General features: G+C 71.9%; 54 protein-coding genes, 4 tRNA genes, 2 pseudogenes and 1 riboswitch (2 of these 61 cut by a window edge). Of the genes and pseudogenes, 34 read left to right on the top strand and 26 right to left on the bottom strand.

The features are described 5' to 3' along the window. Together treY and glgX are read right to left on the bottom strand one after the other, a co-directional pair. Positions 1–1133, bottom strand: the 5' portion of a protein-coding gene (gene treY, locus HUN58_RS18300; RefSeq protein ID WP_368075762.1) for a malto-oligosyltrehalose synthase. Its footprint begins 355 nt before the window's first position; only the first 1133 of its 1488 coding nucleotides appear in the window; the start codon lies at positions 1131–1133; its stop codon lies off the left edge, out of view. Continuing rightward, positions 1130–3336, bottom strand: a pseudogene (glgX, locus tag HUN58_RS18295) (glycogen debranching protein GlgX). Before glgX ends, treY begins: the two are co-directional and overlap by 4 nt. A 129-nt stretch (positions 3337–3465) precedes the next feature. On the opposite strand from glgX, the gene HUN58_RS18290 reads away from it, so the two are divergent. The 3 genes from HUN58_RS18290 to HUN58_RS18280 all read left to right on the top strand — a co-directional run bounded on the left by HUN58_RS18290 (position 3466) and on the right by HUN58_RS18280 (position 7277). Continuing rightward, a complete protein-coding gene (locus HUN58_RS18290; RefSeq protein ID WP_368075761.1) occupies positions 3466–3858 on the top strand; it encodes a hypothetical protein in 393 nt (130 codons plus the stop codon). Continuing rightward, positions 3823–3934: riboswitch (TPP riboswitch) on the top strand. (Overlaps the previous gene by 36 nt.) Beyond that, entirely contained in the window at positions 3929–4600 is a 672-nt protein-coding gene (locus HUN58_RS18285) for an ECF transporter S component (protein WP_368075760.1), read from the top strand. Its footprint overlaps the riboswitch before it by 6 nt. After that, positions 4512–7277, top strand: coding sequence for an ATP-binding cassette domain-containing protein (locus HUN58_RS18280; protein WP_208745638.1), 2766 nt, complete (start codon positions 4512–4514; stop codon positions 7275–7277). The genes HUN58_RS18285 and HUN58_RS18280 overlap by 89 nt, the downstream gene beginning before the upstream one ends. Before the next feature lie 45 nt (positions 7278–7322). Here the strand turns inward: HUN58_RS18280 and HUN58_RS18275 are convergent, their stop codons facing one another. The 7 genes and pseudogenes from HUN58_RS18275 to HUN58_RS18245 form a co-directional block, all read right to left on the bottom strand. After that, on the bottom strand, positions 7323–7667 hold the full coding sequence (locus HUN58_RS18275; RefSeq protein WP_114849023.1) for a metallopeptidase family protein: 345 nt from the start codon (positions 7665–7667) through the stop codon (positions 7323–7325). Further along, positions 7667–8617: an SGNH hydrolase domain-containing protein gene (locus tag HUN58_RS18270; protein ID WP_208745637.1), complete on the bottom strand. Its 951-nt coding sequence runs from the start codon at positions 8615–8617 to the stop codon at positions 7667–7669. Before HUN58_RS18270 ends, HUN58_RS18275 begins: the two co-directional genes overlap by 1 nt. A 314-nt stretch (positions 8618–8931) precedes the next feature. Beyond that, positions 8932–9696 (bottom strand): acyltransferase, encoded by a 765-nt coding sequence (locus tag HUN58_RS18265; protein WP_208745636.1) that lies wholly within the window; start codon positions 9694–9696, stop codon positions 8932–8934. Positions 9697–9835: 139 nt separating this feature from the next. Then, positions 9836–9911, bottom strand: a tRNA-His gene (locus tag HUN58_RS18260). Between the two features lie 67 nt (positions 9912–9978). Beyond that, the gene (gene orn, locus HUN58_RS18255) at positions 9979–10617 is read right to left on the bottom strand and encodes an oligoribonuclease (RefSeq protein ID WP_114849025.1); all 639 of its coding nucleotides are present in this window, start codon (positions 10615–10617) and stop codon (positions 9979–9981) included. A gap of 728 nt (positions 10618–11345) precedes the next feature. Then, positions 11346–12537, bottom strand: a pseudogene (locus HUN58_RS18250) (MFS transporter). After that, a complete protein-coding gene (locus tag HUN58_RS18245) occupies positions 12534–13097 on the bottom strand; it encodes a MarR family winged helix-turn-helix transcriptional regulator (protein ID WP_180225533.1) in 564 nt (187 codons plus the stop codon). Before HUN58_RS18245 ends, HUN58_RS18250 begins: the two are co-directional and overlap by 4 nt. Before the next feature lie 61 nt (positions 13098–13158). On the opposite strand from HUN58_RS18245, the gene HUN58_RS18240 reads away from it, so the two are divergent. Continuing rightward, positions 13159–13449 (top strand): oligoribonuclease, encoded by a 291-nt coding sequence (locus HUN58_RS18240; RefSeq protein WP_114849028.1) that lies wholly within the window; start codon positions 13159–13161, stop codon positions 13447–13449. Between the two features lie 85 nt (positions 13450–13534). Beyond that, on the top strand, positions 13535–13795 hold the full coding sequence (locus tag HUN58_RS18235) for a thioredoxin family protein (protein WP_180225532.1): 261 nt from the start codon (positions 13535–13537) through the stop codon (positions 13793–13795). 210 nt (positions 13796–14005) lie between these two features. On the opposite strand, the gene HUN58_RS18230 is transcribed toward HUN58_RS18235, so the two are convergent. The 3 genes from HUN58_RS18230 to HUN58_RS18220 all read right to left on the bottom strand — a co-directional run bounded on the left by HUN58_RS18230 (position 14006) and on the right by HUN58_RS18220 (position 17208). Next, complete coding sequence (locus HUN58_RS18230) at positions 14006–15259, bottom strand: DUF6716 putative glycosyltransferase (RefSeq protein WP_208745635.1); 1254 nt, start codon at positions 15257–15259, stop codon at positions 14006–14008. Positions 15260–15457: 198 nt separating this feature from the next. Next, positions 15458–16330 (bottom strand): N-acetylneuraminate synthase family protein, encoded by an 873-nt coding sequence (locus HUN58_RS18225; RefSeq protein ID WP_180225530.1) that lies wholly within the window; start codon positions 16328–16330, stop codon positions 15458–15460. Continuing rightward, on the bottom strand, positions 16327–17208 hold the full coding sequence (locus HUN58_RS18220; protein ID WP_114849031.1) for an NTP transferase domain-containing protein: 882 nt from the start codon (positions 17206–17208) through the stop codon (positions 16327–16329). Before HUN58_RS18220 ends, HUN58_RS18225 begins: the two co-directional genes overlap by 4 nt. 468 nt (positions 17209–17676) lie before the next feature. Between HUN58_RS18220 and HUN58_RS18215 the strand changes: the two genes are divergently transcribed. Further along, on the top strand, positions 17677–18237 hold the full coding sequence (locus HUN58_RS18215) for an AAA family ATPase (RefSeq protein ID WP_180225529.1): 561 nt from the start codon (positions 17677–17679) through the stop codon (positions 18235–18237). A 14-nt stretch (positions 18238–18251) separates the two neighbouring features. After that, positions 18252–18324 (top strand) — tRNA-Arg (locus tag HUN58_RS18210). A 63-nt stretch (positions 18325–18387) separates the two neighbouring features. Here HUN58_RS18210 and HUN58_RS18205 read toward each other — a convergent pair. Both HUN58_RS18205 and HUN58_RS18200 read right to left on the bottom strand, forming a co-directional pair. After that, the gene (locus tag HUN58_RS18205) at positions 18388–19584 is read right to left on the bottom strand and encodes a hypothetical protein (protein ID WP_180225528.1); all 1197 of its coding nucleotides are present in this window, start codon (positions 19582–19584) and stop codon (positions 18388–18390) included. 65 nt (positions 19585–19649) lie between these two features. After that, positions 19650–19916 (bottom strand): hypothetical protein, encoded by a 267-nt coding sequence (locus HUN58_RS18200; RefSeq protein WP_058742563.1) that lies wholly within the window; start codon positions 19914–19916, stop codon positions 19650–19652. Positions 19917–20086: 170 nt separating this feature from the next. On the opposite strand from HUN58_RS18200, the gene msrA reads away from it, so the two are divergent. The 5 genes from msrA to HUN58_RS18175 all read left to right on the top strand — a co-directional run bounded on the left by msrA (position 20087) and on the right by HUN58_RS18175 (position 23897). Then, on the top strand, positions 20087–20614 hold the full coding sequence (msrA, locus tag HUN58_RS18195; RefSeq protein WP_114849034.1) for a peptide-methionine (S)-S-oxide reductase MsrA: 528 nt from the start codon (positions 20087–20089) through the stop codon (positions 20612–20614). A 37-nt stretch (positions 20615–20651) separates the two neighbouring features. After that, a complete protein-coding gene (locus HUN58_RS18190) occupies positions 20652–20858 on the top strand; it encodes a methyltransferase (RefSeq protein ID WP_114849035.1) in 207 nt (68 codons plus the stop codon). Between the two features lie 153 nt (positions 20859–21011). Beyond that, positions 21012–21662: a single-stranded DNA-binding protein gene (locus HUN58_RS18185; RefSeq protein WP_114849036.1), complete on the top strand. Its 651-nt coding sequence runs from the start codon at positions 21012–21014 to the stop codon at positions 21660–21662. Between the two features lie 63 nt (positions 21663–21725). Continuing rightward, positions 21726–23411, top strand: coding sequence for an energy-dependent translational throttle protein EttA (gene ettA, locus HUN58_RS18180; RefSeq protein ID WP_180225527.1), 1686 nt, complete (start codon positions 21726–21728; stop codon positions 23409–23411). 30 nt (positions 23412–23441) lie between these two features. Further along, the gene (locus HUN58_RS18175; protein ID WP_114849037.1) at positions 23442–23897 is read left to right on the top strand and encodes a thioesterase family protein; all 456 of its coding nucleotides are present in this window, start codon (positions 23442–23444) and stop codon (positions 23895–23897) included. 273 nt (positions 23898–24170) lie between these two features. On the opposite strand, the gene HUN58_RS18170 is transcribed toward HUN58_RS18175, so the two are convergent. After that, positions 24171–25028 carry an acyl-CoA thioesterase II gene (locus HUN58_RS18170; protein ID WP_180225526.1) on the bottom strand — a complete coding sequence of 286 codons (858 nt, stop codon included), beginning with the start codon at positions 25026–25028 and terminating at the stop codon, positions 24171–24173. Positions 25029–25071: 43 nt separating this feature from the next. On the opposite strand from HUN58_RS18170, the gene HUN58_RS18165 reads away from it, so the two are divergent. Beyond that, on the top strand, positions 25072–25773 hold the full coding sequence (locus tag HUN58_RS18165) for a hypothetical protein (RefSeq protein ID WP_114849039.1): 702 nt from the start codon (positions 25072–25074) through the stop codon (positions 25771–25773). Between the two features lie 131 nt (positions 25774–25904). Then, entirely contained in the window at positions 25905–26747 is an 843-nt protein-coding gene (locus HUN58_RS18160) for an NAD(P)H-binding protein (protein WP_114849040.1), read from the top strand. Positions 26748–26856: 109 nt separating this feature from the next. Here HUN58_RS18160 and HUN58_RS18155 read toward each other — a convergent pair whose 3' ends face one another. The 3 genes from HUN58_RS18155 to pepN form a co-directional block, all read right to left on the bottom strand. Continuing rightward, on the bottom strand, positions 26857–27267 hold the full coding sequence (locus tag HUN58_RS18155; protein WP_204623834.1) for a globin: 411 nt from the start codon (positions 27265–27267) through the stop codon (positions 26857–26859). A gap of 53 nt (positions 27268–27320) precedes the next feature. Beyond that, positions 27321–28403 carry a mechanosensitive ion channel family protein gene (locus HUN58_RS18150; RefSeq protein ID WP_114849041.1) on the bottom strand — a complete coding sequence of 361 codons (1083 nt, stop codon included), beginning with the start codon at positions 28401–28403 and terminating at the stop codon, positions 27321–27323. A gap of 84 nt (positions 28404–28487) precedes the next feature. Next, positions 28488–31067, bottom strand: a complete 2580-nt coding sequence (gene pepN, locus HUN58_RS18145) for an aminopeptidase N (RefSeq protein ID WP_114849042.1) — start codon at positions 31065–31067, stop codon at positions 28488–28490. A 136-nt stretch (positions 31068–31203) separates the two neighbouring features. Between pepN and HUN58_RS18140 the strand changes: the two genes are divergently transcribed. Beyond that, positions 31204–31833 (top strand): DsbA family protein, encoded by a 630-nt coding sequence (locus HUN58_RS18140; RefSeq protein WP_114849043.1) that lies wholly within the window; start codon positions 31204–31206, stop codon positions 31831–31833. 79 nt (positions 31834–31912) lie between these two features. Here the strand turns inward: HUN58_RS18140 and HUN58_RS18135 are convergent, their stop codons facing one another. Next, on the bottom strand, positions 31913–32440 hold the full coding sequence (locus tag HUN58_RS18135) for a GNAT family N-acetyltransferase (protein WP_114849044.1): 528 nt from the start codon (positions 32438–32440) through the stop codon (positions 31913–31915). Here HUN58_RS18135 and HUN58_RS18130 point away from each other — a divergent pair. Genes HUN58_RS18130 through HUN58_RS18120 form a run of 3 tightly spaced genes read left to right on the top strand, consistent with a single transcriptional unit; the run spans position 32439 to position 34561 of the window. Continuing rightward, positions 32439–33092 carry a helix-turn-helix domain-containing protein gene (locus HUN58_RS18130; protein ID WP_114849045.1) on the top strand — a complete coding sequence of 218 codons (654 nt, stop codon included), beginning with the start codon at positions 32439–32441 and terminating at the stop codon, positions 33090–33092. The two genes, HUN58_RS18135 and HUN58_RS18130, sit on opposite strands and share 2 nt — an antisense overlap. A 32-nt stretch (positions 33093–33124) precedes the next feature. Beyond that, positions 33125–33613, top strand: a complete 489-nt coding sequence (locus HUN58_RS18125; protein ID WP_058740432.1) for a ribose-5-phosphate isomerase — start codon at positions 33125–33127, stop codon at positions 33611–33613. 18 nt (positions 33614–33631) lie between these two features. Then, entirely contained in the window at positions 33632–34561 is a 930-nt protein-coding gene (locus HUN58_RS18120; protein ID WP_114849046.1) for an Fpg/Nei family DNA glycosylase, read from the top strand. A gap of 4 nt (positions 34562–34565) precedes the next feature. Here HUN58_RS18120 and HUN58_RS18115 read toward each other — a convergent pair whose 3' ends face one another. Next, entirely contained in the window at positions 34566–36047 is a 1482-nt protein-coding gene (locus tag HUN58_RS18115) for an amidohydrolase (RefSeq protein ID WP_180225525.1), read from the bottom strand. After that, positions 36044–36697: an FMN-binding negative transcriptional regulator gene (locus HUN58_RS18110; RefSeq protein WP_180225524.1), complete on the bottom strand. Its 654-nt coding sequence runs from the start codon at positions 36695–36697 to the stop codon at positions 36044–36046. Before HUN58_RS18110 ends, HUN58_RS18115 begins: the two co-directional genes overlap by 4 nt. Before the next feature lie 33 nt (positions 36698–36730). On the opposite strand from HUN58_RS18110, the gene HUN58_RS18105 reads away from it, so the two are divergent. The 4 genes from HUN58_RS18105 to HUN58_RS18090 all read left to right on the top strand — a co-directional run bounded on the left by HUN58_RS18105 (position 36731) and on the right by HUN58_RS18090 (position 41262). Further along, positions 36731–38137, top strand: coding sequence for a serine hydrolase (locus HUN58_RS18105; protein WP_141860696.1), 1407 nt, complete (start codon positions 36731–36733; stop codon positions 38135–38137). A 96-nt stretch (positions 38138–38233) separates the two neighbouring features. Beyond that, complete coding sequence (locus HUN58_RS18100; protein ID WP_141860698.1) at positions 38234–39709, top strand: sensor histidine kinase; 1476 nt, start codon at positions 38234–38236, stop codon at positions 39707–39709. 39 nt (positions 39710–39748) lie between these two features. Further along, positions 39749–40411 (top strand): response regulator transcription factor, encoded by a 663-nt coding sequence (locus tag HUN58_RS18095; protein WP_058740426.1) that lies wholly within the window; start codon positions 39749–39751, stop codon positions 40409–40411. Beyond that, positions 40408–41262, top strand: coding sequence for a DMT family transporter (locus HUN58_RS18090; protein ID WP_180225523.1), 855 nt, complete (start codon positions 40408–40410; stop codon positions 41260–41262). Before HUN58_RS18095 ends, HUN58_RS18090 begins: the two co-directional genes overlap by 4 nt. A 92-nt stretch (positions 41263–41354) precedes the next feature. Here the strand turns inward: HUN58_RS18090 and HUN58_RS18085 are convergent, their stop codons facing one another. The 3 genes from HUN58_RS18085 to HUN58_RS18075 form a co-directional block, all read right to left on the bottom strand. After that, on the bottom strand, positions 41355–41507 hold the full coding sequence (locus HUN58_RS18085; RefSeq protein WP_174778623.1) for a hypothetical protein: 153 nt from the start codon (positions 41505–41507) through the stop codon (positions 41355–41357). A 100-nt stretch (positions 41508–41607) separates the two neighbouring features. After that, the gene (locus tag HUN58_RS18080; protein WP_058740424.1) at positions 41608–41931 is read right to left on the bottom strand and encodes a hypothetical protein; all 324 of its coding nucleotides are present in this window, start codon (positions 41929–41931) and stop codon (positions 41608–41610) included. A gap of 165 nt (positions 41932–42096) precedes the next feature. Next, the gene (locus HUN58_RS18075) at positions 42097–43128 is read right to left on the bottom strand and encodes a LacI family DNA-binding transcriptional regulator (RefSeq protein ID WP_058740423.1); all 1032 of its coding nucleotides are present in this window, start codon (positions 43126–43128) and stop codon (positions 42097–42099) included. 102 nt (positions 43129–43230) lie between these two features. Here HUN58_RS18075 and HUN58_RS18070 point away from each other — a divergent pair, with 102 nt between their 5' ends. The 7 genes from HUN58_RS18070 to HUN58_RS18040 all read left to right on the top strand — a co-directional run bounded on the left by HUN58_RS18070 (position 43231) and on the right by HUN58_RS18040 (position 52291). Further along, positions 43231–44526 carry a sugar ABC transporter substrate-binding protein gene (locus tag HUN58_RS18070; protein ID WP_174778621.1) on the top strand — a complete coding sequence of 432 codons (1296 nt, stop codon included), beginning with the start codon at positions 43231–43233 and terminating at the stop codon, positions 44524–44526. Next, complete coding sequence (locus HUN58_RS18065) at positions 44526–45404, top strand: carbohydrate ABC transporter permease (protein ID WP_058740421.1); 879 nt, start codon at positions 44526–44528, stop codon at positions 45402–45404. The genes HUN58_RS18070 and HUN58_RS18065 overlap by 1 nt, the downstream gene beginning before the upstream one ends. Continuing rightward, on the top strand, positions 45401–46360 hold the full coding sequence (locus tag HUN58_RS18060; RefSeq protein ID WP_144802201.1) for a carbohydrate ABC transporter permease: 960 nt from the start codon (positions 45401–45403) through the stop codon (positions 46358–46360). Before HUN58_RS18065 ends, HUN58_RS18060 begins: the two co-directional genes overlap by 4 nt. After that, entirely contained in the window at positions 46360–47691 is a 1332-nt protein-coding gene (locus HUN58_RS18055; RefSeq protein ID WP_180225522.1) for a glycosyl hydrolase, read from the top strand. The genes HUN58_RS18060 and HUN58_RS18055 overlap by 1 nt, the downstream gene beginning before the upstream one ends. 39 nt (positions 47692–47730) lie before the next feature. Continuing rightward, positions 47731–50736 (top strand): glycoside hydrolase family 38 C-terminal domain-containing protein, encoded by a 3006-nt coding sequence (locus tag HUN58_RS18050; RefSeq protein ID WP_180225521.1) that lies wholly within the window; start codon positions 47731–47733, stop codon positions 50734–50736. 84 nt (positions 50737–50820) lie between these two features. Next, complete coding sequence (locus HUN58_RS18045) at positions 50821–51780, top strand: endo-beta-N-acetylglucosaminidase H (protein WP_180225520.1); 960 nt, start codon at positions 50821–50823, stop codon at positions 51778–51780. Between the two features lie 220 nt (positions 51781–52000). After that, a complete protein-coding gene (locus HUN58_RS18040; RefSeq protein ID WP_180225519.1) occupies positions 52001–52291 on the top strand; it encodes a DUF1905 domain-containing protein in 291 nt (96 codons plus the stop codon). Positions 52292–52304: 13 nt separating this feature from the next. Here the strand turns inward: HUN58_RS18040 and HUN58_RS18035 are convergent. Continuing rightward, positions 52305–52375, bottom strand: a tRNA-Gly gene (locus tag HUN58_RS18035). A gap of 56 nt (positions 52376–52431) precedes the next feature. On the opposite strand from HUN58_RS18035, the gene HUN58_RS18030 reads away from it, so the two are divergent. The 5 genes from HUN58_RS18030 (at position 52432) to HUN58_RS18010 (ending at position 55701) form a co-directional block, all read left to right on the top strand. Further along, positions 52432–52755: a hypothetical protein gene (locus tag HUN58_RS18030; RefSeq protein ID WP_114849060.1), complete on the top strand. Its 324-nt coding sequence runs from the start codon at positions 52432–52434 to the stop codon at positions 52753–52755. Positions 52756–52809: 54 nt separating this feature from the next. After that, positions 52810–52886: transfer RNA gene (locus tag HUN58_RS18025), tRNA-Pro, on the top strand. A 36-nt stretch (positions 52887–52922) separates the two neighbouring features. After that, positions 52923–54230, top strand: a complete 1308-nt coding sequence (gene tig, locus HUN58_RS18020; protein WP_180225518.1) for a trigger factor — start codon at positions 52923–52925, stop codon at positions 54228–54230. A gap of 158 nt (positions 54231–54388) precedes the next feature. After that, positions 54389–55015 carry an ATP-dependent Clp protease proteolytic subunit gene (locus HUN58_RS18015; protein WP_058742932.1) on the top strand — a complete coding sequence of 209 codons (627 nt, stop codon included), beginning with the start codon at positions 54389–54391 and terminating at the stop codon, positions 55013–55015. 26 nt (positions 55016–55041) lie between these two features. Further along, positions 55042–55701 (top strand): ATP-dependent Clp protease proteolytic subunit, encoded by a 660-nt coding sequence (locus tag HUN58_RS18010; RefSeq protein WP_058728413.1) that lies wholly within the window; start codon positions 55042–55044, stop codon positions 55699–55701. Positions 55702–55777: 76 nt separating this feature from the next. Here HUN58_RS18010 and HUN58_RS18005 read toward each other — a convergent pair whose 3' ends face one another. Further along, positions 55778–55883 carry the final stretch of a copper resistance CopC family protein gene (locus HUN58_RS18005; protein WP_180225517.1) on the bottom strand. 509 nt of this gene lie beyond the right edge of the window, so only the last 106 of its 615 coding nucleotides appear in the window; the start codon falls outside the window, past its right edge — the gene reads right to left on this strand; the stop codon is at positions 55778–55780.

The raw sequence follows: 55883 nt of genomic DNA, 5'->3' as shown, positions 1-55883 counted from the left end.
ACGCCCTCGGGCAGGTAGGTGCGGTAGACGTCGAACGATGCGACGATCTCGGCCACCGCGTCGACCACGCGCTCCTGCGGCAGGTCACCGGCCGTCGACGCGAGGAGCCGGGCGAGTCGCGCGACCTCGCTGCCGAGGATCCCGTCGGCGATGCCTCGGCGGGTGTCGTGGGTCAGCTGCTGCCAGTCGGCCGGTTCGGCACCGGACGCGGCGGTCAGCGCCTCTTCGCCCGCGGGGTCGACGAAGACGCGGTCGACGACGCCGAGCGCGTCGTAGCCGGTGGTGCCGTCGACGGGCCACGAGGACGGGAGCTGCTCGCCCGGCTCGAGGATCTTCTCGACCAGCGTGTAGGCCCCGCCGGTCAGGTCCGCGAGGTCCTGCAGGTACACGGCCGGGTCGTACAGGCCGTCCGGGTGGTCGATGCGCAGGCCGTCGACGAGCCCGTCGCGGAACCAGCCGCCGATCGTGTCGTGCGAGGCCGCGAACACCTCGGGCTCCTCGACGCGGATCGCCGCGAGGGTGTTCACCGCGAAGAACCGGCGGTAGTTCAGCTCGTGGTCCGCGCGCTTCCAGTGCACGAACGCGTAGTGCTGGCGGGCGTGCACGGTCTCGACGTCGTCGCCGTCCTGCACGGTCCCGGGAGCGGTCGGGTAGGCGGTCTCGCCGACGTACAGCCGACCGTCACGCAGCTCGACGGCGTCGAGCAGGCGGTCGTCGAGCACGGGGACGCGGACCTTGCCGTCGCCGGCTTCCCAGTCGACGTCGAACGCCCACGCGACCGGGCTGGCCTGGCCCTGTTCGAGCAGCGACCACCACCACGGGTTCGCCTCGGGCGTCGCGACGCCGACGTGGTTCGGGACGACGTCGACGAGCACGCCGAGTCCGGCGGCGTGGGCGGCCTCGGCGAGCCCGCGCAGCGCTGCGTCGCCGCCGCGCTCGGTGTCGACGTGGGAGTGGTCGACGACGTCGTAGCCGTGCTGCGAACCGGGCTCTGCCTGCAGCACGGGGGAGAGGTACACCCAGTCGGCGCCGAGGTCGCGGATGTGCTCGACCACGTCCTGCGCCCGGGTCAGGTCGAAGTCGGGTGTGACCTGCAGTCGGTAGGTGGACGTGGGGACGCGTCTGGCGGTCACCTGGTGGCTCCTGTGCTGTCGGGTTCGGGAGTGGCGCTGTAGTCGGCCGGCTCGGAGCTCGCGGGCTCGGAGGTCGACGGGTCGGTGCCCGCTGGGTCCGTCGCCGAGGTGGTGGGCGAGGCCGCGGGGTTGGTCGGCGTGGACGGCTTCGTGTCCGTGGCGGCGTCGACCGGGGCCGTCGTGACCTCGTGGTCCGGCTCGGCACGGAGCACGATCATCGACCGCGCGGGGACGTCGAGCGGCGTCCCCGCGTCGAGGACCTCGTCGCGGGCACCCGGATCGGCGGTGTCGATCCGCACGGTCCACCCCGGCGAGTACTCCTCCGGGGGCAGGGTGAACGTCACGACGTCGTCGTGCGCGTTGTAATACGTCAGGAACGCCACGTCGGTGACCCGCTCGCCCCAGCGGTCGCGCCCGCGGATGCCCTCGCCGTTCAGGTACATGCCGACGCTCTTGCCGAAGCCGGAGTCCCAGTCCTCGGGGTCCATCGCATCACCGGAGGGCGTCAGCCACACGACGTCGGGGAGCGGCTCGCCCTCGCTCCGGCGGACCGGACGGCCGTTGAAGTACCGCGTGCGGCGGAAGGTCGGGTGGTCGTGCCGGAGCTTCACGACGTCGGCGGTGAACTGGATGAGCTCGTCGTCGGCGTGCTCCCAGTCGATCCAGCTGATCGGCGAGTCCTGGGCGTAGACGTTGTTGTTGCCGCCCTGGGTCCGCCCGAGCTCGTCACCGTGCGCGAGCTGCAGCCGGAGCGCGTGCACCGCCGGGTCGTCGGTCGGCCCCTCGACGCCGGAGTTCCACGAGCGGTTGTGGCTCTCGCCGTCGTTGTTGTCCTCGCCGTTGGCCTCGTTGTGCTTCTCGTTGTAGGCGACGAGGTCGTACAGCGTGAAGCCGTCGTGGGCGGTGATGAAGTTGATGCTCGCCTTGGGGGTCCGGCCGTCGTGCTCGTACAGGTCGGCCGACCCGGAGATGCGGGACGCGAACTCGCCGAGGGTCGACGGCTCACCGCGCCAGAAGTCGCGCACGGTGTGCCGACCTGGTAGCCGCCGGGACCGACGTCCCACGGTTCCGCGATGAGCTTGACCTGCGACACGATCGGGTCCTGCTGGACCAGTTCGAAGAAGGCTGCGAGCCGGTCGACCTCGTAGAACTCCCGCGCCAGGGCGGCCGCGAGGTCGAAGCGGAACCCGTCCACGTGCATCTCCGTCACCCAGTACCGCAGCGAGTCCATGATCAGCTGCAGCGAGTGCGGGTGACCCACGTTGAGCGAGTTGCCGGTGCCCGTGGTGTCCATGTAGTACCGCTTGTCGTCCTCGACCAGGCGGTAGTAGGCGGCGTTGTCGATACCGCGGAACGACAGCGTCGGCCCGAGGTGGTTGCCCTCGGCGGTGTGGTTGTAGACGACGTCGAGCACGACCTCGATCCCCGCACGGTGCAGCTCGCGCACCATCGCCTTGAACTCCTGCACCTGCTGCCCGCGGTCGCCGGACGACGAGTAGTGCGAGTGCGGCGCGAAGAACCCGATGGTGTTGTAGCCCCAGTAGTTCGACAGCCCCTTCTCCTGCAGGGTGGAGTCGTTCACGAACTGGTGCACCGGCATGAGCTCGAGGGTGGTGACGCCCAGACGCTTCAGGTGCTCGATGACCGCCGGGTGCGCGACGCCGGCGTAGGTGCCCCGTTGTTCTTCGGGGACGTCGGGGTGTGTCTCGGTGAGGCCCTTGACGTGGGCCTCGTAGATGACGGTCTCGCCGTACGGGATGCCCGGCGACCGGTCGCCCTGCCAGTCGAAGAAGGGGTTGATGACGACCCCCTTCATCATGTGGGGCGCCGAGTCCTGGTCGTCGGTCGAGTCCGGGTCGCCGAACGTGTACGAGAACAGCGCCTGGTCCCAGTCGATGTCGCCACTGGTCGCCTTGGCGTAGGGGTCGAGGAGCAGCTTGTTCGGGTTGCCGCGCAGTCCGCTCGCCGGGTCGTACGGGGCGTGCACGCGGAAGCCGTACTCCTGCCCCGGTGCCACGTTGGGCAGGTACGCGTGCCAGACGTGCGCGTCGACCTCGACCAGGTCGACGCACTCCTCGTTCCCAGCGTCGTCGAAGAGGCACAGTTCCACGCGGTCGGCGACCTCGCTGAACAGGGCGAAGTTCGTGCCGCTGCCGTCGTAGGTCGCCCCGAGGGGGTACGGACTGCCGGGCCAGGTGTGCAAACGGTCCTCCAGGTGTGGGTGCCGCCAACGTATCGGCGCGGCCCCTCCGCGTCCGCAGACAAGCCCCAGCAGTGGACGAGGGTGACTCCGCGCGTCGCTGTGGAGGAGTGGCCGAGTAGCCTCGCGCGCATGGCCAACATCGTGAGTCAGATCGCAGACAAGGTGCGCCCGATCGGCGTCTCCACCAACTACGGCGAGCCGGTCGAGGTCGGCGACCAGACCCTCATCCCGGTGTCGCTGGGCTGGTTCGGCTTCGGCGGCGGCGGGGACGGCGACGACAACGGCGGCGGGGGTGGCGGCGGCGTGTCGATCCCCGTCGGCCATCTCGCTGCTCGCGGTCAGCATCCCGACCATCTGGGTGACCGGCAAGGCGCTCGCCAAGGTGGTCCGCGCACTCAAGAAATGACCACAGGACGGACGGGAGGATCGTGGCGACGCCGCCACGGTCCTCCCGTCCGTCATCTGGTCGTCACCCGTCTAGACTGCTGCCACACACACGGGAGTCCGGGACCACCGGGCTGAGAGGGAGCGAACGGCGCTCCGACCGTCGAACCTGATCCGGGTCATGCCGGCGCAGGGAGGAGTCAGCACCATGCCTGCAACCATGCAGTCCACCGTCCCGTCCACCACCCTCCGGCGGTCGCTCCGCTGGCGCGTGGTCGACATCGTCGTCGCCAGCGTCCTCGCGGTCGCGATCGGCGTCGTCTTCAAGCTCTGGGAGTTCGGCTACGAGCCGCTCAGTGCGGGAGCCGCCCTCGTCCTGCCGGGATCGCAGTCGCTGTTCGGCGGCGTCTGGCTGCTCGCCGGGCCGATCGTCGCGATCGTCGTGCGGAAGCCCGGAGCCGCCCTGTACGCCGAGATGGTCGCCGCCTCGGTCGAGGCGCTGCTCGGCACGCAGTGGGGGTGGCTGACGCTCGAGGCCGGCCTCGTGCAGGGCCTCGGCGCCGAGCTCGTCCTCGCGCTGTTCCTGTACCGCGTGTACCGGCTGCCGGTCGTCGTCACCCGGGGCTCGACGTCGGGTTCAAGGCCGTCTACGTCGTGTGCGCCGTGGTCTCCGGCGCCGTCATCGCGGGTGCCGGGTCCTGGGCCATCGTCCGGGCGCTCGCCGCGACCGGAGTCCTGTCGCAGTTCGCGGTCGGCCGGGAGCACGCCAAGCGCACGACCCGCAGCGCGGCGTGACGGCCGTGTCCGCCGGTCGCGCGGACGCAGCGCCCGCGACCGAGGTCCCGGCGAGCACCGGCCCGGCCGGCATCGTCTTCCGTGACTGGGGGTGGCGCTACGCCGCCCGCGACGAGTGGGCGATCCGCGGAGTCGACCTCGCGGTGCGCCCGGGGGAGCGGGTCGCCGTCGTCGGACCGTCCGGCGCGGGCAAGTCGACGCTGCTGCGGGCCGTCGCCGCGGTGCTGCCCGACGAGCCGGACCCCGAGGACGACACCGCCGCGGCCGTCCAAGGCGCGGTGCTCGTCGACGATGCCGCACCGGGGACGGTCCGCGGGCGGGTCGGCCTCGTCATGCAGGACCCCGAGGCGCACACCGTGATGTCGCGCGTCGGGGACGACGTCGCGTTCGGTTGCGAGAACACCGGCGTGCCGCGGGACGAGACCTGGCGGCGCGTCCGGTCGGCGCTCGACCTGGTCGGCCTTGACCTGCCGCTCGACCGGTCCACGATGCGTCCCGGCGCGCTCGTGCTCGACGAGCCGTGCGCGAACCTCGACCCGGACGGCGTACGTCAGGTGCACGACGCCGTGCGCGCGGTCCTCGACGAGACCGGTGCGACGCTGCTCGTCGTCGAGCACCGGATCGGCACCTGGCTCGACCTGGTCGACCGGCTCGTGCTGCTCGCTCCCGCCGGCGGGGTCGTCGCGGACGGCACGCCGACCGAGGTCCTCGCCGCGCACGGTCCGGCGCTCGCGGCGGCGGGCGTGTGGGTGCCCGGGTCGGAGCCCGCACGGGGCTCGGCTCGGCAGGCGGTCCCCGGGGAGGACCGCGCGCACGCTCGGGCGCTGCTCGACGCTCGGGGACTCGCGACGGCGCGCGGCCGGGGGCACCGGGTCGGCAGCGGCATCGACCTGACGGTCCGGCACGGGCGTGTGCTGGCGGTGACCGGGCCGAACGGCGTCGGGAAGTCGACGCTCGGCCTGACGCTCGCCGGGCTGCTCGCGCCCGACGCCGGCGTCCTCGAGGCCACCTCCGCCCTCCGGCACGGCCTGGCCGGGGCGGCGCCGTCGTCCTGGTCCAGCCGGGAGCTCGCCGGCCGGATCGGGACGGTGTTCCAGGACCCCGAGCACCAGTTCGTCGCGGCCACCGTGCGGCAGGAGCTCGCCGCCGGACCTCGGGCGCTCGGTCAAGCGCACGTCGAGGACCGGGTGGATCGGGTGCTCGACGACCTCGGGTTGGCGCACCTGGCGGACGCGAACCCCTTCACGCTGTCCGGCGGCGAGCAGCGACGGCTCGCGATCGGCACGGTGCTCGTGGCGGAGCCCGACGTGCTCGTGCTCGACGAGCCGACCTCCGGACAGGACCGCGCCACGTGGCAGGCCGTCGTGGACCGGCTCGGCGCGCTCGCGGACGCGGGGACGGCTGTCGTCGCCGTGACGCACGACCGCGACCTGGTGCGGGCGCTCGACGCGGACGAGGTGGTGCTCGGCCCGGAGGGCGTGCGACCGGCCGGCCCGGGCGGTCTGCGGCCGACCGGCCCGGGGACGGCGGACGGTGTCGTCGCCGACGTGACGGGGGATGCCAGGCCGGTCGTCCCGGGGACCGCAGCCGACGCGCGAGGGCGATCCGTGCCTCCCGTCCGGCCCCGCGGGATCCGCGGGGTGCAGCCCGTCGCGTCCCTGCTCGGGGTGCTCGCGCTCGGCCTGCTGCTCGTCCTGAGCCTGGACGTCGTGTCCGCAGCGGTCGCGCTCCTGCTCGAGGTCCTGCTGCTGCCGCTGCTCCGCATCCCCTGGCGCACGCTCCTGCTCCGGACCGCACCCCTGACCGCAGCGGTCCCGCTGACGGCCGTGAGCATCGCGCTGTACGGCCGGCCGTCCGGACGCGAGTGGTTCGACCTCGGCTTCGTGCACGTCACCGACGGGTCGCTCGAGCTCGCCCTGGCGACCGCCCTCCGGGTGCTCGGCGTCGGGCTGCCGGCGATCGCGCTGTTCGTGCGGGTCGACCCGACCGACCTGGCGGACGGGCTGGCGCAGCTCCTGCGGCTGCCCGCGCGGTTCGTGCTCGGGGCACTGGCGGCGGTGCGGATGACGACCCTGCTCGGCGGGGACTGGCGGCAGCTGCGCAGTGCTCGTCGTGCCCGGGGGTTGGCCGACACCGGGCGGCTGCGTCGGGGTGCATCGATGGCGTTCGCGCTGCTCGTGCTCGCGCTCCGGCGGGCGACGACGCTCGCGGTGGCGATGGAGTCGCGTGGGTTCGGGGCGCCGGGTCGGCGGACGTGGGCGCGACCGGCGCGCTTCGGCGGCCCCGAGTGGGCGATGGGATGTGGCGTGTCTGACGGGGTCGTGGACGGCCTCGCGGCTGCGGCGGCAGCTGCCGCTGCCGCTGCTGGTGCTGCTCCGGGTCTCCGTGCGGCTTCCGGGCGGGGGCGGCTCGTCGTGCTGGTCGACGGGCGCTCGGGGACCGGCAAGACGACGCTCGGCGACGCCCTCGGGGACGACGGGCTCCGTGCGGCGGCTGACGCGGTGGTGACGGACGTCCTCGGCGCCCGCTCCGGCTACCGGCGGTGGGACTGGACGACGTCGAGCCCGGCGGGGTGGGAGTCGATCGACCCGGACGTGCCGCTCGTCGTCGAGGGGTGCGGTGCGCTGTCCCGGGCTTCGGCGGCGATCGGCCGTGACGGCGAGGTCTTCGCCCGCGAGTGGGACCGGTGGGCAGCGCAGGAGTCGTCCTTCATCGCGGCGGAGGACCCGGCGGCGCTGGCGGACGTGGTGGTGCGGACGTAGGGGTGCCGGGTGGACCCGGGGTCGCGCCGTGTGGACTCGTGGTCGCTACGCCCACCCGAGTTCGTGCAGCCGCTCGTCGTCGATCCCGTAGAAGTGCCCGATCTCGTGCACCAGCGTCGTGTGGACCTCGTCCCGGAGTTCCTCGACGGTGTCGCACTCCAGCAGGTGCTGCTTCCGGAACACCACGATCCGGTCCGGGAGCTCGCCGAAGCCGTACTGGCCACGCTCGGTCGCGGCGACCCCGTCGTAGACGCCGAACAGGTCGGAACCGTCCTCGGGCTCGTCCTCGACGACGAAGACGACGTTGTCGAGTCCGGCAACCATCTCGTCGGGCAGCCGGTCGAGCTCGTCGGTCACGAGCTCCTCGAACGCGTCGGCGGACATCTCCATCACGGGCACGATCGTGGCACAGCGGACTGTCCGACGGCTGGAGCGTCACGACCCGTCGTCGGTCGACCTCCCCAGCTCGATCCCGGCAGCCGACTGACGTGCAGGGCATCGACCCGCACGAGCTGGTCGTCGATCACCGCGGGACAGCGACTGCTCGCGCACCAGACGGGCGTGGTGTCGACGAGCCTGACGCCGTCCAGGCGGGCGACCAGGCGCCGCTGCTGCGCACTGGGCCGCGTCTCGCACATGGCCGGTCGTCCGCCCGGAACAGCGCAGGACCGGATGTCGGGTCCGACCGGGTTCGGGAGCAGGAAAGCGATGGCCGCGTCGGTCCGCGTCTCGTCGAGCAGATCGCGGAGCCCGTCGACCAGGGGCGTGGACTCATCCCGGGAACCCTCGGCGTTCATCACGAGCACGAGGTCCGGCTGCAGCTCCTCGATCGTCGTCACCACCTGCTGCTTGTGACGCTCGCAACCGTCCCCGTCGGTGTCGAAGTGGATCTCGGCGGCGGTGAAGGGACACCCGAAGCGCGCGAGGTCCAGGATGCGCCACGCAGATCCCTCGCCCTCGACGAGCTGGCCCAGGACCGCGAGTCGGCCGTCAGGCGCGCCGAACGTGCACGACGTCCTGTCCCGCCCTCCTGTCTGTTGCGAGCAGCGGAGCACGTCGGCCCAACGCGGGGACGACACCTGTCGGGTGAGGTAGTCGTCCGCCGAGACGTCGTCGATCGACGGGGTCGTCGACGGCCAGCTGCGGAGACCGAGTCCGGCGCGGATGGCTGCTGCGCGTCGCTGGTCCAGCGCGGGACCGGCCGTGCCGTCCGGGTTGAGGTCGGTGTCGTCCCGGTCCGGGTCGGCGACGGCGCCGGTCCGGTCCGGATCAGCCCGGGACTGGTCTGCTCCGACCGCCTTGACACAGAGCAGGATCGCGATCGTCGAGAGTGCGACCATCCCCGCCAACAGGGCCCGGGACCGGTCCTGTCCGAGTCGCCCCCGGGCGCGGTGTCGGAGGGGGCGTCGCGATCTCGACGGCGTGTCGCGCTCTGGTGCTGACCTGGCCGTCGCCCACGACCGGACCGGGCGTTCGACGCCCCAGGTCGTCGCGATGGACAGGGCGAGGGGGACGAGCAGGGACAAGGGGAGGAGGACGTGGGGCGGGGCACCCGGGAGGACGGCAGGCAGGAGGACGATGACCGGCCAGTGCCAGAGGTAGAGCGGGTAGCTGATCGAGACCAGCCTCGGCGACTCGCGGTTCTGCCCGCCGCTCAGGATGATCCCGGCGGCTGCCAGCGAGCACCGAGACGCTCGTCACCAGCGAGCAGGACCGCCAGGAGCACCGTTCCGCTGCATGCTCGGACCACTCGGCGCAGTCGGTGGTGGTGCCCGAGGGGATCGGGCACGAAGGCCAGCAGTGATCCGCTCGCGAGTTCCCAGACGCGGGACTGGGTCGCGAAGTACCCGCCGACCGGCTCGGCCATGCCCGCACACAGTGCTGACGCGACCGCGAGGACGAGAACGAGCGCGACGGCCGCGCGCCGTGACCACCCCAGGACGAGGACCATCAGGAGCGGCCACGCCAGGTAGAACTGCTCCTCGACCGCGAGCGACCAGAAGTGCTGCAGCGGAGACGGTGGGGCATCCCGCGCGAAGTAGTTCGTCCCGTCCGCCGCGAAGTGCCAGTTCGCTGCGCCGATCGCAGCGAAGACAGCGTCACGAGCGACGCTCGCTGCGCGGCCGCTCGGGAGGACAGCGACGGCGATCACGACGGTGACGGCGATGGTGATCGCCGCGGCGGGCAAGAGGCGGAGGGCTCGGCGTCGAGCGAACCCGAGGAGATCGATCCGTCCGGTGCCGCTGTGTTCGCGGAGCAGGTTCGTCGTGATGACGAAGCCCGACACCACGAAGAAGACGTCGACGCCGAGGTAGCCCCCGACGGGCCGACCGAGCAGATGGTCGAGCACCACAGCGAGGATCGCGACGGCCCGGAGGCCTTCGATGTCCGATCGTCGTGTCGTTGGTGCGGTGGTCACGCGGCCAACGCTAGGAACGACTCTGCGCCTGGAGCGAGTTCTTCACATGTCGTACTTCGCGGGCCCGGTTGTCCACAGGCTGACCGCGTCGTCGCGACAACGGAGAAGCCCCGGTCCGAAGGACCGGGGCTTCTCTCGATGGGGTGAGTAACGGGTCTCGAACCCGCGACCTCCTAGACCACAACCAGGCGCTCTACCAACTGAGCTATACCCACCATGCTGTCCCCGGACCAGCCGGAGCAACCCCTCAATAGTAGTACATGCCGCGGCCTGCGTGGACCACTACTCGGCCGCGGGCTGGGCGAGCCGCGGAGCCCACTGCTCGACCACCGCGGCGGCGACGGCACGCACGTCCTCGGTCGTCGGGCCGGGCTCGGGGATGAAGCCCGCGCGTCGGTAGTACTCGAGTTCGCGGATGGACTCGAGGATGTCGGCGAGGGCGCGGTGCCCGCCGTGCTTCTCCGGCGCGTTGAAGTAGACGCGCGGGAACCAGCGGCGGCAGAGCTCCTTGATGCTGGAGACGTCGACGCTGCGGTAGTGCAGGTGACCGTCCACGCGCGGCATGTACTTGGCGAGGAAGGCGCGGTCGGTGCCGATCGTGTTGCCGGCCAGGGGAGCGGAGCCCTCGGCGGGGACGTGCTGGAGGATGTACTCGAGCACCTGGTACTCGGCGTCGGCCAGGCTCACGCCGTGCGGGATCTCGTCGATGAGCCCCGAGGTCGTGTGCATGTTCGTGACGAACTCGTTCATGTTGTCGAGTGCGGACTGGTCCGGCTTGATGACGATGTCGAACCCGGGGTGCACGGGGACGAGGTCGAAGTCGGTGATGACGACGGCCACCTCGACGAGCTCGTCGACCTGGAGGTCCAGGCCGGTCATCTCGCAGTCGATCCAGACGAGGCGGTCGTTCGCAGTTGCCATGCGGACGATCCTATTCCGCGGGTGTGACGCTGCTGTCCGTGCTCCCGCGCCTGTGGATGCCAGCCCGGGCCGGGTGCGCGTCGGACCGGCCGCGCCCAGCGGCGATGCGCAGCGTCGCGGACGGCCCGTGCCTCCAGTCCGGACCGGCCGAGCTGTCCGAACTGTCCGACTCGGGCGACCAGCTGACGCTCCGTCCGCGAGCGGGAGGAATCGGCGCGTCGCCCTCTGGACTTGCTGCACCTTCCGCCCGCTCGCGTTCCCGCACTGCCGCCCGGTGCCGCACGCCGCCCGTACCGAACGCGATCGGTCTCGCGAGCGGGCGGGATCCGCGTCTCATCCGCCCGGACCGCCGCACACACCGCCCGCTCGCGGCTGGGCGCGGTTCCAGCGCATCCACGCACCGCGGCCCACGGACCACGGACGCGGCCCGCGAGCGGGCGGAAACCGACCCGCCCGGCGCGAGACCGCCGCGCACTCCGCCCGCTCGCTCCCGAAACCCGCTCGCTCCCGAGGCCCGCTCGCTCCCGAAACCCGCTCGCTCCCGAGGCCCGCTCGCCCCCGAGACCCGCCCCGCCCCCGAGACCCGCTCGCCCCCGAGACCCGCTCGCCCCCGAGACCCGCCCCCGACCCGCGCGCGGGCGCGGGCGCGCCAGCCGGCCCCTGCACATGCACGGACGGCCCGGAGCGCCGCAGCACCCCGAGCCGTCCGGTCAGCCCCGTGCCAGGCGTCAGACCATCTCGCCCGCCGAGATCGCCTCGGCCTCGACCCGCTCCGGCTCGGCTCCGTCGTCGACCCTGCGCAGGACCTTCGTCGTCGCGACGACCACCACGAACGCGATCGCCACCGAGACCCCGGCGAACACGTACGCCGCCGAGGGGGCGATCGCGTCGGCGAGCAGCGTCGCGACCGGCGGGGCGATCGCGCCACCGATGAAGCGCACCGCGGAGTACGCGCTCGAGGCGACGGAGCGGGGGAGGTCCGTCGCCTCCATGACGCACTCGGTGAGCACGGTGTTCAGGACACCGAGCACGAGTCCGCCGACGATCACGCAGACGATCAGGCCCGGCTGCGACCGCACGACGACGGCTGCGGCGAACAGGTCGAGCGCGAGCAGGGGCAGCGCGATCTTCAGGACCGTCGTGCGACGGAGCCGGGCGGTGAGCATCGGAGCGACCCACACCGAGGTGACCGCGAGCCCGACGCCCCAGCCGAAGAACGTGAAGCCGATGCCGAGTGCGCCGAAGCCGAGCGGGAACGGCGTGTAGGCGAGCAGGACGAAGAAGCCGATGTTGTAGAAGAGCGCGGTGGCCGCGAGGGCCGCGAGTGCCGGTCGGCGCAGGGCACGGAACGGGGCGGAGAGCCGGGTGGGCGTGGGCTTCTCGAGCCCGGAGCTCTTGAGGAGCGCGACGACGGCGATGAACGCGACGGCCATGAGCGTCGTGACGCCGAAGAACGGGCCGCGCCAGCTCACCGAGCCGAGCAGGCCACCGACGAGCGGGCCGACGGCGATGCCGAGGCCGAGCGCCGCCTCGTACAGGATGATCGCCGACGCGGTGCCGCCCGAGGCCGCGCCCACGATGGTCGCGAGCGCGGTGGAGATGAAGAGTGCGTTCCCGAGGCCCCAGCCGGCGCGGAACCCGATGATGTTCCAGACGCTGCCCGACGTGGCGGCGAGGACCGAGAACACCACGATGAGGGCGAGCCCGATGAGCAGGGTGTTCTTCGGTGACGGCGAGGTAGCTCGTGAAGAGCAGCTCGGTCTGTGCCGCGGTCGCGTGCAGCGAGGTCGCGATGGCGGGGAGGATCGGGTCGACGAGGCCGATGCCCATGAAGGCGACGACGCAGGCGAAGGCGATCGCCCAGACCGCGGAGGACTGCTTGAGGATGCTGCCCGAGGCAGCGGGGGCGTGGGCGTTCACGCGTGGATCTCCGATCTGGTGGACGACGGGCTGGTGAGGGGCGGGCTGGTGGACGACGGGGCGGCGCCCGACGCGCTGGACGACAGGGCGGTCGACGACGGGCCGGCGCCCGGACGACCGGGGGAAGCAACGGCGAGTGGCACGGCGACCCGCGACGCGATGACGTCGGCCGCTTCGTGCAGCACGTCCCACTCGTCGTCGTCCAGGTCGGCGAACACGGGCCCGACGGTCGCGGTGATGGTGGCCCGCCAGGTCACGAGGCGGTCGTGGCCGGCCGGCGTGATCGCGATGAGCTGCCCGCGGGAGTCGTCCGGGTCGACGGTGCGGGTGACGAGCCCGTCCGCGAGCATCCCCGCGACGAGCCGGGTCATGGTCGGCTGCGCGACGCGGGACAGTGCCGCGAGCTCACCGAGCCGCAGGGGCTGGTCGGTCTCGAGGATGCCGAGCGTGCGCCACACGGCCGCTGAGGTCGGGTTCCCCGTCGCTTGCGCGGCCGCGCGGATCAGGCGGTTCACCGAGATGAGGAGCGTCTCGATCGTCTGCGCCCTGGTTGATTCCATAGCGGAACTATATAGCCGACCTATGCATCCGTCAACAGGTCGGCCCTGGTACAAGGGACGCATGAGCGACATCACCATCCACGAGGGCGACGAGTACACCGCGATCTTCCACGGTGGCCCCTTCGACGGGACGACCGACACCCGCACCGCGACGAGCGACGCGGTGGACGACCAGGTCACGGTGTACGCCGACGTCGAGGGCCTGCAGACGGCCTTCACCTACAAGGCCACCAAGACCCGTCAGGTGCTCGACCAGACCTCGGTCGAGTACGCCTACGACGCCGATGACTCCGACCCGGTCGACGACCTGCAGGACCGCGGGGACCGCAGCGGCGAGTTCGACCGCGAGTAGCCACACCGCCCGGGTCGACCCGTCGAGCGCCGCGTGCCCCGATCCGATCGGGAGTGCACGCGGCGCTCGCTGCGTTGTGCCCTCCGTGCGACTCGACCTGTGGACCTCCGCCTTCTGCGCGCCGTGCGCTGCGGCCCGCCGCGTCGCCGGTGAGGCGGCGGCCCTCGTCCCCGGACTGGCCGTGCGCGAACGCGACGTGGCCGACGACCCCGACGGCGCCGAGGCCGTCGGCATCCGCTCGACGCCCACGATCATCGTCCGACGCGAGGACGGCACCGAGGTCTTCCGCTCGCCCGGCGTCCCGTCCCGCGACCAACTGCTGGTGGCGGTGGCGAAGGCGCTCTGACGTCCGCCCCGCCGGTCACGGAAGCCTGCTGACGAACGGCCTGGAGGCACGGTGCGGCTCCGCCCCGCCGCCCACCCGGTCAGGTGGTTCGGTTCGCACCCCCAGTGCCGGCTCCCACGGCGTCCCGCTGGGAGCGGGGTGGCAGCACGAGGGCCGCGTCGCTCGCGCCGGGTCGCAGCACCACCCGCCGCAGTCGACGGAGCACGCGCTTCACGGTCCGCACCGGCGTGCCGAGGACGAGCGCGACGACGCCGATCGCCGTCCGGTCGGCCGACCCGAGGGCGTTCTTCCGCTCCCACGCCCGACGCAGCGCACCGCCGGCACCATGAGCTCCTCGGCGCGGTCGGCCCAGTCGTCCTCCGCGGGCGGGTGGAAGTGGTTGTCGTGCAGCCACTCGGGTCGGACGGTCCCGAAGCGTCCCTCGACGAGGTCGACGGCGTCGCCCTCGAGCCCGCTGTCCACGAACACCTCGTTGATGAGCGCGCGCGAGACCCCGAAGTCCGTCAGCGTCAACGCCGGGACGCCCCGGGCGACGGCCTCGAGGACCGCCGTCGAACTGATCGTCACGAGTGCCACCGCCCGGTCGAGGTGCTGCGCCATCGGACCGCTCTCGACCACGAGGTTCGCGGGCCGGTCGGCGGGCAGCAGCTCCGGGTAGGGCCACTGCTCCCGGTGCGTCTGGTGCTCCCCGGCCGCCGCACGGACCTTGACGACGACTCGCCACTCCGGGTGGCGCCGGGCGGTCTCGACGAGCCAGCCCACGACGCGCCGGCGGTCCTCGAGGTCCGCGGGCACGCTCGGCTGCGCCGCGAACACGACCGCGTCCCTGCCCCGCTCGTCGCCCCGTCCGCCCGCCCGCTCGTCCCCGAGCCCGCCCTGCCCCCGCGAGCGGGCGAAGGGCAACGTCGCGAGGGCGAACGCGGGTTCGATCCCGCCCGCTGACGCGAGGGCACGGTAGGCGCGGACCTCGCGGTGGCTGTGCAGCACGAACACGTCGGCCCGCGCGCGGAAGAAGACGCCCTTCCACTTCGCCGGGTACGAGATGCCGGGCAGCCCCGTCAGGAGCACCGGCCGCCGCGGGACCCGACGGACGACCTCGTCGACCAGGAGCTCCGCCACCGGGCCGATGCACGCCACCAGGACCGCGTCCGGCGGGTCCGCTCGCAGCCGGTCGACGAGGGCGTCGACCCCGAGGGGCGCCGGCGGTGCCGCTGCGAGGTGCCCGAGTCGGCCGTCCAGACCCCGGAACGCGGACCGGAGCTGCGCAGGGCTCGCCGACCTCGGGGTGTCGACGACGAGCAGCTCCAGCTGCCAGTGCGCGGGAGCGTCGGCGAGCAGGTGGGCGCCCCACTTCGCGAACGAGTCGGTGTCGACCAGGCCGACCACGCGTCGGACGCGGGGTCGGGTGGCGGACGGGAGGCGCGCCTCCAGTCCGTCGGTCGGCTCGCGACGTCCGTCGCTCACGCGCGCGCCCCGCTCACCGGTCCCGCTGGCTCACGCGCCGACGCGGCGGAGCTTGGCCATCGGTGCCTGCTCGCCCGCCGGCGGAATCGGCACTGCGCGCGCGCCCCGCTCACCGGTCCCGCTGGCTCACGCGCCGACGCGGCGGAGCTTGGCCATCGGTGCCTGCTCGCCCGCCGGCGGAATCGGCACTGCATCCGCTCACGCGCCGACGCGGCGGAGCTTGGCCATCGGTGCCTGCTCGCCCGGGAAGATCCTCTTGATCCCGTCGCCGAGTGCGGTCTCGATGATCCGGACGTCGCGGGCGAGCGTCTGCAGGCCGTGCGGCTCGAGCGAGGCGGCGTGGTCGGAGCCCCACATCGTGCGGTCGAGCGTGATGTGGCGCTCGACGGCCGTGGCGCCGAGCGCGACCGCGGCGAGGGAGATCTGCAGCCCCGGTTCGTGCCCGGAGTACCCGACCGGCACCCCGGCGTAGCGACCGGCGAGGGTGTCGATCATGCGGAGGTTGGCCTCCTCGGCGGGGAGCGGGTAGGTCGACGTCGCGTGCATGAGGACCAGTCGCTCGGTGCCGAGGGCCTCGACGGCGCGGTCGATCTGCTCGAGCGTCGACATCCCGGTCGACAGGATGACCGGCTTGCCCGTCGCCGCCACGGCCGCGAGGAGCCCGAGGTCCGTCACCGAGGCCGAGGCGATCTTGTACGCCACGACGTTCAGGTCCTCGAGGAAGGCGACGCTCGGCTCGTCCCACGGCGACGCGAACCAGTCGAGGCCGCGGAGGGTCGCGTGGTCACCGATCTCGATGTACTGCTCGCGGTCGAACTCGACGCGGTGGCGGTACTCCAGGTAGGTCATCTCACCCCACGGGGTGCTGCGCGGCATCTGCTTCATGTGCTCGGGCGTCGAGATCGCCGGGGTGCGCTTCTGGAACTTGACGGCCTGCAGCCCGGCGTCCGCTGCGACGTCGATGAGCCGCTTCGCGATGTCGACGTCGCCGTTGTGGTTCAGGCCGATCTCGCCGATCAGGTACGCGGGGTGGCCGGCGCCGATGGTGGACGTGCCGATGGAGACGGTCATGGGGTTCCGTTCTGTTGGTGCGGGTGCGGGTGCGGGTTCGGGATCCGGTCGGTCGTGGCTGCGAGGGGCCAGCGGGCGGTTCCGGACGCGGCTGCAGGCCTCGTCGTCTGGCGATCTGCGTGCGGGTTCGCCGGGTGTCCGGCCGCTCGGTCGAGGGTGTGAGCGAGCGAGGACGCCAGGGCCAGGTCGGCCGGGTCGTCGACGTCGATCGCGCCCCGGGGATCCACGACCGCGAGCTCGACCCGACCGAAGAAGCGGTGTCGGTGCTCCCGGAGGCCCCTCGTGCGCAGGACGTAGAAGGCGCCGGTCTCGCGGTACTCGGGTTCCCGGTCCTGGCGGCGCGGTCGGATGGCGGCGTCGTGGTTGACCGCGACCGCCCGCCCCTGAGCGTCCGTGCGCCAGAGGAACGCGTGTGAGGGAGCTGCGGCGAACACCACGTCCGCGTGGTCGTCGAGCACGCGGCGGACCGCGGCGTCCAGGTCGACCGGGTCGATGAACGGCGAGGTGGCCTGCAGGAAGACGAGGACCTCTGGGTCGCGGGGCTGGTCGTGCTGGTCCTGCTGGTCTGCGTTGCTCAACGTCGCGAGGGGGTCGAGGGCGTCGAGGGCGTGGAGCAGCGCCGACTCCGAGGTCGCCTCGTCGCCGGAGAGCTCGTCCGGGCGGCGGATGACCCGGGCACCGGCGGCGGTGGCCTCGGCGGCGATGGCGTCCCCGTCCGTCGACACCACCACGGTTTCGATGGTCTCCGTGCGGAGCGCTGCCTCGACGGCACGGCGGACGAGCGACCTCCCCCCGACGGGCCGCAGGTTCTTCCCGGGGATGCCCTTCGAACCGGCGCGGGCGGGCACGACGGCCACGACGGTTCCGCTAGAGCGCATGCACCGGACGGTACGGCGGCGCGGTGTCCCTGAGACGAACGACAGGGAGACGGCCGGGGAACCCTCCGCGTCGCGGGCGCGGGCGCGGGGATCGCGAGCGGGCGGTATGTGTCCGAGAGGCCGTGCGGGACGAGCGAGTTCCGCCCGCTCGGTGCGACGGCTGACAGATGCCGGGTGGGAGAGCGCGAGCGGGCGGAACGTGCGCGGGTGACCGCATGGGGCGAGCCGCTTCCGCCCGCTCGGTGCGCGGGATGGCGGGCGCAGCGTCGGGGGAGCGCGAGCGGGCGGAACCAGTGGCCGTCCGCGCACTGGGGCCGCAGCTTCCGCCCGCTCGGTCCCGGGCCGGAGCGGGAAGTGCCGGGGGATGGCGGGCGCAGCGCCGGGGCAGCGCGAGCGGGCGGAACGTGCGCAGTCGACCGCGCAGGGCGAGCCGCTTCCGCCCGCTCGCCGCGGGGTTAGGGTCGGGGGATGCTCGATGCCGACGACGTCCTCGTCCCGGAGCCCCGCCGTGTCCTGGTCGCCGGGACGACGGGCGTCGGCAAGACCACGACCGCCGGACGCATCGGACGCGCGCTCGGCATCCGGCACACCGAGATCGACTCGATCTACCACGGGCCGGACTGGACGCCGCGGGAGTCCTTCCTCGAGGAGGTCGCGGCGTACACCAGCGAGCCGACCTGGGTGACCGAGTGGCAGTACACGCTCGCCCGGGACATGCTCGCCGCCCGCGCGGACACCCTCGTCTGGATCGACCTCCCCGTCCCGGTCGCCCTGTGGCGGCTCGTGCGACGGACCCTCCGACGACGACTCCGGCGCACACCCCTGTGGAACGGGAACATCGAGCCGCCGCTGTGGACGTTCTTCACCGACCCGGGCCACATCGTCCGGTGGGGGATCCGCGTGCGCCACGAGAGTCGGAAGCGGGTGCCCGCACTCGTCCACACCGCCCCGCACCTGCGGATCGTGCACCTCCGGACGCAGCGCGAGGTCGACCGGTTCGTGCAGCACCTCGCGGAGCGCCGAGGCTAGAATCGACGCCGTCCGCCTCCGTAGCTCAGTGGATAGAGCAGGTGGTTTCTACCCACCGTGCCGCGGGTTCGATTCCTGCCGGGGGCACCGACGACGAGAGGCCGCCATCCGTCGGGATGGCGGCCTCTCGCTGCGGACCGATGGTGGGCTTCAGTCCTCGTCGTCAGCGGCGCGGCGTCGGAGCTCACTCGCGCTGATCGGCTGCGTGTAGGGCGACTCGTCCGTCTCGTCCGAGTCCGTCGGCTCGGCCGGGGCATCGGCGACGCGCGTCGGGATCGAGGTGGTGTTCGTCGTGGACGTCCCGTAGCCCGATGCGGTCGCGCGGTTCACGTGCGCGTCGGCTGCGGTGGGGGAGGCGATGGGCGGAGCCGAGGCCGGACGGACGTCGTCGGACAGGTCCCCGGCGCGGTCGTCGGCGCGATCGTCGACCGCGTCGTCGTCCGAGCGGTCGACCGAGGCCGCCGGTCGCTGCGGCACGTCGTTGCGCGACGCGACGGGCGAACCGAGTGCGGGGCGGATCGGAGCACCGTCGAGCGGGGTGGTCTCACCCTCGCCGTAGGCACGCGTGGTGTTCGCGCCCTCGCTACCGGAACGCGCGGACCACGGCGCGGAGGTCGCTGCCGGTGCCGCTGCGGAAGCGGGTGCCGGTGCCTGAGCGGCGGACGAGGCGACGGGCGCGGCGGGGGAGGGCATGCCTCCAGGCTGCTGGGGTGCCGGTCGCAGACCGGTCGTCGTCGGGGTCGGACGCTCGGCGGCCGGCGCCGGTGCGGACGGCCGGTCCTGCTCGCGGCGGTCCTGCTGGTCCGCGCTCCAGTCCTGCTGGCGGGCGATCAGCTCGGCGTCGGGATCCGGCGAGTCGAACTTCCAGCGCTCGAGGTCGGCCTTGAAGAGCTTCTTGGCGCGGTTCGGACGGGCCTGCCACTCGAGCATCCGGTCGCGGAACTCGGCGAGGGACTGGTCGGCCTGGAAGCTGAACGTCGACGAGTTCTTCTTGATGTCGGCGATCTCGTGTTGCGCCCAGTTCGCCGCGAGGGGCGCACCGCTCACGGGGAGCAGCCGCAGTCGGATGTCGGCGTCCTCGGCGAGGTGGTCGGCGTACGACCGCTCATCGTGCCCGAGGGAACCCCACGTCGCCGCCTTGCGTGCCGCGGAGACGACACCAGCGACGGCCGCGTTCCGGCTCTCGCGCTCCTGCATCGCGACGACGCGCTTCGTCGCACCGCGGCCGATCAGCGCGGCGATGATGCCGGCCACGACGATGGCCACGAAGGGGATGATCGCGCCGGACAGCACACGCCACCCGTTGTCGGACGACGTCCAGTCGGTCAGCTCGTTCCACCAGTCCATGGGCGAACCCTACGCACGGAACAGCCCGGTCACGGGGAGGTGGCGCGGCGTTCCGTCGCTTCCGCTCAACCCCACCGAAGGCAGTCCACGGCGTCGTCGGCGGACCACACGTTCGGCAGCTCGACGAAGCGTCGTTCGGTCGCGACGTAGCGGCGTGCGCGGTACGCCGTCCCGCCGGCGACGTCCACCCGGTCGACGTAGCCGACGACCTCGCCGTTGGCGCGGGTGACGCGGCTCAGGTCGTCGCGGACGTCGAGCACCCGGAGGTCGCCGCGGCTGCGCGCGACGGGCGCGGTGCGGATGCGGAACGCGGGTTCGGTGGTGCGCTGCACGTGGTGCCTCCTGGTGGTCGGTCGCGGTGTGTGCGGGGAACGCTACGGACCGCCACCGACAGCCGCGCCGCGCCCGAGTTCCCTGGGGAACACTTCGGGCCCGGTGCGGGTTGTGGAGGAGGCAACCCGGATCGCGGCTCCCTCTGAGCCCAGGAAGGTAGGTTCCCCCCATGACGACGTTCGTGCTCGCAGGTGGATGTTTCTGGTGTCTCGACGCCGTGTACCGCACGCTCCAGGGCGTGCAGGACGTGGTCTCGGGCTACGTCGGCGGCGCGACGGAGAACCCGTCGTACGAGGCCGTCTGCACCGGTGCGACCGGCCACGCCGAGGCGGTCGCGGTGACGTTCGACGAGTCGGTCATCCCCGCCGACGTCATCCTCGACGTCTTCTTCACGCTCCACGACCCGCGCCAGCTGAACCGGCAGGGCGCCGACGTCGGCACCCAGTACCGCTCGGCCATGTTCCCGGCGGACGACGAGCAGCGCGCGCTGTTCGAGCAGGCGATCCAGCGTGCATCGGACATCTGGGACGGTGGCATCGTCACGACGCTCGAGCCGCTGGGTACCTTCTACCGTGCGGAGGAGTACCACCAGGACTTCTTCGCGAAGAACCCCGGGCAGGGCTACTGCATGGCGGTCGCACTGCCCAAGGTGAACAAGGTCCGCAAGGCCTACAGTCAGTACATCCTGGCGTCCTGAGACACGGGCGTCGGGGCCACGAGGAGGTGGTCGAACGATGATGGACAACACCGGGACCTGGGTGGCGGTCGGACCGGCCGGCGCGGTGGGCAGCATCCACCGCGCCTCGGACGGGTTCCACGTCGAGCTCTACGGACGATCGGGATCCGGCGGGGGCACGTACCCGTCGCTGGCGTCCGCGAAGGGTGCGGTGCACGCGGCCCTCGGTCCGCTCGCGGACCGGCCGGAGTTCCGAGCGCACTGATCCAGTCGGGGCATCGGTCCGGCGCATGGTCGCGACGGGCCGGCCTGGAGGCACGGGGAAACTCGTCCTCCACAACCCACCTCTGCAGATGATCGGTCCACAGGGCGAGCCCCGGGGCGCTTCCGCGCCCCGGGGCTCGCGCACGATCGAGGCATGAACGACACCATCACCGTCTGCGGGATCATCGCCACCGAGCCCCGCCACCTCGTCACCGACACCGGCATCGCCATCACGAGCATGCGGCTCGCGTCCCCGTCCCGCCGGTGGGACCGCTCGACCTCCACGTGGACCAACGGCGCCACGAACTGGTACACGGTCACCGCGTTCCGCTCCCTCGCGGCGAACGTCCACAAGTCCCTGAAGAAGGGCGACCGCGTCGTCGTGACGGGCCGCGTCCGCATCCGGACGTGGGAACGCGACGGCCGGGGTGGCACCTCGGTCGAGATCGACGCCGAGGGACTCGGCCACGACCTCGCGTGGGGCATCAGCAACTGGATCCGCGTGCCGCGGCACGCGAACGAGCACAGTGCGGCTCCGGGGACGTCGCCGACGATCGACCCGCAGACCGGAGAGGTCCACGGCGCCGACGACGGTGCCGGGACCGACGGGGCGCTCGCCGACGGCGGGCCCGTCCAGCGGGACGACCTGCCGGAGCCCGCCGAGGCAGCACGGCACACGGAGGTCGCGCTCGAGGGGCAGTTCGCACCGCCGGCGGTGCTGCCCGCTGACCTGGGCACCGGAGCCGACACGGCCGACAGCGCGGACCCCGACGACGTCGACGCAGCGGGGCGGGCAGCGGCGTGACCTGCGGGAGCGCCGACATCCGGGGGCGCCGACGCGGCGGGGTGTCAGTAGACTGGGCGCGATATGGCTGAGTACATCTACCAGATGGTCCGCGCCCGCAAGTCGGTCGGCGACAAGCTGATCCTCGACGACGTCACGATGTCGTTCCTCCCCGGCGCCAAGATCGGCGTCGTGGGGCCGAACGGTGCGGGCAAGTCGACGATCCTCAAGATCATGGCGGGTCTCGACCAGCCGTCCAACGGCGAGGCGAAGCTGACCCCGGGCTTCACCGTCGGCATCCTCATGCAGGAGCCCGAGCTCGACGAGTCGAAGACCGTCCTCGAGAACGTGCAAGAGGGCGTGGGCGAGATCCACGGCAAGATCACGCGCTTCAACGAGATCTCCGCGCTGATGGCGGAGCCGGACGCCGACTTCGACGCGCTCCTCGCCGAGATGGGCACCCTGCAGGAGGAGATCGACGCCGCCGACGCGTGGGACCTCGACTCCCAGCTCGAGCAGGCCATGGCCGCGCTCCAGTGCCCCCCGGGGGACGAGCTGGTCACGCACCTGTCCGGCGGTGAGAAGCGCCGCGTCGCGCTCTGCAAGCTCCTGCTGCAGAAGCCCGACCTGCTCCTCCTCGACGAGCCCACCAACCACCTCGACGCCGAGTCCGTGCTCTGGCTCGAGCAGCACCTGCAGCAGTACCACGGTGCCGTCCTGGCCGTGACCCACGACCGGTACTTCCTCGACCACGTCGCGCAGTGGATCGCCGAGGTCGACCGCGGACGCCTGTACCCGTACGAGGGCAACTACTCGACCTACCTCGAGAAGAAGCGCGCTCGTCTCGAGGTCCAGGGCAAGAAGGACGCCAAGCTCGCGAAGCGTCTGTCCTCGGAGCTCGACTGGGTCCGGAGCAACCAGAAGGGCCGCCAGGCGAAGTCCAAGGCCCGCCTCGCCCGCTACGAGGAGATGGTGTCCGAGGCCGAGCGCACGCGGAAGCTCGACTTCGAGGAGATCGTCATCCCCGTTGGCCCGCGTCTGGGTTCGCAGGTCATCGACGCCGAGAAGCTGCACAAGCAGTTCGGTGAGCGCGTCATCATCGACGACCTGTCGTTCACGCTGCCCCGCAACGGCATCGTCGGCGTGATCGGCCCGAACGGCGTCGGCAAGACCACGCTGTTCAAGACGATCGTCGGTCTCGAGCCGCTCGACGCCGGCACGCTGAAGATCGGAGAGACGGTCGACATCTCGTACGTCGACCAGAGCCGCGGTGGCATCGACCCGAACAAGAACCTGTGGGAGGTCGTGTCCGACGGACTCGACTACATCCAGGTGGGCAAGACCGAGATCCCGTCCCGCGCCTACGTGTCGCAGTTCGGCTTCAAGGGGCCGGACCAGCAGAAGAAGGCCGGCGTGCTGTCGGGTGGTGAGCGCAACCGTCTGAACCTCGCGCTCACGCTCAAGCAGGGCGGCAACCTCCTGCTCCTCGACGAGCCGACCAACGACCTCGACGTCGAGACCCTCGGCAGCCTCGAGAACGCCCTGCTCGAGTACCCGGGCTGCGCCGTCGTGATCACCCACGACCGCTGGTTCCTCGACCGGATCGCGACCCACATCCTCGCGTGGGAGGGCCTGAACGAGGACGGCACGCCGAACTGGTACTGGTTCGAGGGCAACTTCGAGGCCTACGAGGGGAACAAGGTCGAGCGCCTCGGTGCCGACGCCGCGAAGCCGGGCCGCGCGACCTACCGCAAGCTCACGCGCGACTGACCCGTGGCGAGACTGCACGCTCCGATCCGCATGCGGTGGAGCGACATCGACGCGTACGGTCACGTCAACAACTCCGCGATGCTGCGCCTCCTGGAAGAGGCGCGCATCGTGGGGTTCTGGGGGCACGACCCCGCGGACGCGAACGGCGATGGTGACCTGCCCGACCCGATCATCGACGGACGCCCGGGATCGGGCACGATGACGGTGATCGCGGCGCAGCGCCTCGAGTACCTCGCGTCGATCCCGTACCTGCGCCGACCGCTGGACGTGCAGATGTGGATCGGGCGGATCGGCGGCGCGAGCATCGACGTGTCGTACGAGGTCTGGTCGCCCGTCGGCGTCGAGCCCGCCGTCCTGTACACCCGTGCCACCACGGCGCTGGTGATGGTCGACGCCGCGACGAACCGGCCGCGACGCCTGACCGCCGTCGAGCGTGCCGCGTGTGAGCAGTTCGCCGAGCCGCCGGTCGAGTTCTCCCGGCCCTGACCCGGCCGACCCCGGCTGGGCCGAGCCCGGCCCTGACCCGGCCGACCCCGGCTGGGCCGAGCCGGGCCCTGACCCGGCCGACCCCGGCTGGGCCGAGCCCGGCCCTGACCCGGCCGACCCCGGCTGGGCCGAGCCCGGCCCAGATGCGGACCTGCGCCTCCGCACAACCGGGAGCACAGCGCACCATGACGATCCGCGGCGCGGTGCGCTTCCGGTTGTGCGAGCGCACACTGCACCGCGGAACGGCACGGCACGCAGCTCGAAGTGCAGCCCTCACCGCGGGACGCGCATCATCCCCTCCTGCGCCACCGACGCCAGCAGCCGCCCGTCCCGCGCGAACATCCGGCCGAATGCGAGCCCCCGCCCACCCTGCGCACTCGGGGACTCCTGCACGTACAGCACCCAGTCATCGGCGCGACCGTCCCGGTGCCACCACATCGCGTGGTCCAGGCTCGCGCTCTTCACCCCCGGCGTTCCCCAGGCCACCCCGTGCCGCCGCATGATCGGCTCCAGGATCGACATGTCGCTCGCGTACCCCAAGACCGCACGGTGCAGGGCAGGATCGGCCGGCAGCGCTCCTTCCACGCGGAACCACACCGCCTGGTGCGGCACCTGCTCGCCCTGCACGTCGACGAAGACCGGGCCCTCGACGTGCCGCAGGTCGATGGAGCGCTCGGCCCAGGCCTGTGCGACGGGGTGGTCGATCGCGGACAGGATCGACGCCGCGGACGGCAGCGACTCCGGCTCGGGGACGTCGACGGGGAACGGGTCCTGGTGTTCGACGCCCTCGTCGGGGCGTTGGAACGAGGCGATCATCGAGAAGATCGGCACGCCCCGCTGGTACGCCTGCACGCGTCGGGTCGCGAAGGACCGGCCGTCGTGGATGCGCTCCACCCCGAAGGTGATCGGGACGGCGATGTCGCCAGGGCGCAGGAAGTAGCCGTGCATCGAGTGGATGTCACGGCCCTCGATCGTGGCCTGCGCGGCGACGATGCACTGCGCCAGGACCTGCCCGCCGAAGACCCGCCCGCCGGGGGACCAGTGGCTCGCCCCGGTCAGGATCGTCTCGCCCGTGCTCGCGCCGGTGTCCTGGAGGCGCAGGGTGCTGAGGAAGTCGGGTTCGCCGTTCACACCCGCAGTCTACGAACCGGCCCCCGGTAGGATCGGACCCGACATGGGCACCTCGTTCACGCTTCCCGACGCCGCCTCGCTCGGCGACCTCCGCACCTACCTCGGACGCGCTGCCCGCATCGAGGACGGGTCCGTCCGGCTCGTCGCCGACTCGGGCGTCCTCGCGGTGTACACGGCGATCCTCTACCCGCTCGGCCTGCTCGACGAGCTGCCGACGGTGCTCGGCCTCCGCACGTTCTCGCTCACCGAGCCCGCGACGATCGACGCCGTGGTGCCGCTCGCGTCCCTGCAGGAACGTCTCCGCTTGCTCGCCGAGCACCACGACGCCGAACGCGCCGACGGAGCCGACCCGACCCGGGCGACCCCGATCGAGGTCGAGCTCCCGCACGAGGTGCACACCGTCACCTGGGCGGCGATCAGCCCCCCTCGCGGTGGGTGGGTGCCCCTGCCGGACGTCTCGCCGGAACTCCTCCGCCGTGCCGCTCGCGACGGCATCGCCGAGGTCGCGGACGCCGTCCCGGCGAGTGCGGGCGAGGCGATCGTGCGCCGCATCCGGTCCGAGGTGTGGGGCCGTCCGGTGCCCGGGATCGAGCACCTGCCGGCCGGCGCGGGTTTCGCGGGGGAGAGCCTCGGGTTCCTCGGGCACGACCCCGTCCGGCTGTTCGAGACCGGACCGTGGAGCCGGCTCACGACGTCGCGCGGGCACGTCCTCGTGAAGCGCCGCGCCTGGTCCCTCAGCATCTGACCCCGAACCGAAGCCGCCCAGCGTTGATCGACGACGACCGACCGGCCGACGACGCCGCCGCGACCGCCTGCCTGAGCGGACCAGACCGCCACGTCCACCCCGCACCATGACACGCGTGGTTGGGTGACGGCATGCAGGTCTTCCTCACCGGTGCGTCCGGCTACATCGGCTCCTCCGTCCTCCGCGCCCTCGTCGCCCACGGGCACGAGGTCACGGCCCTCGTCCGCTCCGACCAGAAGGCGCAGGCCGTCCGGGACGCGGGCGGCCACGCGATCGTCGGCGACGTCACGGACACCGACGTCGTCCGCCGGCTCGCCCACGAGTCCGACGCGGTCGTGCACACGGCCTCGGCCGCGGACGTCGACCCGGACTTCACGGAGACCGTGGCCGAGGCCCTCGCGGGGACCCCGAAGCCGTTCGTGCACACGGGCGGGATCTTCACGTTCGGGAACTCGACGGACATCTCGGAGCAGTCGCCGGTGGACCCGCCGGCCCTCACCGCGTGGCGCGCCCCGATCGAGGCACGCGTGCGGGCGAGCGCCGCGCGGACGACGATCGTCGCGCCCGGCATCGTCTACGGCCGCGGCGCCGGCATCCCGGCGATGTTCGTCGGCGACGGCGAGCACGAGGTCCGCCTGGTCGGCGACGGCTCCCAGCGCTGGACGACGGTGCACATCGACGACCTCGGCGAGCTGTACGTGCTCGCGGTGCACGCCGCCGAGCAGGACGGCTACGTGGTGGCTGCGTCCGGCGACAACCCGACGCTGCGCGAGGTGGCCGAGGCGGGCGCGCACGGCTCACCGGTCGTCGCGGAGAGCGTCGACGCGTCGCGCGAGCGCCTGGGGGCCGACTTCGCGGACGCCCTGCTGCTGCACCAGGAGGCCTCGGGCGCGCACGCGCGCGCCGACCTCGGCTGGCACCCCACGCGGCCGACCCTGGTCGAGGACCTGGCCGACGGGTCCTACGTCCGGTAGTCCGCACCGCTCCGAGCGGGGGAGCAGACGGACGGGAGGATCGTGGCGGGCCCGCCACGATCCTCCCGTCCGTCTGCTGGTCGCGTCGCCGACGCGAGCCGGTCCGCGGTCAGTCGAACGTGTTCGTCATCGCGTGGGCGGCACGGTCGAGGTAGGCCCAGAGCTCGGCTTCGTCGAGGGGCGCGAGGTCGAGCGACTCCACCGCGTCGTGCATGTGGTGCAGCCAGCGCTCGCGGGCCTCGGGCGTGATGCGGAACGGGTTGTGCCGCATCCGCAGCCGCGGGTGCCCGCGCTCCTCGCTGTAGGTGCCGGGGCCGCCCCAGTACTGCTGCAGGAAGGCCGACAGGCGCCAGATCGCACCCTCGAGGTCGTCCGCTGGGTACATCGGCCAGATCACGTCGTCCTGCTGGACGCCCTCGTAGAACCGCCGGACCAGCCGGTCGAACGTCGGCGCGCCGCCGATCCGCTCGTAGAGCGAACCGGTCGCCGACGCCCCGTGCTCGCCGACGCGCAGCGTGATCGGTTGCGCCGGGACGCCACCGGGGCCCGAGCCGGGGCCGGGGATCGGATCGTTCACTGGTGGTCCTTCCCGGGATCCTGGTCGCGGTCCTGGTCGTCCGTGCGGATCGCCCGTCCGAACAGGTTGCCACGCTTGCCCCCTCGGGACTTCGTCGGTGCCGGCGTCGGCTGGGTCCGGACCGAGCGCAGACCGTTGATCGAGGTGGCGTTCTCCCAGCCCTCCGGCATGATCATCGCCATCGCCGGCAGGGTCACCCCGAGCTCGTCGACGGCGCGCTTCAGGCGGACCCGGAGCTCGCGACCGACGACGTCGAGCTCGGACGCGCGGGTCTTCACGACGAGGCGGAACACCATGCCCGCGTCGCTGATCGACTGCATGCCCCAGATCTCCGGCTTCTCGACGATCCGCTGGCGCCACCGGGGCTCCTGCGACATCGTGACGGCGGCACGGAGCAGCGCGTCCTGGACGGCGTCGATGTCCGTGTCGTACGGCACGGTGATGTCGACGAGCACGCGCGACCAGCCCTGCGAGAGGTTCCCGACCCGCAGGATCTGCCCGTTCGGGACGAACCACAGGATGCCGTTGACGTCGCGGATCTGCATGACGCGGAGCCCGACGTTCTCGACGACGCCGGTCGCGGGCCCGGTGTCGACGACGTCGCCGACGCCCGCCTGGTCCTCGAGGATCATGAAGACCCCGGACAGCAGGTCCTTGACGATGCTCTGGGCACCGACCGCCAGGCCCGCGGCGATGAGCGAGGCGCCGCCGACGATGCCGACCGCGGCGTTCGGCAGCACGAGCGGGATGATCACCGCGAGGGCGATGAGCACGACGACGACCGTCGCCAGGTTCTCGAGCACGCTGCCCAGCGTGCGGGTCCGCTGCACGACGCGGGCGGTCTGGACGGGGGAGGCGACGAGCGCCTGGGTGTCCTCCACGTTCTGGCGGCGCTTGGCCCCGGTGACGACCCGCTCGACCACGCCCTTGATCGTGTGGCGGAGGACGAGCCGGACGATGACCGCCGCGAGGAGCGTGATGACGATGACGATCGGCACGTGCCAGGTGTCGACGAACTGGGTGAAGGTGTTCGACATCCACTTGGGGACGTCGTCGGTCGAGGTCGCAGCCAGGTTCATGATCCGATCGATGCTAGAGGGCGGGGCCTCGGCGACCCCTGAGGATCACCGAGGCCCCGCCCGTGCGTGGTCGTCCGACGCAGGTCAGGCGTCGGCCGCCTGGACGCGCAGCGCGCGCTCGGTACCGGCGACGTTCTCCGACACGATGCGGCGGAGGGCCGGGGTCTCCGGGTGCGCCGCGAGCCAGGCGTGCGCGGCGTCACGGAGCTCGACGGACGCGAGCGGTGCCGGGTAGAGCCCCGTCACGATCGTGTCGGCCATGTGGTAGCTGCGCTCGGCCCAGATGCGGGTGAGGACGTCGAAGTACCCCGACACCAGTCCCTCGAGCACGACCGGGCTGTTCGTGTGCTGGAACCCGACCGTCGTCTGCCGCACGATGGCGTTCGGCAGCTCGTCCGAGTCGACCAGCGACGAGAACGCCGCGAGCTTGCCCTCGGCCGTCGGGATGGTCGCACGGGCGCGGGCCGCGGCCTGCTCGCCCGACGCGGTCTTGTCCGCGGCGAGCTCGGCGTCCACCTCGGCGTCGCCGGCGGCGCCCGCGAGCACCAGCCCCTCGAGGAGCTCCCAGCGCAGGTCGGTGTCGATCTCGAGCCCCGGGAGCGTGACCGAACCGTCACGAAGGCCCTGCAGCGTCACCACGTGCTCCGGCGTCGAGGCGATCTGCGCGAAGAACTTCACGAACTGGAACTGCGCATCCGACCCGGCGGCCGCGGCGCTGGCGAGCTGCCAGAGCGTGTCGCCGACGGTGCGGACGGTGGCCTCGACCTTGGCCGGCGCGACGTAGTTGCGGGCCGAGAGCAGGAGCTGCGACAGCGTGGTGCGGATGGTCGTCGACTCGGTCTCGGTCGCGATGTTGCCGAGCACGAGCCGGACGTAGTCGCTCGCGGGGGACTCGGCGTCGCGCGTCGCGTCCCACATCGCGCCCCAGACGATCGACCGGGCGAGGGGGTTCGCGATCGCGGCGAGGTGCTCGATCGCGGTGCGGCGGGACTGCTCGTCGAGGCGGATCTTGGCGTACGCCAGGTCGTCGTCGTTGAGCAGCACGAGGTCGCCGCGGTGCACGCCGACGAGCTCGGGGACCTCGGTCCGGGCGCCGTCCACGTCGATCTCGACGCGGTGGGTGCGCTCGAGCTTGCCGCCCGAGGACGCGGTGTCCGCGCCGAACGGGGCGGTCTCGTCGGCGACGAACCCGTAGACGCCGATCGCCAGGCGGTGCGGGCGGAGCGTCGGGTGGTCGGCCGGTGCCTCCTGCAGGACGGCGAAGGACGTGATCACGCCGGACTCGTCGACCTGGATCTCCGGACGGAGCGTGTTCACGCCGGCGGTCTCGAGCCACAGCTTCGACCACTCGGACAGGTCGCGGCCGCTGGTCGCCTCGAGCTCGACGAGCAGGTCGCGCAGCTCGGTGTTGCCGTGGTGGTGCTTCTTGAAGTACGCCGAGACGCCCGCGAAGAACGCGTCGATGCCGACCCACGCCACGAGCTGCTTGAGGACCGAGCCGCCCTTGGCGTACGTGATGCCGTCGAAGTTGACCTGGACGTCCTCGAGGTCGTTGATCGTCGCGACGATCGGGTGCGTCGAGGGGAGCTGGTCCTGGCGGTACGCCCAGGACTTCTCCATCGCCTGGAAGGTCGTCCACGCCTCGGTCCACTCGGTGGCCTCGGCCGTGGCGATGGTGGACGCCCACTCCGCGAACGACTCGTTCAGCCAGAGGTCGTTCCACCACTTCATCGTGACGAGGTCGCCGAACCACATGTGCGCGAGCTCGTGCAGGATCGTGACGACCCGGCGCTCCTTGATGGCGTCGGTGACCTTCGAGCGGAACACGTAGGTCTCGGTGAAGGTGACAGCACCGGCGTTCTCCATCGCGCCGGCGTTGAACTCGGGCACGAAGAGCTGGTCGTACTTCTCGAAGGGGTAGGCGACGTCGAACTTCTCCTCGAAGTACGCGAAGCCCTTCTTCGTGGTCTCGAACACGTACTCGGGGTCGAGGTACTCGGCCAGCGAGCGACGCGCGAAGACACCGAGCGGGATGGTCCGGCCGTCACGGCTGGTCAGCTCGTCGCGCACGACCTCGTACGGGCCGGCGACGAGCGCGGTGATGTAGCTCGAGATGCGGGCCGTCGGGGGGAACGCCCACGTTGCGACCTCGCCGTCGACGTGCGGCTCCGGGGTCGGGGCGTTCGAGACGACCTGCCAGCGCGCCGGGGCGGTCACGGTGAAGGAGAACTCGGCCTTGAGGTCGGGCTGCTCGAACACCGCGAACATGCGACGGGAGTCCGGCACCTCGAACTGGGAGTACAGGTACACCTCGTCGTCCACCGGGTCGACGAAGCGGTGGAGCCCCTCGCCGGTGTTCGTGTAGAGCGCGTCGGCGACGACGACCAGCTCGTTCTGCTCCTGCAGCCCGTCGAGCTGGATCCGCACGCCGTCGTTCACGGCGGCGACGTCGAGCGCGGTGCCGTTCAGCTCGACCGAGTGCACGGTCTTCGTGATGGCGTCGATGAACGTGGCGGCGCCGGGCGTCGCGGTGAACCGGACCCGCGTCGTGCTGCCGAACGTCTCGGCGCCGCGGGTCAGGTCGAGCTCGACGTCGTACGTCTGCACGTCGACGATCGCGGCACGTTCCTGGGCTTCGGTTCTGGTGAGGTTCTCTCCGGGCACGGACGCTCCAACTTCGCTGACGGCGCGGACGATCGATGTCCGCGGTGAGGGGGTCCCGGCACGGCGTCGTGCGCCGTCGGGACGATGGGATCAGCCTAGCGAGCGCGCGTACGCTCGCATCGTGACCGAGACGACTGTGGACAAGACCGAGACGACCCCCACCGCTGTGGAGTTCTGGTTCGACCCGAACTGCCCGTGGGCCTGGATGACGAGCCGCTGGGTCGGCGAGGTCGCCCGGCACCGCGACCTCGACGTGACATGGAAGGTGATGAGCCTGTTCGTCCTCAACGAGGACCAGGACATCCCCGACGACTACCGGGAGCGGATCCACGAGGGGCAGCTCTACCCGCGCATCGTCACCGCCGCGAAGCTCCGGCACGGGCAGGAGATCGTCAAGCCGCTGTACGACGCGCTCGGCGAGCACGTCCACCACCGCCAGGAGTCGGTCCCCGAGCAGGTCGTCCCCGCGGTGCTCCGCGAGCTCGACCTCGAGGCGGACCTGCTCGAGTACGCCTGGACCGACGAGGTCGACCAGGCCGTCCGTGCGAGCCACCAGGAGGGCATCGACCGGGTCGGCCAGGACGTCGGCACCCCGGTGATCGCCGTCGAGGGCACCGCGTTCTTCGGTCCGGTGATCTCCCCGGCGCCGACGGGGCAGGAAGCCCTGGACCTGTGGGACGGCGTCGTCGCCGTCGCGAAGTACCCCGGCTTCTTCGAGCTCAAGCGCTCGCGCACCGTCGGCCCGATCTTCGACACCGTCGAGTAGCAACCGAGCCCGCGACCGCGGACCGGACGGGAGGCGCGGTGCGGGCCCGCCACGCGCCTCCCGTCCTCCGGTGCGCCGCTCAGTCGAGCGGCAACCGCATCAGGGTCAGGTCGAGCCACCGGTCGAACTTCCGCCCGACCTCGGGCAGGACGCCCACGGTGGTGAACCCGAGCCGCTCGTGCAGGGCGATCGACCCGACGTTCGACGAGCAGATGCCCGCCATCAGCACGTGCACCCCCGCGGCGCGGGCGTGGTCGACGAGCGCGTCCATCAGGACCGTCGCGACGCCCCGCCCGCGGAACGCCGGCACCACGTAGACGCTGTGCTCGGCGGTGTGCCGGTACCCCTGGTGCGGCCGGAACGCGCTGTAGGTCGCGTAGCCGGCCACGACGCCGTCGACCTCGGCGACGAGCACCGGCAGCCCTGCGCCACGGCGGTCGGCGAGCCAGCCGTCGAACCACGGACGCGGGTGCGGCTCGTCCTGCCAGATCGCGGTCGAGTGCAGGACGGCGTCGACGTGCAGTGCGTGGACGACGTCGAGGTCCCGCGGCTCGCAGTCCCGCACCGTGACCGGAGCGGTGGAGCCCGTCGCATATGCTGTCGTCATGTCTCAGATCGTAGACGACGCCGCGGCGCTCGAGGAACCCGGCGACACGACGGGCGCCGAGCACCCGGACGACGCCGCGCAGCGTCGACTCGGTGACCGGCTGCAGCGCCTGCGGACCGAGCGGAAGTGGAGCCTCACCGAGCTCGCCGAGGAGTCCGGCGTCTCCCGCGCCATGATCAACCGCGTCGAACGCGGGGTCTCGAGCCCGACCGCGACGATCCTCGGACGGCTGTCCGGCGCGTTCGGGCTCACGGTCTCCCAGCTCCTCGACGAGTCCCTCGAGCACGACGTCCCGCGCACGGCCGACCCCGACGCCGCGCGGGGCGTGCAGCGCGGTGCGACCGCCGACTCGTGGACCGACCCGGAGACGGGGTACCGCCGGCGCCCGGTGTCGAGCGCCGCGTTCCCCGCCGACGTCACCGAGGTCCGCCTGCCGCCCGCACAGCAGGTGGCGTACCCGGCGAGCGCCTACGCCTTCCTCCGGCACTGCATCTGGGTCGTCGACGGCGTGCTCGAGGTCGTCGCGGGCGGCGAGGTCACCCGCCTCGGCGCAGGGGACCGGATCGAGCTCGGCGAGCCGGCGGACGTGGTCTACCGGAACCCCGGCGAGGACACCGTCCGGTACGTCGTCGTGGTGGTCCGGGCGGCGTAGGGCGGTCGTCCCGCGGGAATAGGATCGGTCACATGCGCATCCACCTCGGAACGGACCACGCCGGCCTCGAGTTCACCAAGACCCTCGCCCAGCACCTGACGGAGGCCGGGCACGAGGTCGTCGACCACGGACCGACCGAGTACGACGCGCTCGACGACTACCCCTCGTTCTGCATCAACGCCGCGCACGCCGTCGTGCGGGACCAGCGTGCGGGCGTCCAGGCCCTCGGTGTCGTGTTCGGCGGCTCGGGGAACGGCGAGCAGATCGCCGCGAACAAGGTCGAGGGCGTCCGGGCCGCGCTCGTGTGGAACGAGTCCACCGCGCTGCTCGCCCGCCAGCACAACGACGCCAACGTCATCTCGATCGGCGCCCGCCAGCACACCGAGGACGAGGCCATGCGCTTCGTCGACCTGTTCGTCGCGGAGCCCTTCTCCGGCGAGGAGCGCCACGCCCGCCGCATCGCCCAGCTGGCGGAGTACGAGACGACGGGGCACATCGCCGGTCGGCAGATCGACGAGTAGCCCGGGTAGACAGGACCGATGCCAGAGGGTCACTCCGTCCACCGCATCGCGAACCAGTTCTCCCGGCACTTCGTCGGAAAGCGCTGCGAGGTGTCGAGTCCGCAGGGCCGCTTCGCCGCCGGGGCCGCCCAGCTCGACGGCAAGAAGATGGTGGCTGCGCGGGCCGTCGCGAAGCAGATGTTCCTGGAGTTCGAGGACGACCTGTTCCTCCGCGTGCACCTGGGCCTGTACGGCGCGTGGGACTTCGCGGGCCTGATCTCCTCCGCCGAGGCGCTGTCCGAGGACGGCGACGGCGAGGAGTCGCTCGCGTCGATCGGCGCCCCGCGGCTCGCCCGGTACCGGATGGCCGAGCAGGAGAAGGCCGAGGACCCGATCGAGTCGTTCCCGCCGGACCCGGTGGGCCAGGTGCGGGTGCGGATCCTCACCGAGGACACCGTCGCCGACCTCCGTGGCCCGACCGCCTGCGTCGTCGAGGACCCCGCCGGCGTGCAGAAGGCGCTCGACAAGCTCGGTCCCGACCCGATCAACGACGACGGCCCGGAGGCCGAGCGGACCTTCGTCGAGAACGTCCGGAAGCGGAACGTCGCGATCGGGCAGCTCCTGATGGACCAGTCGGTCGTCGCGGGCATCGGCAACATCTACCGCGCCGAGCTGCTGTTCCGGCAGCGCATCGACCCGTACAAGCCGGGGAAGAAGATCACCGTCAAGCAGGCGAAGGCGCTGTGGCAGGACTGGTCGAAGCTCCTGCACGCGGGCGTCCGGGACGGCCTCATGCTCACGATGGACGACCTGTCCGAGGCCGATCACAAGAAGGCCGTCCGGTCGCGGAAGGACCGCCACTGGGTGTACCACCGCGAGGGCGAGCCCTGTCGGGTGTGCGGGACCGAGATCCGGATGGCGGACATGGCCGGCCGCAAGCTCTACTGGTGCCCGAAGGACCAGAAGTAGCGCGTCACGCCGAGCGGTGCGTGAACCGCCCCGCGATCGCGGTCGCCAGCACCGGCATCGACCGGAGCAGGTCCGACGTTTCGGTCGTCGCCACCGCGAGCGGGTCGGCGGGCAGCAGCACCAGGTCCGCGACGTCGCCGACCGCGACCGAGACCCGGCCGTCCGTCGACCCCCGCCACGCGGCGAGCGCCGACATCCGCTGCTCCGGGTGCCACGGCTCCCGACCACCGCGGTCGCGCCCGACGGCCGCCGCCATCCCGACCCACGGGTCGAGCGGCGCGACGGGGGCGTCCGAGCCGAGCCGCAGCGTCGCCCCGGCCCGCTCGAGCGCCGCGAACGGGAACGCCCGGTCGGTGACGCCCGCCCAGTGCCGGTCCGCGATGTCCCGGTCGTCCATCGCGTGCTCGGGCTGCACGGACGCGACCACGCCGAGCCGCGCGAACCGCTCGAGGTCGGTTCCGTCGAGGAGCTGCGCGTGCTCGATCGACCCGCGCGTGCCGACCGCCTCGAACACGTCGAGCGCGAGGGTGTTCGCCCGGTCGCCGATCGCGTGCACGGCGGGGACGAGCCCGGCGTCGACCGCGCAGCGGACCATGGCCACGAGGTCGTCGAACCCGTAGGCCAGCACCCCCTCGCCGTCGGCGGTCGCGGCCGTGCGCGTGCCGAGCGACCCGTCGGTGATGACCTTGAACGGCCCCATGGTGAGCAGGCCGCGGGTGCCGGGGACGACGTCGCCGGTCCGCAGGCCCCTCGCGACCACGTCGTCGAGCTCGTCCGGGTACACCCCGGACGCGACGCGCAGGCCGTCCGTCCCGGCGTGCACCCGCCGGGTCCAGCGGTCGAGTCCGAACCGCATCTCCAGGTCGACGATGCGCGTCACGCCGCGGGCCGCGGCCGCCTCGACGGCGTCCGTGACGTAGCCGTCGAGGACCGCGTCGGGGACGCGGGAGAGCGCGGCCGTCACGTCGAACGCGTCCTGCTCGCGCAGCACCCCGTCGTCGCCCGCCACGAGCGGGCGGCCCACCTCGGCGGAGAGCCGCTCGAGGGCGAGCGCGTTGCACCAGACGGCGTGCAGGTCGCCGCTGATGACGACGGCCGGGAGGCGCGGTGCGGCCCGGTCGAGCAGCTCGCGTCGCGCAGGGCGGGGCCAGAGGCCGTCCCGGTAGCCGTGCCCGACGAGCACCCCGTCGACGGGACCGGTGCGCAGGACCTCGGCGAGCAGGTCGGCGGTCGCCTCCGCGGAGGCGCAGCCGGACACGTCGACGCGTCGCCGGACGAGGGCCCACTGGTCGAAGTGCACGTGGTGGTCGACGAGGCCCGGACCGAGCCAGGCGCCGCCGGTCTGGACGACGTCGGTGTCGGGGCCGGCCGCGTCGAGCGTGCCGGCCGGCGCGACCGCGGTGACCCGCCCGTCGACGATCCGGACGTCGGCGGGGGTGCCCGAGGTGCCCACCCGTCGGACGGTGCGGAGCAGGAGGTCGGTCACTGTGCCTCCAGTCCGTCCGCGCGCTCCGCGTGCACCCGGTCCATCTCGTCGGCGAGCGCCGGCGACGCGTACGGGCCGTCCCCGCGGAGTTCCTCGACGATCCGGGCGACCACGTCCGGCGCCTTGTTCTGCGAGAGCTTGGCGCGGGCATCGAAGCGGGTGACCCGGATCCGGACCCCGACCGTGCCCTGCGCGACCCGCCGGGCGGTGTCCGGGTCGACGTCGAGCGAGACCGGCTCGGGCATCACCCGTTCGAAGTGGTCGACGAGCTCGCCGAGCACGCGGAAGTTCTCGTCGTCGGACAGGATCTCCGGCGTGCCCCACAGGTGCGCGGTCACGTGGTTCCAGGTCGGGACGAACTGCTCCGGCGGGTACCAACCGGGGGAGACGTAGCCGTGCGGGCCCTGGAACACGACGAGGACCTCGTGCTGGCCGAGCTCGTGCGCGACCTCGTCCGGACGGCCGACGTGCGTCACGAGCACGATCGCGTCCGGGTCGTCGTCGGGCCCCGGCGTCTCGAGCAGCACGGGGTAGTGCGAGGCGACCGTGCCCGCCGCGGTGTGCGACACGATCGTCGCCCACGGGTGCTCGGCGACTACGCGCTTGACCTCGTCGACGTCGGTCATCAGGAACCGGGGTGTGTGCCGCATCCGACGAGCGTGGCACATGCCAGGCTGGTCGGCATGGAGAAGCGCGCCGCGTACGAGTCCGTCCTGCCCTACGTCCGCGAGTGGATCGGGTACAAGGTGTGGCAGCTCCGGCTCCCCGGGGTGCAGGTCGCCGTCGGGTTCGAGGGCGAGGAGCTGTTCGCCGGGGCGTGGGGGTACGCCGACGTCGAGGCCGGTCGTCGCCTGACCACGACGGACCGGTTCCGCATCGCGTCGCACTCGAAGACGTTCACCGCCACCGCCCTGCTGCAGCTCGCCGACGCGGGCGCGCTCCGGCTCGACGACACCGTCGGCTCGTTCGTACCGGCCCTGGTCGACGCGGGCTCACCGATCGCCGGCGCGACGGTGCGCGAGCTCATGGAGATGGGCGGCGGTGTCGTCCGGGACGGCGCCGACGGCGACCACTGGGCACTCGCGCACCCGTTCCCGGACGCCGAGCAGCTCGTCGCGCTCGTCGTCGAGGGCGGCGCGAAGGTGCCGGTCGGCTCGGCGTTCAACTACTCGAACCTCGGCTACGGCCTGCTCGGGCTCGTGGTCGAGGCCGTCACCGGGACCTCGTACGCCGAGCACGTCCGCGCGGCGATCACCGAGCCGCTCGGCCTCGCCCACACCGGTCCGGAGTTCGACCCCGCCCACGAGGACGCGTTCGTCGTCGGCTACACCGGCCTGCACACCGCCCGCACCCGCACGCGCGTCCCGCACGTGACGACCGGGGCGCTCGCCGCGGCCACCGGGTTCCACGGCACCGCGTCCGACCTGGTCCGGTACTTCTCCGCCCACGTCCCCGGCCGGGGCGACCTGCTCTCCGACCACGCGAAGCGGCTCGCGCAGCGGAAGGCGTGGAGCGCGCTCGACACCGATCCGGCCGCCCGCGGCTACGGTGCCGGCTTCATCGTCGACCGGATCAACGGGCGCGAGGTCCGCGGTCACTCCGGCGGCTTCCCCGGCCAGATCACCCAGTCGGTGTTCGACCCGGCGTCGTCCCTCGTCGTCTCCGTGCTGACGAGCAGTGCGACCGGTCCCGCCGGGATGCTCGCGAACGGGATCGTGCACCTGCTCGACGCCGCCGCGGACGAGCACGCCGCGGGGCCGGCACTGCCCGACGACGTCGACACCTCCCGCTACGTCGGACGCTTCACGACGTTCGAGGGCATCACCGACTTCGCCCGCGTCGGCGACCGGCTGCTGGCCATCGACCCGACGCAGCCCGTGCCGACCGAGTCCCCGGTCCGCCTCGACGTCGTCGACGCCGACACGCTGCGCATGGCCGCCGGCAACCGCTTCGGGTCGATCGATGAGCTCGTGACGTTCACGCGCGACGAGTCGGGTGCGGTCGTGTCGGTGCGCGGCGACAGCGGAATGACCCACCGCCCGTGGTCCGTCCCCGAGGAGACCCCCGAGGTCGCCGCCGCGCTCGTCTGAGACCCGCGGCCGGACCGGGGAGGGGGGGACAACCCCACCACGGGTCCGGGAGACGGCAGGATGGGACGGGAGCCCTCGGTCCGCGAGGCTCGAGTCATGACCGACACCGCCCGCCTCGACCAGGCCGACACCGTCCCGCTCGACGACACCGCACCGCAGGGAGCGACCAAGCCCATGCCCGGACAGCCACAGTCAGCACCCGCCGGGTGGTCGGCGACGCCGGCGGTGGGGCAGCCGGGCGGCGGTGGCGGCTCGGGGATGTCCGCCGGCGCGTTCTACCGGGACGCGTGGCGACGCCTGCCGCGGGACTTCGGCTACATGGCGCTCACGGCGGTGCTGCTCTGCACGCTCTACGCGGCCTTCCCGGCGGCGATCCTGGGCGGCGGATTCCGGGACCTGTTCAACCCGTTCGTGCTCCTGATGTTCTTCGTCGCGCTGTTCGTCGCCCGCTGGGTCGGCCAGTTCGAGAAGCTCCGCATCGGCTGGGCCGACCCGCGGCCGATCCGCCCGGTCGACTGGACCCCGCGCTGGCAGCAGAACTGGTGGACCCGCACGGGTTCCGCGGTCGCCAACCCGCACTACTGGCTGTACCTGCTGCACGCGGTCGTCGTGTACCCGCTCGCGGCGCTCTGCACGGTCGGCGCCGGCGCGCTCCTGGTCGTCGGGTTCACGTGGCCGATCGCGGTCGGTGGCATCGCGCTCCTCAACCGGGTCGCCGCTGACTACTACAGCGGGCTCGGCGGCGCTCCGGTGCTCCTCCTCGGCCTGCTCGGACTCGTGTCGATGGCGGCGTCCGTGGTGCTGTTCCCGCTCTGGGCGCGCGGCTCGGTCCTCGCGCACTACTGGATCGACCTCGGCCTGCTCGGCGGGTTCCGCGCCGAGCAGCTCGAGCAGCGCGTCGCCGGGCTGCAGGCCTCCCGCGCCGGAGCGGTCACGGCCGAGGGGCAGGCGCTCCGGCAGATCGAGCGCGACCTGCACGACGGCCCGCAGCAGCGCCTCGTCCGGCTCCGCATGGACCTCGCGGCCGCCGAGCGTGCGATGGACCGCGACCCGGAGCAGGCCAAGCGGCTGATCGGCGAGGCCGGCGAGCACGCGAAGGACGCCCTCGACGAGCTGCGCGCCCTGTCCCGTGGCTTCGCGCCGCCGATCCTGCTCGACCGCGGGCTCGTCGCCGCGCTCGAGGCCCTGGTCGCCCGCACGCCGATCCCGGTCGGGCTCGACGTCCGCCTGCCCGAGGGACTCGAGCTCGCGACGGAGATCCAGCGCAACGTGTACTTCACGGTGAGCGAGCTCCTGACGAACACGACGAAGCACGCGGGCGCCTCGACCGCCGGCGTGTACCTCGGGCTGATCGTCGACGCGTCCGGCCTCTGGTACCTCACGGTCAGCGTCACCGACGACGGCCGCGGGGGAGCCCGCCCGCAGGAGGGCCACGGGCTCGAGGGGCTGGTCGGCCGCATGCGCGCCCTGGACGGCGAGCTCATCGTGAACAGCCCCGACGGCGGTCCGACCGAGGCCACCGCACGGATCCCGCTCGGCGCGCTGAACGGCGTCCCGACCGTCCGCCGGTGACCGGCGGGGAGCGGGGACGCTCCCACTAGGCTGGTCGGCATGAGCGACGGCCCGGGTGCAGCACGCATCCGGGCCGTCGTCGTCGACGACGCCGTGCTCCTGCGCGAGGGACTGGCCCGCGTCCTCGACGAGGCGGGCATCGAGGTCGTCGGGCAGTACGCCGACGCCGACTCCTTCCTCGCCACGCTGCCGGATGCCGCCCCCGACGTCGTCGTGATGGACGTCCGGATGCCCCCGACCTTCACCGACGAGGGCGTCCGCGCCGCCGTCGTCACCCGACGGGTCGCCCCGCAGACCGGGGTCCTGCTGCTGTCGCAGTACGTCGAGGCCACGTACGCCGAGGACGTCCTCGCCGCCGGCGCCACCGGCATCGGGTACCTGCTCAAGGACCGCGTCACCCGGCTCGAGGAGATCGACGACGCCGTGCGCCGCATCGCCGCCGGCGGCACCGTGCTCGACCCCGAGGTCGTGACGCAGCTCATGAGCCGTCGACGCAACCCGCTCGAGGCGCTGACCCCGCGGGAGCGCGACGTCCTCGGGCTGATGGCCGAGGGACGCACGAACGCCGCCATCGCCCGAGCGCTCGTCATCGGCACCGGCGCGGTCGAGAAGCACGTGACGAGCATCTTCGGCAAGCTCGCGCTCGAGGACACCGGCGAGGACCACCGCCGCGTCCTCGCCGTCCTCGCATACCTCGGATGACGACGCGGGTCCCCGCGCCGCTCCTGGCGCTCGCGGCGATGGTGTCCGTGCAGCTCGGGGCCGCGATCGCCAAGACGCGCTTCGACGAGGTCGGCTCGGTCGGCGCCGCGACCCTGCGCCTGGTGATCGGCGCCCTCGTGCTCGCGCTCGTCGTCCGCCCGCGCGTGCGGCACTGGACCCGCGCGCAGTGGACGGCCGCGGTCCTGCTCGGCCTGGCGCTCGGCGGCATGAACGTCTTCATCTACGTGGCCTTCGCGACCATCCCGATCGGTGTCGCGGTGACGATCGAGTTCCTCGGGCCGCTCGTCCTGTCGCTCGCGCACACCCGTCGCTGGCGGGACGTGTCGTGGGCCGTGCTCGCGCTCGCCGGCGTCGTGCTCCTCGGCGTCGGACCGACGGCCGTGACCGCGGTCGGCGGCGTCGCCGCGGCCGTCGCGGCGGCGGCGTGCTGGGCCGGCTACATCGTGATGAACCAGCGCGTCGGGGCGGCGATCCCGGGCATCGACGGCCTCGCGGTGTCGATGGTCGTCGCGATGCTCGTCTCCCTGCCGTTCGGGGTGTACTCCGCCGCGGCCGGTGTGGTCGACGACCCGACGCTGCTGCTCGTCTTCGCGGGCGTCGGCCTGCTGTCGAGCGTGCTGCCCTACGCGCTCGAGATGGCGGCGCTCCGCCGGATGGTGACCCGCGTGTTCGGCGTGCTGCAGAGCCTCGGTCCCGCGATCGCCGCACTCGCGGGACTCCTGGTCCTGCGCGAGGCGCTCTCGGTGCAGGAGGTCGTGGCGCTGGCCTGCGTGACCGCGGCGAGCATCGGGGTGACCCTGTCGGGACGTCGCCGCCGAGCCGTTCCCTGACGGCGGCGAGCCGACCGGCGGAGCCGTGACGCGCCTCCAGGCCGTTCCCGACCACTGGACGCGCCACGACCCGCCTCCGGGTCGGTCGTCAGCTACTCGGCGCTGAGGAAGTCCGCGTAGGTGGGTTCCGACTGCTCGACCGCCAGGAGCGCCGGGTCGTTGATCCGGCGTTCGACGTAGGCGGCGATGACCTCCGGCGGGGTGAGTACGTGGGCGACCCAGGACGGCACGTCGCGTTGGTTCACGGTGGGCCTCCTTCCTGTCGTTCGTCCGTCGAACCACTTGATCGGTGAGTAGTTCGGCGAGGCGGGGTTCCCGGAACGATCCTCGGATCGGGTCCGGATGTCAATGCGGTGCGTTCCCTGGATGCCGTTCGGCGCGGTCCGTCCGCAGCGCGCGGTGCTTGACCGCTGAGCGCCAGACCCAGGCGTCGGCCTGCTGCCCGAACTGCGCCCACTCGACGTGCACGGCGTCCCGCGTCCAGCTCGACGCGAAGCCCTTGACCCGGATGTGGAAGGTCGGGAACTGGATCCACGCCCAGACCGGGACGGGCGTCACCGCGTGGCAGACGTCGGGCCCGCGCGCTTCCTCGGACAGCGAGTAGGCGCGCGGACGCTCGACCTCCGGGTGTTCCGGGGGCTGCCACCGGTTCTCGCGACGCCGTCCCACGACGGTATTCGAACGTGTGTTCGAACGTGCGTCAAGTCCGCCGCGCGGTCGCTGCGCACCTCGACCCAGGCGCGGGCGTGTCGGGGTGCGCCACGTGGACGCTGCGCGCCCGGACCGGGCCGTGGGCATGGCGGGGCGCGCTGCGCACCCACCGGGTCCCCGGTGTCAGGTGGCCGCGCGGCCCGTCGACTCGCGCACGCTCAGGGTCAGCGACGGTCCGGGCCGGGACGGCAGGGGAGCCGGGGCGTCGATCTGCTCGCGCAGCAGCACCGCCGCGCGCTGCCCGAGTTCGACGGTGTCGCGCGTCAGCGAGGTGATCGCGGGGCGGACGAGCCGGATCATCGCGGAGTCGTCGAACGACACGATCGACACGGCGCCCGGGACCGCGACGCCCATCTCGCTCGCGACGCCGAGCCCCGCGACGGCGAGCACGTCGTTGTCGTACACGATCGCCGTCGGTCGCACCGTGCGGGACAGCAGTGCGCGGGTGGCCCGGGCGCCCTCGTCCGCGGAGTAGTCGGTGGGGATCGACACGGTGTCCTCGAGCCCGGCGTCCGCCGCGAAGGCCCGGAGCCGCTCGACCCGCATCGCCGTGTGCTCGAACTCCGGCCGACCGGAGACGTGCGCGATCCGCCGGTGTCCGAGCGCGTGCAGGTACCGCAGCACGGTGTCCGTCGCGTCCGAGTCGTCGATCCACACGCTCGGGGCGGCGCCGTCCGGCGAGGGGTGCGAGCCGACGACCACGGTGGGCATGCCGAGCTCGGCGAGCAGGGTCAGACGCTCGTCGTCGCGGCGCGGGTCGATCACGACGACGCCGTCCACCCGGTGCCCGCGCCACCAGTCGCGGTAGGTCGTGAGCTCCTCGGCCGCGTCCCGGGCGACGAGCAGGGTCATGCCGACGTGGGTCCCGGCGAGCCCGAGCTGGATCCCCGAGATGAGGTCGCCGAAGAACGACTCGGTGCCGAGCGTCCGTGCCGGCCGATTCAACACGAAGCCGATCGACCCGGCGCGGGCGCCACCGAGGGCGCGGGCGGCGGTGTGCGGTTGCCAGTCGAGTTCGCGGGCGATCTCCTGCACACGGCGGCGGGTCTCGGCGGACACCCCCGGCCGGTCGTTGAGCGCGAACGACACCGCGCTGATGGACACCCCGGCGCGTGCGGCGATGTCGGCGATGGTCGTGCGACGTCTGCTGGCCACGGGGTTGACTATAGCGCTTTAGTCATGGACAGTGGCAGCCACACGCCGGTTCAGCACCACCAACTGAACCGCTTGAGCACGATGACGAAGGAGTCGGTTGCGATGAGGACCACCACACGGGTGACGAGGGGCCGCGCGGCAGCGCTGCTCGCGACGGCGGCGGCGACCGCCCTCGTCCTGACGGGCTGCTCGAGCGGCAGCAGCGGCGCGAGCGGCGGCGGGAGCGGGGCGATCGACGGGACGATCACCCTGCAGACGTGGGCGCTCACGCCGACGTACACGGACTACCTGCAGGGCGTCATCTCGGCGTTCGAGAAGGAGCACCCGAAGGCGACCGTGAAGCTCCAGGACCAGCCGGGCGACGGCTACGCCGACAAGGTGCTCAGCCAGGCGTCCTCGAACACGCTGCCGGACGTGATCAACCTGCCGCCGGACATCGCACTGCCGCTCGCCAAGCGGGGCTTCCTGCAGGACGTGTCGAAGGACGACAGCAAGCTCGGCAGCACGTACGTCGCCGGCGCACTGGACTCGTACCGATACAAGGGGCTCGACGGCACGTACGGCTACCCCTGGTACCTCAACACGGATGTCGACTACTGGAACAAGTCGATGTTCGACAAGTGCGGCCTCGACGCGGACAACCCGCCGAAGACCACCGACGAGCTGTTCACGCAGGCCAAGACGATGCACAGCAACTGCCCGGACGACTACCTGATGAGCCGCAAGCCGGGTCTCGGTGACTTCACGCTCGCCGGGGTCAAGGTGCTGAACTCGGACGGCACGAAGTTCACCTTCGCCGACTCGTCGAAGGCCGTCGATCTCATCGACCGCTACAAGGAGGCGTACCAGGACGGCTACATGCCCTCGAACGTCCTGAACAGCGACTACCTCGGCAACTCGACGCTGTTCACGCAGCAGAAGGTCGCGTGGACGACCGGCGGCGCGACGGCGCTCTCGGACATGATCAAGAACAACCCGTCGCTCAAGGGCAACGTCGTGGTCAGCCCGGCGCTCGACACCCCGCCGCTGTACGTGCAGGGCCTGTCGGTGTCCAGCAAGTCGAAGCACCTCGCCACCGCCGAGGCGTTCGCGCAGTTCATGACGAACGCCAAGAACCAGGAGGCGTTCGCCCACCAGGTGAACATCTTCCCGTCGACCACGTCGTCGCAGTCCGACCCGTACTTCTCGAAGGACGACGGCACCGTGAACGGCACGGCACGCGTCCTCGCGAACGAGGCCCTGAAGCAGGCGAAGGTGCTCAACCCGGTCGAGGCGAACTCCGCGATGACCGACTTCCTCGACCAGCAGATCGCCCTCGCCATGAAGGGGCAGGTCGCGCCGGAGCAGGCCCTGCAGACCGCGCAGGACAAGATGAACTCGCTCCTGGCCAACGGCTGATGCGCGCCAACCGCTGGTTCACGCCCTGGCTGCTCGTCCTGCCGGCCCTCGTCTGGCTCCTCGCGTTCAGCCTCTGGCCGTCGATCAACACCGTCCGGTTGTCGTTCACGAACGCCAGCCCGCTGGGGGGCGTGAGCCAGTGGGTGGGCTTCCGGAACTTCGAGACCCTGCTCGCCGACCCGCAGGTGTGGGAGGCGCTGCTCAACAGCGTCGTCTACATGGCGGTGTGCCTGCCGCTCCTGACGATCGGCCCGCTGCTCATCGCGGTGCTCGTGCAGCAGAAGCTCCCCGGCATCGCGTTCTTCCGGACCGCGTTCTACACGCCGGTGATCGCGAGCGCGGTCGTCGTCGGGCTCATCTGGACCTGGATCCTCGACGACCGCGGTGTCGTCAACGAGATGGCGCAGGCGCTCGGCGTCGTGCAGGGCGCGATCCCGTTCCTGACCGACCGGTGGCTGCTGCTGTTCAGCGCGATCAGCTTGACGGTCTGGAAGGGCCTCGGGTACTACATGATCATCTTCCTGGCGGCACTCGGGAACGTCGGCAAGGACCTGCACGAGGCCGCTGCGCTCGACGGTGCCGGCGCGGTGCGCCGGTTCTGGTCGGTCACGGTCCCGGGGGTCCGGGGCACCATGACGCTCGTCGGGATCCTGGTCTGCGTCAGCGCGCTCCGGGTGTTCAGCGAGCTCTACATCCTCACCAACGGCACCGGCGGTCCGGGCGGGCAGGACAACTCGCTCGTCATGCTCATCCAGCAGTACGCCCGCGGGTTCACCGGCAACCTCGGCTACGCGTCCGCCCTGAGCCTGCTGCTCTTCGTGGTCACGCTCCTGCCGATGCTCGCCCTCGCCCGCATGAACAGCAAGGCCGACAAGTGACGAACACGACCAGCACGACCGAACCGGCCCTCGGCGGCGCCGCGGGCGCAGCCGCACCCGCACCGGACCTGACCGGCGCGACGGACGCACGCCGGGCCCGGCCCCCACGCCGCCGCCGCGCGGTCTGGGGCGTCATGTCCACCCGCGAGAAGGTCGTCCGCTACGTCCTGCTCGTGGTGGTGCTGTTCATCACGATCGGGCCGTTCCTCTGGCAGCTCTCGACGTCGCTCAAGGGCGCCGGCGAGGACATCTACACGGCGAACCCGTCGTTCATCCCGTCCGAGCCGACGATCGAGAACTACCTCAAGGTCGCAGCGGCGATCCCGGTCTGGCGGTACATCGGCAACTCGGTGCTCGTCGCCGCGATCGACGTCGTCGGCAACATCGTGTTCGCGACGCTCGCCGGCTTCGCCCTGGCCCGACTGCAGTGGCGGTTCCGGAAGCTCGTGCTCGGCCTGTTCCTCGCGACGCTCGTGCTCCCCGGCGAGGCCACGATCATCAGCCAGTTCGTCACCGTGAAGGACCTCGGCCTGGCCGACAACCTGGTCGGCGTCGCCCTGCCCGGGATGATCGCGGCGCTCAACGTCCTGCTCATGTTCAACGCGTTCCGGCAGATCCCCGAGGAGATCGACCAGGCGGCCGTCGTCGACGGCGCGAACGCGATGCAGCGCCTGCGGTACATCTCGCTGCCCGCCGTGCAGGGCACGATCGCCGTGATCGCGATCTTCTCGTTCATCGGGGCGTGGGACGACTTCCTGTGGCCGCTCATCGTCCTGCAGTCCCCGCAGAACCTCACGCTGACCGTGGGGCTGCAGTACCTGCAGGGCACGTTCGCCACCGACCAGCGGATGATCGCCGCCGGCACGATGATCGCCTTCATCCCGATCGCCGTGGTCTTCGCCGTCCTGCAGCGCTTCTTCTTCAAGGGAGTGGAAGAGGGCGGGGTGAAGGGCTGATGCGCTTCGGCGTCAACCACACGCCGTCGGTCGGGTGGTTCCACTCGTGGCTCGACTTCTCGCCGTCGGACACCGCCAGGGACCTCGAGCAGATCGCGTCGCTCGGTGCGGACCACGTGCGGATCTTCCCCCTGTGGCCGGTCGTGCAGCCGAACCGGACGATGATCCGGCAGCGGGCGCTCGCCGATGTCGCGACCGTCGTCGACATCGCCGGGTCGTTCGGGCTCGACGTGAACGTCGACGCCCTGCAGGGACACCTGTCGAGCTTCGACTTCGTGCCGGCCTGGCTCGACACGTGGCACCGCCGCAACCTGTTCACCGACCCGGACGTCGTCGCCTCGACCGCCGCCTACGTCGAGGCGCTCGCCCGGACCGTCGCGGACCGGCCGAACCTGCTCGGCATCACGATCGGCAACGAGGTCAACCAGTTCGCGCACGCACCGCACCCCGCGCCGTTCGGCGTCACCGCCGAGCAGGGGCACGCATGGGCGACGACGATGGTCGACGCCGCCCGGCGGGGCCTGGGGACGGACGGGGGACCCGGCCTGGAGGCACGGCGCGGGTCCGCCCCGCTGGTCACCGTCGCGCAGTACGACGCGGCCTGGTACGACGACGCGCAGCCCTTCGGCCCGGAGCACGCGGCGGACCACGGTGACGCGACGGTCACGCACTCGTGGGTGTTCAACGGCGCGGCGGAGCTCCACGGCGCCCTCGGACCCGGTTCGGTGCGGCACGGCGAGTACCTGCTGCAGCTCGCCGCGGCCTGGAACCGGGACCCCCACCGGCCGAACTGGCTGCAGGAGGTCGGCGCCCCCACGAACGTCGTCCCACCCGCCGACGCCGCGTCCTTCACCGAGCAGACCATCCGACACGTCCTCGGGGCGCAGGACGTGCTCGGCGTGACGTGGTGGTGCTCGCACGACGTCGCCCGGTCCCTCGCCGACTTCCCCGAGCTCGAGTACGACCTCGGGCTGTTCACGAACGACGGACGACTGAAGCCCGCGGGCGAAGCGTTCGCCGCTCTCGCTCGATCCGCAACCGCGTCGCCGGCCGCACCGCCCGCCACCGGGATCGTCCTCGACGACGTCGGGCCGGACGGCACCCCGCGCCCCGGCGTCCGCGCCGACTGCGCCCCCGGCGGGCGGTTCGCGGCCGCCTGGCTCGCACTCGCCGAGGCAGCTCCGGACGGACGTGGCCCGCAGGTGCTGCTGCGCTCCCGGCTCCTCGACGACGGCCTGCGCGCAGCACGCGGCATCACGACGATCGAGCACGTGCCCGACGGCCTGGACGGCACCGTCCTCGCCGTCGCCCACCCCGCCACCGGCGCCTGAGCGCCCGACCTCCCACACCGCTCCACCCGGAAGGACCCCATGCACGACGACATCCCCCTCACCACCGGACGCGCCCGACGGGTCCTCGACGAGCGCATCCTGCCGGCCGTGCACGCCACGTCGGTCCCGCTCGAGGTCGCCTGGCACGAGCTGCCGGGGGAGCCGGTCCCGCCCGCCGAAGGGCTCGCGCTCGACTGGACGCCGTACGAGGTCGGAACGCCGTGGGGCGCCGCGTGGGGGACGACCTGGTTCCGACTGACCGGGACCGTGCCGGCGGCGTACGCCGGGCAGCGGGTCGAGGCGGTCGTCGACCTGGGGTTCGACAAGAACATGCCGGGCTTCCAGTGCGAGGGGCTCGTGTACCGCGCCGACGGGACCCCGGTGAAGTCGATCAACCCCCGGAACCAGTGGGTGCTCGTCTCCGAGCGCGCCGAGGGCGGGGAGACGGTCGAGCTGTTCGTCGAGGCGGCGTCGAACCCCGTCCTGCTCGACTACCACCCCTTCCTGCCGACGCAGGAGGGGGACGTGCAGACCTCGTCGTCGAAGCGCCTCTACACGAGCCGCCGGATGGACCTCGCGGTGTTCGCGTCGGATGTGCACGAGCTGTCGCTCGACCTCGAGGTGCTGCTCGAACTCCAGGCGCAGCTGCCCGACGGGCCGCGGCGGATGCGGATCCTGCAGGCGCTCGACGACGCGCTCGACCGCCTCGACCTGCAGCGCATCGCCGAGACCGCCGGGGACGCCCGGGCCGCCCTGCTCGACGTCCTCGCCGCCCCAGCCGAGGCCTCCGCGCACACCGTCTCGGCGATCGGCCACGCGCACATCGACTCCGCGTGGCTCTGGCCGGTGCGCGAGACGATCCGCAAGGTCGCCAGGACCACGTCGACGATGACCGAGCTCATCGACCAGACCGACGACTTCCTGTACGGCATGTCCAGCGCGCAGCAGTACGCCTGGATCAAGGAGCACCGCCCCGAGGTGTACGCCCGGGTCCGAGACGCCGTGGCCGCCGGTCGGTTCCTGCCCCTCGGCGGGATGTGGGTCGAGTCGGACACCGTGATGCCGACGGGCGAGAGCATCGTGCGGCAGTTCTCCCAGGGGCAGCGGTTCTTCGAGCGCGAGTTCGGGATCCGTCCGAAGGGCGTCTGGCTGCCGGACAGCTTCGGGTACTCGCCGGCCCTGCCGCAGCTCATGCGCCGTGCCGGGTTCGAGTGGTTCTTCACGCAGAAGATCTCGTGGAACCAGGTGAACAAGTTCCCGCACCACACGTTCCTCTGGGAGGGCATCGACGGCTCGCGGGTGTTCTCGCACTTCCCGTCGATGGACACGTACAACTCGCGGCTCTCCGGCGAGGAGATCGCGAAGGCCTCCCGGCAGTTCCGCGAGAACCGCCTGGCCTCCGGCTCGATCGCCCCCGTCGGGTGGGGCGACGGTGGCGGCGGCACCACGCGAGAGATGACCGGCACGGCCGCGCGGCTCGCCGACCTCGAGGGCAGCGCGAAGGTCCGGTGGGAGCAACCGGACGCGTTCTTCGACCGGGCGAAGGCCGAGCTCGTGGACCCGCCCGTGTGGGTGGGGGAGCTGTACCTCGAGCTGCACCGGGCGACCCTGACCAGCCAGCACCGGACGAAGCAGGGCAACCGCCGGTGCGAGCAGCTGCTGCTCGAGGCCGAGCTCTGGGCGACGACCGCGGCGGCCCGCACCGACTTCGCGTACCCGTACGACGAACTCGACGCCCTCTGGCAGCAGGTCCTGCTGCAGCAGTTCCACGACATCCTGCCCGGCACCTCGATCGCCTGGGTGCACCGCGAGGCGGTGGCGAAGTACGCCGAGACGGCCGCCGCGCTGACCGCGATCACCGAGCGCGCGCTGGCGGCACTCGCCGGTCCCGGTGACGTGCCGGTCGTCGTCAACCCGGCCCCGTTCCTCCAGGCCGGCGCACCCGCGCTGGGGGCGACCACCGCGGCCGACGTGCCGGCGGCGGTCCCGGTGTCGTTGACCGAGCGGGACGGCGGGTGGGTGCTCGCGAGCGACCTGGTGCGCGTCGTCGTCGACGCGCGCGGACTCGTCACGAGCGCGGTCGACCTGTCGACCGGGCGCGACGCGATCGCGCCCGGCCGCGTCGCGAACCTGCTGCAGCTGCACCAGGACTTCCCGAACATGTGGGACGCGTGGGACGTCGACCGCTACTACCGCAACCGCGTCGAGGACCTGACCGACGTCACCGGGCTGCGCGCCGCAGTCGACGACACCGGTGCCGCCCGGGTGGTCGTCGAGCGGGCGTTCGGCGACTCGACCGTGACGCAGGAGATCGTCCTGGCGCCCGGCTCCCGGACGCTCGAGTTCGACCAGGTCACGGACTGGCACGAGACCGAGAAGTTCCTCAAGGTGGCGTTCCCGCTCGACGTCCGCGCCGAGCACACCGTCGCCGAGACGCAGTTCGGTGCGCAGAAGCGCGTGACGCACACGAACACGTCGTGGGAGGCCGCGAAGTTCGAGACCTCGATGCACCGCTACGTCCTCGTCGAGGAGCCCGGCTTCGGGGTGGCCCTGGTCAACGACTCGATCCACGGCTTCGACACCACCCGCGACGCCGTCGAGGGCCACGTCACCACGACCGTCCGGCTCTCGCTGCTGCGCGCACCGCGGTTCCCGGACCCGGAGACCGATCAGGGCGTGCAGACGCACCGCTACGGCATCGTCGTCGGGACCGACCAGCTCGGGGCGACGGCGGCCGGCGTCGTGATGAACGCCGGCGCCCGCACGGTGACCGGCGGGCACGGCTTCGCGCCGCTCGTGCGGGTCTCCGGCGACGTCGTCCTGTCGAGCGTCAAGCTCGCCGACGACCGCTCGGGTGACCTGGTCGTCCGCGTGTACGAGCCCGCTGGGCGCCGGGGGACCGGCGGCATCGCCGTGGACGGACCCTTCGGCGACCCGTGCGAGGTGACCCTGCTCGAGGAACCGCTCGCGGCGATCGACCCGTCCGCGTTCGCCGTCGACGCCTACGAGGTGCGGACGTTCCGCTTCGCTCGGACGTCCGCCTGAGACCCCGTCGCCGGGGCTTCGGGTGCCCCGGCGGCGGCCCCGGTCGGCGTCCGCCGGCCGGTTCGTCACTCGAAGAGGAGTGTCATGAAGCAGTCAACGAAGCTCGGGATCGTCGCAGCGCTCGTCGCGGCGCTCGCCGTCCCGATGGTCCCGGCGGCCGCGTCCGCCGCACCGTCGCCCACCGGCCTGTCCCACGGTGTCGGCGCGTCCCACGGGGTCGGGCACGGCAAGCAGCCGCACGCCGCCCCGATGAAGGACGGGCCGACGAGCATCGCCTACGTCGAGGTCAACAACGACCAGCTCGCGAACGTCGGCCGCTACACGCTCGCCGACGGCGCGAACGCGTTCGACGTGGCGATCATCTTCGCCGCGAACATCAACTGGGACGGGTCGAAGGCCGTCCTGTACAACAACGAGAACGTGCAGCGCACGCTCGACGACGCCGCGACCCAGATCCGGCCGCTGCAGGCGAAGGGCATCAAGGTCTCGCTGTCGATCCTCGGCAACCACCAGGGCGCCGGCATCGCGAACTTCCCGACGCAGGCCGCCGCAGAGGACTTCGCTGCCCAGGTGTCCGCGACCGTCGCGAAGTACGGGCTCGACGGCGTCGACCTCGACGACGAGTACTCCGACTACGGCACGAACGGCACCCCGCAGCCGAACCAGCAGTCCATCGGTTGGCTCATCAGCGCCCTGCGCGCCGACATGCCCGGCAAGCTCGTCTCGTTCTACGACATCGGCCCGGCGTCCGACGCGCTGTCCTCGTCGAGCCCGGCGATCGGGTCGCAGCTCGACTACGCCTGGAACCCCTACTACGGCACATACTCGGCGCCGTCGATCCCCGGGCTCGGGAAGTCGCGGCTGTCGGCGGCGGCGGTCGACATCCAGAACACCCCGCAGTCGACGGCGGTGTCCCTGGCGCAGCGCACCAAGGCCGACGGCTACGGCGTCTTCATGACGTACAACCTGCCGGACGGCGACGTCTCGCCGTACGTGTCGTCGTTCACGCAAGTGCTCTACGGGCAGGCCGCGTCGTACCGCTGACCTCGCCTCCGCACGGCGGCCCGCGCCCCGCGCTCCTCGGCTTCGGCCTGGAGGCGCGGGGCGCGTCCGTCGCGTCGGTCCGGTCCGGACCGGCTCGGAGAAGCGCACTTCCGCCCGGATCGTGACCGTCCTGGTTCGCGGATCCCGGGGATCGAGAACCAGGACGGCCAGATCGGCCGCGGAGGTCGTGCCTGTGGCAGGCCCGACGTACGATCGCGGCGTGGAGCTCGCGTTCGAGGCCGAGGTGATCGAGTGGCGCGGTCCGGCGCCGTACGTGTACGCGGTGGTGCCAGACGACGTCGCCGACCTCGTCCACGAGCTCGCGTCCGAGCTGACCTACGGCTGGGGCGTCGTCCCGGCGGGCGTCGCGATCGGGCGGGTGCGGTGGACGACGTCGCTGTTCCCGAAGGACGGCGGGTACCTCGTGCCGCTGCGGAAGGCGGAGCGGACCCGGACGGGGGTCGGCCTCGGCGACACCGTGCACCTCACCCTGTCGCTCGGCGCCCCCTGAGCAGGAAGTACGGAGGGGATGACGGGAATCGAACCCGCGTGGCCAGTTTGGAAGACTGGGGCTCTACCATTGAGCTACATCCCCGCGCTGCAGCACTGGTTGCGCAGCGCCACCATCGTAGCGGACGAACGACCCCCGACATGCCATCGAACGTGTTGCCGCAGCCCGACCCGGGCGACACCCGGCGGATCCGCCGCTCGCGGGTGGTGTCGTTCGTGCTGCTGGCCCTCGCCGCCGTGGTGTTCTCGCTCCGGCCGGAGGTCTTCGGCGACCCGCAGGCCCAGCCGTGGCACGCGCTCCTGCACGTGTGGCGGATCGTCGTCGGACTCCTGCTCGTCCTGGGCGCGGGAGCGGTGCAGGTGGCCGTCGGGGTCCGCTGGCGGCAGGGCCTCCGTCGGGCGGCCGACCCGGCTCCTCCACAGCGCGGCACGCCGCCCGGGAACCAGTCACCGGCGGACCGCTAGACTCGTCGCGGTCGTGCGTGCCCTCGGGTGTGCGCGGCCACCCTGGCCCAGTCACGGGGCGTAGCTCAGCTTGGTAGAGCGCCCGCTTTGGGAGCGGGAGGTCGCAGGTTCAAATCCTGTCGCCCCGACCAGGTCCACTCGAACGTCAACCAACAGGAGTACATCCCTTGGCCACCAGCACCGTCGACAAGGTGAGCGACACCCGCGTCAAGCTCACCGTGAACGTGACGCCGGAAGATCTCAAGCCGAGCATCGACCACGCGTACAAGCACATCGCCGAGCAGATCAACATCCCCGGCTTCCGCAAGGGCAAGGTCCCGCCGGCGATCGTCGACCAGCGTGTCGGCCGCGGCGAGGTCCTGAACCACGCCGTCGGCGACGCGATCGACACCTTCTACCGCCAGGCGGTGGAGGAGCAGGAGCTGCGCATCCTCGGCCGCGCCGAGGCCGACGTCGCCGAGCTCCCCAACGTGAAGGACTTCACGGGCGACCTCGTCCTCACCTTCGAGGTGGACGTCCGCCCCGAGTTCGACCTGCCGAAGTACGACGAGTACGAGCTGACGGTCGACGCGGTCGAGGTCTCCGACGACGAGGTCGAGGAGGAGCTGCAGAACCTGCGCACCCGCTTCGGCACGCTCGTGACGGTCGACCGTCCGGCCAAGACCGGCGACTTCGCCCAGATCGACCTGACCGCCACCATCGGTGACGACGAGGTCGACTCGGCCACCGGCGTCTCCTACGAGATCGGCTCGGGCGACCTGCTCGAGGGCATCGACGAGGCGCTCGAGTCCCTGACCGCCGGCGAGTCGACGACCTTCGAGTCGACGCTGGTCGGCGGCGACCGCGAGGGTGAGACCGCCCAGATCGCCGTCACCGTCACCGCCGTCAAGGAGCGCGAGCTCCCCGAGGCCGACGACGAGTTCGCCCAGATCGCCAGCCAGTTCGACACCATCGACGAGCTCAAGGCGGACCTCAAGGAGCAGATCGCCAAGTCGAAGACCTTCGGCCAGGGTGCTGCTGCGCGCGACAAGCTCGTCGAGAAGCTCATCGAGGACGTCAACATCCCGATCTCGGAGCAGCTCATCGAGGACGAGGTGCACCGTCACCTCGAGCAGGAGAACCGCCTCGAGGACGAGGAGCACCGCAAGGAGGTCTCCGAGTCCAGCGAGAAGGCCTTCCGTTCGCAGATCCTGCTCGACGCGATCGCCGAGAAGGAGGAGATCCAGGTCTCCCAGGAGGAACTGACCCAGTACCTCATCCAGGCTGCGGCGCAGTACGGCATGGAGCCCGCCGAGTTCATCAAGGTGATCGACCAGAACGGTCAGATCCCGGGCATGGTCGGCGAGGTCGCCCGCTCGAAGGCGGTCGCGACCGTCCTGTCGAAGGTGACCGTCAAGGACTCCAACGGCGGCGACGTCGACCTCTCCGCCTTCACGGCGGGCGTCGCGCAGACCCCGTCGGAGGACGAGGAGTAGTCCGCGACCAGCTTCCAGACGGGAGGCGCGGTGCCAGCTGGCACCGCGCCTCCTGTCCGTTGGCGGGCCGGCCCGACCGCCCAGAGCGAACAGACGCGAACAGCCGCGTTGCACCCGATAAGTTCGACATCAAGCGACAACTGAACGGGAGCTTTTCCATGGCCGAAGCGACACTGAACCCCAGTGTTTTTGACCGCCTTCTGAGAGACCGGATCGTGTGGCTCGGCTCTGAGGTCCGCGACGAGAACTCGAACGAGATCGCAGCGAAGCTGCTGATGCTCGCCGCCGAGGACCCTGAGAAGGACATTTACCTCTACATCAACTCGCCCGGTGGCTCGATCACCGCGGGCATGGCGATCTACGACACGATGCAGTTCGTGCCGAACGACATCGTCACCGTGGGCATCGGCCTCGCCGCCTCGATGGGGCAGTTCCTGCTCTCCTCGGGCACCCCGGGCAAGCGCTACATCACCCCGAACGCGCGCGTGCTCCTGCACCAGCCGTCCGGTGGCTTCGGCGGCACCGCTGCCGACATCCAGACGCAGGCCAAGGTCATCCTCGACATGAAGCAGCGGATGGCGGAGCTCACGGCCGAGCAGACCGGCAAGTCGATCGAGCAGATCCTCAAGGACAACGACCGCGACAACTGGTTCACGGCGCAGGAAGCCCTGGAGTACGGCTTCGTCGACCACCTCCGTGCGTCCTCGAACGAGGTCGTCGGCGGCGGCGGAACCGTGGGCGACGGCGAGACGCCGACCGCGGCTGCCGAGCCCGAGTCCCACTGACCACCACCGAAGAGAAGGAAACGAGAATGCACCTCCCCATGCTCGGTGGCGCGCAGAACGTCCCGGCTCCGTCCGATCGCTACATCCTCCCCAGCTTCGAGGAGCGCACGGCCTACGGCTTCAAGCGCCAGGACCCGTACGCGAAGCTGTTCGAGGACCGCATCGTGTTCCTCGGCGTGCAGGTGGACGACGCGTCCGCCGACGACGTCATGGCCCAGCTGCTCGTGCTCGAGTCGATGGACCCGGACCGCGACATCGTGATGTACATCAACTCGCCCGGTGGCTCGTTCACCGCGATGACGGCGATCTACGACACGATGCAGTACATCCGTCCGCAGATCCAGACCGTGTGCCTGGGCCAGGCGGCCTCGGCCGCGTCGGTGCTCCTCGCTGCCGGTACCCCGGGCAAGCGTCTGGCGCTCCCGAACGCCCGCGTGCTGATCCACCAGCCGGCGACCCAGCAGGGTGGCGGTCAGGCGTCGGACATCGAGATCCAGGCGGCGGAGATCCTCCGCATGCGCACCTGGCTCGAGGAGACGCTGTCGAAGCACTCGAACCGCACGCCGGAGCAGGTCAACAACGACATCGAGCGCGACAAGATCATGTCCGCGGAAGAGGCACTCGAGTACGGCCTGATCGACCAGGTCCTCACGAGCCGCAAGAACCTGCCGGCGCTCGTCAAGTAGCACCAGCACGACGACGGCCCCGCACCTCCCGGTGCGGGGCCGTCGTCGTGCTGCGGGGCCGTCGTCGTGTTGCGGATCAGTCCTCGTCGTCGTGCGGGTCGGCGGTCGGGGCCGGGCGGCGTCGCAGGAGCAGGAGGACCGCGACGACCAGGCCGGCGAGCACGACCCCGCCGGCGCCGATC

Source organism: Curtobacterium sp. Csp1 (assembly GCF_013347185.1).
Note: the sequence above shows the minus strand (reverse complement) of the source record. Positions and strands in the feature narration are given on the sequence as shown.

What these genes read in the sequence shown, in the direction of transcription:
- HUN58_RS18225 (WP_180225530.1), bottom strand. Translation starts at nt 16,330, where the DNA reads ATGACCGTCTCCATCGGCACGTCCACCATCGGCGCCGGCCACCCCGCG.
- HUN58_RS18105 (WP_141860696.1), top strand. Translation starts at nt 36,731, where the DNA reads ATGGAGAAGCGCGCCGCGTACGAGTCCGTCCTGCCCTACGTCCGCGAG.
- HUN58_RS18110 (WP_180225524.1), bottom strand. Translation starts at nt 36,697, where the DNA reads ATGCGGCACACACCCCGGTTCCTGATGACCGACGTCGACGAGGTCAAG.
- HUN58_RS18050 (WP_180225521.1), top strand. Translation starts at nt 47,731, where the DNA reads ATGCACGACGACATCCCCCTCACCACCGGACGCGCCCGACGGGTCCTC.
- HUN58_RS18045 (WP_180225520.1), top strand. Translation starts at nt 50,821, where the DNA reads ATGAAGCAGTCAACGAAGCTCGGGATCGTCGCAGCGCTCGTCGCGGCG.
- HUN58_RS18185 (WP_114849036.1), top strand. Translation starts at nt 21,012, where the DNA reads ATGAACGACACCATCACCGTCTGCGGGATCATCGCCACCGAGCCCCGC.
- HUN58_RS18130 (WP_114849045.1), top strand. Translation starts at nt 32,439, where the DNA reads ATGTCTCAGATCGTAGACGACGCCGCGGCGCTCGAGGAACCCGGCGAC.
- HUN58_RS18220 (WP_114849031.1), bottom strand. Translation starts at nt 17,208, where the DNA reads ATGCGCTCTAGCGGAACCGTCGTGGCCGTCGTGCCCGCCCGCGCCGGT.
- HUN58_RS18285 (WP_368075760.1), top strand. Translation starts at nt 3,929, where the DNA reads ATGCCTGCAACCATGCAGTCCACCGTCCCGTCCACCACCCTCCGGCGG.
- HUN58_RS18175 (WP_114849037.1), top strand. Translation starts at nt 23,442, where the DNA reads ATGCGGTGGAGCGACATCGACGCGTACGGTCACGTCAACAACTCCGCG.
- ettA (WP_180225527.1), top strand. Translation starts at nt 21,726, where the DNA reads ATGGCTGAGTACATCTACCAGATGGTCCGCGCCCGCAAGTCGGTCGGC.
- orn (WP_114849025.1), bottom strand. Translation starts at nt 10,617, where the DNA reads ATGGCAACTGCGAACGACCGCCTCGTCTGGATCGACTGCGAGATGACC.
- HUN58_RS18270 (WP_208745637.1), bottom strand. Translation starts at nt 8,617, where the DNA reads ATGGTCGCACTCTCGACGATCGCGATCCTGCTCTGTGTCAAGGCGGTC.
- HUN58_RS18010 (WP_058728413.1), top strand. Translation starts at nt 55,042, where the DNA reads ATGCACCTCCCCATGCTCGGTGGCGCGCAGAACGTCCCGGCTCCGTCC.
- HUN58_RS18100 (WP_141860698.1), top strand. Translation starts at nt 38,234, where the DNA reads ATGACCGACACCGCCCGCCTCGACCAGGCCGACACCGTCCCGCTCGAC.
- HUN58_RS18245 (WP_180225533.1), bottom strand. Translation starts at nt 13,097, where the DNA reads ATGGAATCAACCAGGGCGCAGACGATCGAGACGCTCCTCATCTCGGTG.
- HUN58_RS18160 (WP_114849040.1), top strand. Translation starts at nt 25,905, where the DNA reads ATGCAGGTCTTCCTCACCGGTGCGTCCGGCTACATCGGCTCCTCCGTC.
- msrA (WP_114849034.1), top strand. Translation starts at nt 20,087, where the DNA reads ATGACGACGTTCGTGCTCGCAGGTGGATGTTTCTGGTGTCTCGACGCC.
- HUN58_RS18240 (WP_114849028.1), top strand. Translation starts at nt 13,159, where the DNA reads ATGAGCGACATCACCATCCACGAGGGCGACGAGTACACCGCGATCTTC.
- HUN58_RS18150 (WP_114849041.1), bottom strand. Translation starts at nt 28,403, where the DNA reads ATGAACCTGGCTGCGACCTCGACCGACGACGTCCCCAAGTGGATGTCG.
- HUN58_RS18055 (WP_180225522.1), top strand. Translation starts at nt 46,360, where the DNA reads ATGCGCTTCGGCGTCAACCACACGCCGTCGGTCGGGTGGTTCCACTCG.
- HUN58_RS18090 (WP_180225523.1), top strand. Translation starts at nt 40,408, where the DNA reads ATGACGACGCGGGTCCCCGCGCCGCTCCTGGCGCTCGCGGCGATGGTG.
- HUN58_RS18275 (WP_114849023.1), bottom strand. Translation starts at nt 7,667, where the DNA reads ATGGAGATGTCCGCCGACGCGTTCGAGGAGCTCGTGACCGACGAGCTC.
- HUN58_RS18015 (WP_058742932.1), top strand. Translation starts at nt 54,389, where the DNA reads ATGGCCGAAGCGACACTGAACCCCAGTGTTTTTGACCGCCTTCTGAGA.
- HUN58_RS18165 (WP_114849039.1), top strand. Translation starts at nt 25,072, where the DNA reads ATGGGCACCTCGTTCACGCTTCCCGACGCCGCCTCGCTCGGCGACCTC.
- HUN58_RS18070 (WP_174778621.1), top strand. Translation starts at nt 43,231, where the DNA reads ATGAGGACCACCACACGGGTGACGAGGGGCCGCGCGGCAGCGCTGCTC.
- HUN58_RS18215 (WP_180225529.1), top strand. Translation starts at nt 17,677, where the DNA reads ATGCTCGATGCCGACGACGTCCTCGTCCCGGAGCCCCGCCGTGTCCTG.
- HUN58_RS18120 (WP_114849046.1), top strand. Translation starts at nt 33,632, where the DNA reads ATGCCAGAGGGTCACTCCGTCCACCGCATCGCGAACCAGTTCTCCCGG.
- HUN58_RS18030 (WP_114849060.1), top strand. Translation starts at nt 52,432, where the DNA reads ATGCCATCGAACGTGTTGCCGCAGCCCGACCCGGGCGACACCCGGCGG.
- HUN58_RS18205 (WP_180225528.1), bottom strand. Translation starts at nt 19,584, where the DNA reads ATGGACTGGTGGAACGAGCTGACCGACTGGACGTCGTCCGACAACGGG.
- HUN58_RS18190 (WP_114849035.1), top strand. Translation starts at nt 20,652, where the DNA reads ATGATGGACAACACCGGGACCTGGGTGGCGGTCGGACCGGCCGGCGCG.
- HUN58_RS18125 (WP_058740432.1), top strand. Translation starts at nt 33,125, where the DNA reads ATGCGCATCCACCTCGGAACGGACCACGCCGGCCTCGAGTTCACCAAG.
- HUN58_RS18290 (WP_368075761.1), top strand. Translation starts at nt 3,466, where the DNA reads ATGGCCAACATCGTGAGTCAGATCGCAGACAAGGTGCGCCCGATCGGC.
- HUN58_RS18095 (WP_058740426.1), top strand. Translation starts at nt 39,749, where the DNA reads ATGAGCGACGGCCCGGGTGCAGCACGCATCCGGGCCGTCGTCGTCGAC.
- HUN58_RS18065 (WP_058740421.1), top strand. Translation starts at nt 44,526, where the DNA reads ATGCGCGCCAACCGCTGGTTCACGCCCTGGCTGCTCGTCCTGCCGGCC.
- HUN58_RS18135 (WP_114849044.1), bottom strand. Translation starts at nt 32,440, where the DNA reads ATGACGACAGCATATGCGACGGGCTCCACCGCTCCGGTCACGGTGCGG.